The sequence below is a fragment of the Halosimplex aquaticum genome (assembly GCF_028747785.1).
In the GTDB taxonomy this organism is placed as follows: domain Archaea; phylum Halobacteriota; class Halobacteria; order Halobacteriales; family Haloarculaceae; genus Halosimplex; species Halosimplex aquaticum.
The window spans coordinates 1,736,350-1,790,133 of record NZ_CP118158.1 but is presented as its reverse complement, the minus strand read 5'-3'; the positions used below and the strand labels follow the sequence as shown (position 1 = coordinate 1,790,133).

60 protein-coding genes and 1 pseudogene (2 of these 61 cut by a window edge) are annotated in these 53,784 nt (G+C 63.2%); 31 read left to right on the top strand and 30 right to left on the bottom strand.

From position 1 onward, the window contains the following. The 3 genes in view from PSC72_RS08990 to PSC72_RS08980 are tightly spaced (at most 21 nt apart) and all read right to left on the bottom strand, a layout consistent with a single transcriptional unit that may run on beyond the window. On the bottom strand, positions 1-592 hold the 5' portion of the coding sequence (locus PSC72_RS08990; RefSeq protein ID WP_274325542.1) for a hypothetical protein. Its footprint begins 62 nt before the window's first position; the window shows 592 of its 654 coding nt (coding positions 1-592); its start codon is at positions 590-592; its stop codon lies beyond the left edge, outside the window. Positions 593-613: 21 nt separating this feature from the next. After that, positions 614-2,518, bottom strand: coding sequence for a heavy metal translocating P-type ATPase (locus PSC72_RS08985; protein ID WP_274325541.1), 1,905 nt, complete (start codon positions 2,516-2,518; stop codon positions 614-616). Positions 2,519-2,522: 4 nt separating this feature from the next. Beyond that, positions 2,523-2,738, bottom strand: coding sequence for a heavy-metal-associated domain-containing protein (locus PSC72_RS08980; protein WP_274325540.1), 216 nt, complete (start codon positions 2,736-2,738; stop codon positions 2,523-2,525). Positions 2,739-2,936: 198 nt separating this feature from the next. Here PSC72_RS08980 and PSC72_RS08975 point away from each other — a divergent pair, with 198 nt between their 5' ends. Both PSC72_RS08975 and PSC72_RS08970 read left to right on the top strand, forming a co-directional pair. Beyond that, positions 2,937-3,461 carry an ArsR/SmtB family transcription factor gene (locus PSC72_RS08975; RefSeq protein ID WP_274325539.1) on the top strand — a complete coding sequence of 175 codons (525 nt, stop codon included), beginning with the start codon at positions 2,937-2,939 and terminating at the stop codon, positions 3,459-3,461. Positions 3,462-3,514: 53 nt separating this feature from the next. Further along, complete coding sequence (locus PSC72_RS08970; protein ID WP_274325538.1) at positions 3,515-3,964, top strand: universal stress protein; 450 nt, start codon at positions 3,515-3,517, stop codon at positions 3,962-3,964. An 11-nt stretch (positions 3,965-3,975) separates the two neighbouring features. Here PSC72_RS08970 and PSC72_RS08965 read toward each other — a convergent pair whose 3' ends face one another. Then, entirely contained in the window at positions 3,976-4,374 is a 399-nt protein-coding gene (locus PSC72_RS08965; RefSeq protein ID WP_274325537.1) for an SHOCT domain-containing protein, read from the bottom strand. A gap of 30 nt (positions 4,375-4,404) precedes the next feature. Then, positions 4,405-4,971, bottom strand: coding sequence for a DoxX family protein (locus PSC72_RS08960; protein WP_274325536.1), 567 nt, complete (start codon positions 4,969-4,971; stop codon positions 4,405-4,407). A gap of 114 nt (positions 4,972-5,085) precedes the next feature. On the opposite strand from PSC72_RS08960, the gene PSC72_RS25610 reads away from it, so the two are divergent. The 3 genes from PSC72_RS25610 (at position 5,086) to dps (ending at position 6,648) form a co-directional block, all read left to right on the top strand. Next, positions 5,086-5,436 carry an ArsR/SmtB family transcription factor gene (locus tag PSC72_RS25610; RefSeq protein WP_274325535.1) on the top strand — a complete coding sequence of 117 codons (351 nt, stop codon included), beginning with the start codon at positions 5,086-5,088 and terminating at the stop codon, positions 5,434-5,436. Between the two features lie 3 nt (positions 5,437-5,439). Further along, positions 5,440-5,715: a DUF7521 family protein gene (locus PSC72_RS25605; protein ID WP_274325534.1), complete on the top strand. Its 276-nt coding sequence runs from the start codon at positions 5,440-5,442 to the stop codon at positions 5,713-5,715. Positions 5,716-5,952: 237 nt separating this feature from the next. Then, entirely contained in the window at positions 5,953-6,648 is a 696-nt protein-coding gene (dps, locus tag PSC72_RS08945) for a DNA starvation/stationary phase protection protein Dps (protein WP_274325533.1), read from the top strand. A gap of 123 nt (positions 6,649-6,771) precedes the next feature. Here the strand turns inward: dps and PSC72_RS08940 are convergent, their stop codons facing one another. From PSC72_RS08940 to PSC72_RS08925, 4 genes and pseudogenes are all read right to left on the bottom strand, one after another. Further along, positions 6,772-7,242, bottom strand: coding sequence for a hypothetical protein (locus PSC72_RS08940; RefSeq protein WP_274325532.1), 471 nt, complete (start codon positions 7,240-7,242; stop codon positions 6,772-6,774). Beyond that, positions 7,239-8,474, bottom strand: a complete 1,236-nt coding sequence (locus PSC72_RS08935) for a cell wall-binding repeat-containing protein (RefSeq protein ID WP_274325531.1) — start codon at positions 8,472-8,474, stop codon at positions 7,239-7,241. Before PSC72_RS08935 ends, PSC72_RS08940 begins: the two co-directional genes overlap by 4 nt. Beyond that, the gene (locus PSC72_RS08930) at positions 8,471-10,261 is read right to left on the bottom strand and encodes a DUF4396 domain-containing protein (RefSeq protein ID WP_274325530.1); all 1,791 of its coding nucleotides are present in this window, start codon (positions 10,259-10,261) and stop codon (positions 8,471-8,473) included. Before PSC72_RS08930 ends, PSC72_RS08935 begins: the two co-directional genes overlap by 4 nt. 66 nt (positions 10,262-10,327) lie before the next feature. Next, positions 10,328-10,683, bottom strand: a pseudogene (locus PSC72_RS08925) (four-helix bundle copper-binding protein). 163 nt (positions 10,684-10,846) lie between these two features. Here PSC72_RS08925 and PSC72_RS08920 point away from each other — a divergent pair. Beyond that, positions 10,847-11,446 (top strand): winged helix-turn-helix transcriptional regulator, encoded by a 600-nt coding sequence (locus tag PSC72_RS08920; protein WP_274325529.1) that lies wholly within the window; start codon positions 10,847-10,849, stop codon positions 11,444-11,446. A gap of 14 nt (positions 11,447-11,460) precedes the next feature. Here the strand turns inward: PSC72_RS08920 and PSC72_RS08915 are convergent, their stop codons facing one another. Beyond that, positions 11,461-11,772, bottom strand: a complete 312-nt coding sequence (locus tag PSC72_RS08915) for a hypothetical protein (RefSeq protein ID WP_274325528.1) — start codon at positions 11,770-11,772, stop codon at positions 11,461-11,463. A 343-nt stretch (positions 11,773-12,115) separates the two neighbouring features. Between PSC72_RS08915 and PSC72_RS08910 the strand changes: the two genes are divergently transcribed. The 4 genes from PSC72_RS08910 (at position 12,116) to PSC72_RS08895 (ending at position 17,188) form a co-directional block, all read left to right on the top strand. After that, positions 12,116-13,117 carry a potassium channel family protein gene (locus PSC72_RS08910; protein WP_274325527.1) on the top strand — a complete coding sequence of 334 codons (1,002 nt, stop codon included), beginning with the start codon at positions 12,116-12,118 and terminating at the stop codon, positions 13,115-13,117. Between the two features lie 64 nt (positions 13,118-13,181). Then, entirely contained in the window at positions 13,182-15,419 is a 2,238-nt protein-coding gene (locus tag PSC72_RS08905; RefSeq protein WP_274325526.1) for a copper-translocating P-type ATPase, read from the top strand. Positions 15,420-15,501: 82 nt separating this feature from the next. Next, a complete protein-coding gene (locus tag PSC72_RS08900; RefSeq protein ID WP_274325525.1) occupies positions 15,502-15,999 on the top strand; it encodes a CBS domain-containing protein in 498 nt (165 codons plus the stop codon). Further along, the gene (locus PSC72_RS08895; protein ID WP_274325524.1) at positions 15,968-17,188 is read left to right on the top strand and encodes a saccharopine dehydrogenase family protein; all 1,221 of its coding nucleotides are present in this window, start codon (positions 15,968-15,970) and stop codon (positions 17,186-17,188) included. The genes PSC72_RS08900 and PSC72_RS08895 overlap by 32 nt, the downstream gene beginning before the upstream one ends. Before the next feature lie 48 nt (positions 17,189-17,236). Here the strand turns inward: PSC72_RS08895 and PSC72_RS08890 are convergent, their stop codons facing one another. Further along, positions 17,237-17,734 carry a DUF411 domain-containing protein gene (locus PSC72_RS08890; RefSeq protein ID WP_274325523.1) on the bottom strand — a complete coding sequence of 166 codons (498 nt, stop codon included), beginning with the start codon at positions 17,732-17,734 and terminating at the stop codon, positions 17,237-17,239. A gap of 151 nt (positions 17,735-17,885) precedes the next feature. Here PSC72_RS08890 and PSC72_RS08885 point away from each other — a divergent pair, with 151 nt between their 5' ends. After that, positions 17,886-18,020: a PLP-dependent transferase gene (locus tag PSC72_RS08885; RefSeq protein ID WP_274325522.1), complete on the top strand. Its 135-nt coding sequence runs from the start codon at positions 17,886-17,888 to the stop codon at positions 18,018-18,020. A gap of 27 nt (positions 18,021-18,047) precedes the next feature. Here PSC72_RS08885 and PSC72_RS08880 read toward each other — a convergent pair whose 3' ends face one another. Together PSC72_RS08880 and PSC72_RS08875 are read right to left on the bottom strand one after the other, a co-directional pair. Further along, positions 18,048-18,464: a DUF302 domain-containing protein gene (locus tag PSC72_RS08880; RefSeq protein WP_274325521.1), complete on the bottom strand. Its 417-nt coding sequence runs from the start codon at positions 18,462-18,464 to the stop codon at positions 18,048-18,050. A gap of 65 nt (positions 18,465-18,529) precedes the next feature. Beyond that, complete coding sequence (locus tag PSC72_RS08875) at positions 18,530-18,829, bottom strand: hypothetical protein (RefSeq protein WP_274325520.1); 300 nt, start codon at positions 18,827-18,829, stop codon at positions 18,530-18,532. Positions 18,830-19,262: 433 nt separating this feature from the next. On the opposite strand from PSC72_RS08875, the gene PSC72_RS08870 reads away from it, so the two are divergent. Then, positions 19,263-20,594, top strand: coding sequence for a permease (locus PSC72_RS08870; protein WP_274325519.1), 1,332 nt, complete (start codon positions 19,263-19,265; stop codon positions 20,592-20,594). Positions 20,595-20,605: 11 nt separating this feature from the next. Here PSC72_RS08870 and PSC72_RS08865 read toward each other — a convergent pair whose 3' ends face one another. Both PSC72_RS08865 and PSC72_RS08860 read right to left on the bottom strand, forming a co-directional pair. Further along, positions 20,606-21,181 (bottom strand): helix-turn-helix transcriptional regulator, encoded by a 576-nt coding sequence (locus PSC72_RS08865; RefSeq protein WP_274325518.1) that lies wholly within the window; start codon positions 21,179-21,181, stop codon positions 20,606-20,608. A gap of 193 nt (positions 21,182-21,374) precedes the next feature. Then, positions 21,375-21,572: a heavy-metal-associated domain-containing protein gene (locus PSC72_RS08860; protein ID WP_274325517.1), complete on the bottom strand. Its 198-nt coding sequence runs from the start codon at positions 21,570-21,572 to the stop codon at positions 21,375-21,377. 128 nt (positions 21,573-21,700) lie between these two features. Here PSC72_RS08860 and PSC72_RS08855 point away from each other — a divergent pair, with 128 nt between their 5' ends. From PSC72_RS08855 to PSC72_RS08840, 4 genes are all read left to right on the top strand, one after another. Then, positions 21,701-22,282, top strand: a complete 582-nt coding sequence (locus tag PSC72_RS08855) for an AsnC family transcriptional regulator (protein ID WP_274325516.1) — start codon at positions 21,701-21,703, stop codon at positions 22,280-22,282. A gap of 87 nt (positions 22,283-22,369) precedes the next feature. After that, positions 22,370-24,976, top strand: coding sequence for a heavy metal translocating P-type ATPase (locus PSC72_RS08850; RefSeq protein WP_274325515.1), 2,607 nt, complete (start codon positions 22,370-22,372; stop codon positions 24,974-24,976). Positions 24,977-25,146: 170 nt separating this feature from the next. Further along, complete coding sequence (locus PSC72_RS08845) at positions 25,147-25,920, top strand: SDR family NAD(P)-dependent oxidoreductase (RefSeq protein ID WP_274325514.1); 774 nt, start codon at positions 25,147-25,149, stop codon at positions 25,918-25,920. A 127-nt stretch (positions 25,921-26,047) separates the two neighbouring features. After that, the gene (locus tag PSC72_RS08840; protein WP_274325513.1) at positions 26,048-26,602 is read left to right on the top strand and encodes a DoxX family protein; all 555 of its coding nucleotides are present in this window, start codon (positions 26,048-26,050) and stop codon (positions 26,600-26,602) included. 108 nt (positions 26,603-26,710) lie between these two features. Here the strand turns inward: PSC72_RS08840 and PSC72_RS08835 are convergent, their stop codons facing one another. The 5 genes from PSC72_RS08835 to PSC72_RS08815 all read right to left on the bottom strand — a co-directional run bounded on the left by PSC72_RS08835 (position 26,711) and on the right by PSC72_RS08815 (position 31,404). Further along, positions 26,711-27,589 (bottom strand): bactofilin family protein, encoded by an 879-nt coding sequence (locus tag PSC72_RS08835; RefSeq protein WP_274325512.1) that lies wholly within the window; start codon positions 27,587-27,589, stop codon positions 26,711-26,713. Further along, positions 27,586-28,887: an MFS transporter gene (locus tag PSC72_RS08830; RefSeq protein ID WP_274325511.1), complete on the bottom strand. Its 1,302-nt coding sequence runs from the start codon at positions 28,885-28,887 to the stop codon at positions 27,586-27,588. The genes PSC72_RS08835 and PSC72_RS08830 overlap by 4 nt, the downstream gene beginning before the upstream one ends. Before the next feature lie 53 nt (positions 28,888-28,940). Further along, the gene (locus PSC72_RS08825; RefSeq protein WP_274325510.1) at positions 28,941-29,840 is read right to left on the bottom strand and encodes a CPBP family intramembrane glutamic endopeptidase; all 900 of its coding nucleotides are present in this window, start codon (positions 29,838-29,840) and stop codon (positions 28,941-28,943) included. Positions 29,841-29,959: 119 nt separating this feature from the next. Next, positions 29,960-30,823, bottom strand: coding sequence for a hypothetical protein (locus PSC72_RS08820; protein ID WP_274325509.1), 864 nt, complete (start codon positions 30,821-30,823; stop codon positions 29,960-29,962). Continuing rightward, a complete protein-coding gene (locus PSC72_RS08815) occupies positions 30,820-31,404 on the bottom strand; it encodes a flavodoxin domain-containing protein (protein ID WP_274325508.1) in 585 nt (194 codons plus the stop codon). Before PSC72_RS08815 ends, PSC72_RS08820 begins: the two co-directional genes overlap by 4 nt. A 249-nt stretch (positions 31,405-31,653) precedes the next feature. Here PSC72_RS08815 and PSC72_RS08810 point away from each other — a divergent pair, with 249 nt between their 5' ends. Genes PSC72_RS08810 through PSC72_RS08800 form a run of 3 tightly spaced genes read left to right on the top strand, consistent with a single transcriptional unit; the run spans position 31,654 to position 35,538 of the window. Beyond that, the gene (locus PSC72_RS08810; protein WP_274325507.1) at positions 31,654-33,042 is read left to right on the top strand and encodes an SRPBCC family protein; all 1,389 of its coding nucleotides are present in this window, start codon (positions 31,654-31,656) and stop codon (positions 33,040-33,042) included. Next, entirely contained in the window at positions 33,039-34,910 is a 1,872-nt protein-coding gene (locus PSC72_RS08805; RefSeq protein ID WP_274325506.1) for an ABC1 kinase family protein, read from the top strand. The genes PSC72_RS08810 and PSC72_RS08805 overlap by 4 nt, the downstream gene beginning before the upstream one ends. After that, entirely contained in the window at positions 34,903-35,538 is a 636-nt protein-coding gene (locus PSC72_RS08800; protein ID WP_274325505.1) for a class I SAM-dependent methyltransferase, read from the top strand. The genes PSC72_RS08805 and PSC72_RS08800 overlap by 8 nt, the downstream gene beginning before the upstream one ends. 96 nt (positions 35,539-35,634) lie before the next feature. Here the strand turns inward: PSC72_RS08800 and PSC72_RS08795 are convergent, their stop codons facing one another. Next, positions 35,635-37,059, bottom strand: a complete 1,425-nt coding sequence (locus PSC72_RS08795; RefSeq protein ID WP_274325504.1) for an ABC1 kinase family protein — start codon at positions 37,057-37,059, stop codon at positions 35,635-35,637. Positions 37,060-37,315: 256 nt separating this feature from the next. Here PSC72_RS08795 and PSC72_RS08790 point away from each other — a divergent pair, with 256 nt between their 5' ends. The 4 genes from PSC72_RS08790 to PSC72_RS08775 all read left to right on the top strand — a co-directional run bounded on the left by PSC72_RS08790 (position 37,316) and on the right by PSC72_RS08775 (position 38,861). Continuing rightward, positions 37,316-37,459: a YHS domain-containing protein gene (locus PSC72_RS08790; RefSeq protein WP_328518186.1), complete on the top strand. Its 144-nt coding sequence runs from the start codon at positions 37,316-37,318 to the stop codon at positions 37,457-37,459. Between the two features lie 63 nt (positions 37,460-37,522). Next, entirely contained in the window at positions 37,523-38,158 is a 636-nt protein-coding gene (locus PSC72_RS08785; protein WP_274325502.1) for a MaoC/PaaZ C-terminal domain-containing protein, read from the top strand. A 58-nt stretch (positions 38,159-38,216) separates the two neighbouring features. Beyond that, positions 38,217-38,579: an SHOCT domain-containing protein gene (locus PSC72_RS08780; protein WP_274325501.1), complete on the top strand. Its 363-nt coding sequence runs from the start codon at positions 38,217-38,219 to the stop codon at positions 38,577-38,579. Positions 38,580-38,654: 75 nt separating this feature from the next. Next, on the top strand, positions 38,655-38,861 hold the full coding sequence (locus PSC72_RS08775) for a hypothetical protein (protein WP_274325500.1): 207 nt from the start codon (positions 38,655-38,657) through the stop codon (positions 38,859-38,861). A gap of 11 nt (positions 38,862-38,872) precedes the next feature. Here PSC72_RS08775 and PSC72_RS08770 read toward each other — a convergent pair whose 3' ends face one another. The 3 genes from PSC72_RS08770 to PSC72_RS08760 are packed head-to-tail and all read right to left on the bottom strand — an operon-like array spanning position 38,873 to position 41,171. Beyond that, positions 38,873-39,607 carry a hypothetical protein gene (locus PSC72_RS08770; RefSeq protein ID WP_274325499.1) on the bottom strand — a complete coding sequence of 245 codons (735 nt, stop codon included), beginning with the start codon at positions 39,605-39,607 and terminating at the stop codon, positions 38,873-38,875. After that, the gene (locus PSC72_RS08765) at positions 39,607-40,353 is read right to left on the bottom strand and encodes a hypothetical protein (RefSeq protein WP_274325498.1); all 747 of its coding nucleotides are present in this window, start codon (positions 40,351-40,353) and stop codon (positions 39,607-39,609) included. The genes PSC72_RS08770 and PSC72_RS08765 overlap by 1 nt, the downstream gene beginning before the upstream one ends. Next, on the bottom strand, positions 40,350-41,171 hold the full coding sequence (locus PSC72_RS08760) for an ABC transporter ATP-binding protein (protein ID WP_274325497.1): 822 nt from the start codon (positions 41,169-41,171) through the stop codon (positions 40,350-40,352). Before PSC72_RS08760 ends, PSC72_RS08765 begins: the two co-directional genes overlap by 4 nt. Positions 41,172-41,790: 619 nt before the next feature. Between PSC72_RS08760 and PSC72_RS08755 the strand changes: the two genes are divergently transcribed. The 4 genes from PSC72_RS08755 to PSC72_RS08740 all read left to right on the top strand — a co-directional run bounded on the left by PSC72_RS08755 (position 41,791) and on the right by PSC72_RS08740 (position 44,775). Continuing rightward, positions 41,791-43,194 (top strand): permease, encoded by a 1,404-nt coding sequence (locus PSC72_RS08755; RefSeq protein ID WP_274325496.1) that lies wholly within the window; start codon positions 41,791-41,793, stop codon positions 43,192-43,194. A 7-nt stretch (positions 43,195-43,201) separates the two neighbouring features. Then, entirely contained in the window at positions 43,202-43,861 is a 660-nt protein-coding gene (locus PSC72_RS08750) for a hypothetical protein (protein ID WP_274325495.1), read from the top strand. Between the two features lie 75 nt (positions 43,862-43,936). Next, a complete protein-coding gene (locus tag PSC72_RS08745; protein WP_274325494.1) occupies positions 43,937-44,119 on the top strand; it encodes a hypothetical protein in 183 nt (60 codons plus the stop codon). Next, on the top strand, positions 44,095-44,775 hold the full coding sequence (locus PSC72_RS08740; RefSeq protein WP_328518185.1) for a DUF6920 family protein: 681 nt from the start codon (positions 44,095-44,097) through the stop codon (positions 44,773-44,775). The genes PSC72_RS08745 and PSC72_RS08740 overlap by 25 nt, the downstream gene beginning before the upstream one ends. 33 nt (positions 44,776-44,808) lie before the next feature. On the opposite strand, the gene PSC72_RS08735 is transcribed toward PSC72_RS08740, so the two are convergent. From PSC72_RS08735 to PSC72_RS08725, 3 genes are all read right to left on the bottom strand, one after another. Further along, entirely contained in the window at positions 44,809-45,714 is a 906-nt protein-coding gene (locus PSC72_RS08735; RefSeq protein ID WP_274325492.1) for a hypothetical protein, read from the bottom strand. Between the two features lie 10 nt (positions 45,715-45,724). Next, a complete protein-coding gene (locus PSC72_RS08730) occupies positions 45,725-46,771 on the bottom strand; it encodes a hypothetical protein (protein ID WP_274325491.1) in 1,047 nt (348 codons plus the stop codon). A 253-nt stretch (positions 46,772-47,024) separates the two neighbouring features. Further along, positions 47,025-47,489: a hypothetical protein gene (locus tag PSC72_RS08725; RefSeq protein WP_274325490.1), complete on the bottom strand. Its 465-nt coding sequence runs from the start codon at positions 47,487-47,489 to the stop codon at positions 47,025-47,027. A gap of 415 nt (positions 47,490-47,904) precedes the next feature. On the opposite strand from PSC72_RS08725, the gene PSC72_RS08720 reads away from it, so the two are divergent. The 3 genes from PSC72_RS08720 (at position 47,905) to PSC72_RS08710 (ending at position 50,359) form a co-directional block, all read left to right on the top strand. Continuing rightward, the gene (locus PSC72_RS08720) at positions 47,905-48,774 is read left to right on the top strand and encodes a CPBP family intramembrane glutamic endopeptidase (RefSeq protein ID WP_274325489.1); all 870 of its coding nucleotides are present in this window, start codon (positions 47,905-47,907) and stop codon (positions 48,772-48,774) included. 204 nt (positions 48,775-48,978) lie between these two features. After that, complete coding sequence (locus PSC72_RS08715; RefSeq protein WP_274325488.1) at positions 48,979-49,398, top strand: universal stress protein; 420 nt, start codon at positions 48,979-48,981, stop codon at positions 49,396-49,398. Between the two features lie 292 nt (positions 49,399-49,690). Beyond that, positions 49,691-50,359: a hypothetical protein gene (locus tag PSC72_RS08710; protein WP_274325487.1), complete on the top strand. Its 669-nt coding sequence runs from the start codon at positions 49,691-49,693 to the stop codon at positions 50,357-50,359. Positions 50,360-50,391: 32 nt separating this feature from the next. On the opposite strand, the gene PSC72_RS08705 is transcribed toward PSC72_RS08710, so the two are convergent. Both PSC72_RS08705 and PSC72_RS08700 read right to left on the bottom strand, forming a co-directional pair. Continuing rightward, the gene (locus PSC72_RS08705) at positions 50,392-51,231 is read right to left on the bottom strand and encodes an ABC transporter permease (RefSeq protein WP_274325486.1); all 840 of its coding nucleotides are present in this window, start codon (positions 51,229-51,231) and stop codon (positions 50,392-50,394) included. Next, positions 51,228-52,226: an ABC transporter ATP-binding protein gene (locus PSC72_RS08700; RefSeq protein WP_274325485.1), complete on the bottom strand. Its 999-nt coding sequence runs from the start codon at positions 52,224-52,226 to the stop codon at positions 51,228-51,230. Before PSC72_RS08700 ends, PSC72_RS08705 begins: the two co-directional genes overlap by 4 nt. A gap of 182 nt (positions 52,227-52,408) precedes the next feature. Between PSC72_RS08700 and PSC72_RS08695 the strand changes: the two genes are divergently transcribed. Continuing rightward, complete coding sequence (locus tag PSC72_RS08695; RefSeq protein ID WP_274325484.1) at positions 52,409-52,711, top strand: SHOCT domain-containing protein; 303 nt, start codon at positions 52,409-52,411, stop codon at positions 52,709-52,711. Positions 52,712-52,724: 13 nt separating this feature from the next. On the opposite strand, the gene PSC72_RS08690 is transcribed toward PSC72_RS08695, so the two are convergent. Continuing rightward, a protein-coding gene (locus tag PSC72_RS08690; RefSeq protein ID WP_274325483.1) for an SLC13 family permease crosses the window boundary here: on the bottom strand, positions 52,725-53,784 show its 3' portion. 551 nt of this gene lie beyond the right edge of the window; only the last 1,060 of its 1,611 coding nucleotides appear in the window; its start codon lies beyond the right edge, outside the window; it ends in the stop codon at positions 52,725-52,727.

The window sequence follows — 53,784 nt, the reverse complement described above, 5'->3', positions numbered from 1 at the left end:
AGTCCTCCGCGAACGCCTCGCGCTGCTTGTCGCTCGCGGATCCGTCGAGAATCGCCTGGAGGTTTCCGAGTGCGGGCCCACCGTCAGGAACATCGCTTACGTGGTAGGTCACTTCAACAGTCTCGTCCGTATCGGTCCGCCGGAAACGGAACGTCGGGTCTGGGGTGGCTGCGTCGAACCCATCGAAGTGTAGGAGTCCCTGCCGGCCGCCGTAGCCGCCAGCGAGACCGCTGAATCCGTCGTCTCCGGTTGCGCCGGTAACGTACGAGATGATACGACTCATCACGCCGTATGTCGCGTCGTCCCGAGAGCCTGCCGCCTGTACCTCGATCTCGCTTCGGACTGGATAGTCGTCGGGATACAGGGCGTCGAGGCCGAGCTGGGTGATCCGGTAGGCTCCCGAGGCTGTTGGACACGAGTGCCCGGCCTCTTTCACCGCGTCTCTGTAGGTGACGACGAACGGAGCGCCTGGAGCGAGGACGCCGATGGCTTCCGCGACGGGATCTCTAATCTCGATCGGGTCGGCGTCGTAGTCGATCTGCCAGTCTGTTTCTGCGTCGGTGGCGTCGGTCGAATTCGGGGTTGGTGTCATGGGTTGATGGCGTGTTGGTCGTCAGTAGCGAAGCAGTCGCATGCCGTTGAGGATGACCGCGAGGACGCTGGCCTCGTGAACGAGCATCCCCGTGGCGAGGGTGACGTAGCTCGTGAGCACGCCCGCGAGGAGGACGGTCACGGTCAGCACCGCGAGGCCGACGTTCTCGAGGACGTTCCAGCGCGTCGCTTTGCTCAGTTTGACCGCGTACGGGATACGGTCGAGGTCGTCGGCCATCAGCGCCATGTCCGCTGTTTCGATGGCGGTGTCGGTTCCAGCCGCGCCCATCGCGATGCCGACGTCGGCGGTCGCCAGCGACGGCGCGTCGTTGATGCCGTCGCCGACCATCGCGACGACGTGCCCCTCTTCGCGGAACGCTTCGATGGCAGCCTGCTTGTCCTCGGGGAGGAGTTCCGCGCGGTAGTCGTCGATGCCGACCTCCTCGGCGACGGCTGCCGCGGTCCGTTCGTTGTCACCTGTCAGCATCACGGTCCGGACGCCTGTATCCTTCAGCGCCTGCACGACGCCGGGAGCGGCCTCGCGGAGTTCGTCCCGGAGGGCGATCACGGCGACGACGGTTCCGTCGAGGACGACGTGGACGGCCGTCTCACCGGCGTCCTCGCGTTCGCGGACGTACGATTCGACGTCATCCGAAATACCAACGCCGCGTTCGTCGAGCAGAGCCCGATTCCCGACGACGACCTCCTGGCCGTCGTAGTGGGCGACGACGCCCTTCCCGGCAACGACCTCGAAGTCGTCCGGGTCCGGAATGCGAGCCGTCTCAACGACGGCGCCGCCATCGGCCACGGCGCTTCCCGCGACATCACCCTCGCGGGCAGCGTCGAGGATGGCGTCCGCGAGGTGGTGTTCGCTCTTCTTCTCGGCGACGCCGGCCAGGCGGAGTGCCGCTTCGGCGTCGTAGTCGAATCCCTGAACGCTAGCGACGGTCGTCTCACCCTTCGTGAGCGTGCCGGTCTTGTCGAAGGCGACGAGGTCGATCTTGCCGGCGCGTTCGAGGTGCTCCCCGCCTTTCATCAGCACGCCCGACCGGGCGGCGTTCCCGATGGCGGAGACGATGCTGACCGGCGGCCCGATGACGAGCGCCCCGGGACAGCCGATGACCAAGAGCGTCAGCGACAGGATCGCGTTCTGCGTAACCGCGAACGCGCCGATGGCGAGCACGATGACGCCCGGCGTGTAGTACTTCGCGAAGCGATCGATGAGGCTCTCGGTCGGCGATTGGGCTTCCTGGGCCTCCTCGACGCGCCGGATGATGCGTTCGAGCGTCGTATCCGAGCCCGCGCCCGTCGTCCGAATCTCCAACGCTCCCTCCTGGTTGACCGTCCCGGCGTAGACCTCGTCGCCGTCGGCCTTGTGGACGGGCGCGCTCTCGCCGGTGACCGGCGCCTGATTGACCGCACTTTCGCCGTCGGCGACGGTACCATCGACCGGAATCTTCCCGCCGGGCTTCACGATGACGATCTCGCCCTCCTCCACCTCGCGGGCAGGTATCTCTTGGAGTGTCCCGTCACGGCGCACCATCGCCGTGTCGGGCGTCATCTCCAGAAGTTCCTGGAGAGCCGTCCGGGTCTTCCGCATCGTCCGCCCTTCGAGGTAGCTGCCGAGGCTAAACAGGAAGACCACGGCCGCGGCCTCCCAGTACTCCCCAATGACGATGGCACCGATCGCAGCCAGCGTCACCAGCGTCTTGATGCCGAGCGTCCGGTTGGTGACCTCGTGGTAGGCCGTCTTGGCGATGTCGTAGCCACCGACAATCGTCGCGAGGACGAGGACGGCGGCGCTTGCCATGTCGAAGCTGGTGAAATGGCCCAGACTCCAGCCACCACCGTAGAGCAGTCCGCTCGCTCCTGTAACGATGGCTTTCCGGTGTTTCCGGTAGTACTGTGTGACAGTTTGTTTGTTCATGGGATCAGGCGAGTTGGGGCGTATAGCCCTGGTTTTCGATCGTCTGTGCGAAGGCGTCGGGATCCGCGACGCTGTCGTCATACTCAATCTCGACGCGGCCGGTCGTGTAGTGGACCTCGACGTGCTGGACGCCGTCGACGTTCGAGAGGGCGCGTTCGACGGTGCTCGCACAGGTCGGACAGTCGAAGTCCATGACGCGGAATTGGGTTGTGTCGCTCATTACAGTTTGAAATAGTGCCCGTACCCCAATAAGTATTTTTTAGATGATATGTTTGAACACGGAAACAGGTCGTTAGAACGGTCAAACAGGTCGTCTAGAGCTTTCGTCTCACGAGCCCATTCGAGACTGGTTTCGTGGTGGACGCCTTTCCGCTCGTGTCCCGCTACCTTTTCCCTCGTGCTCGCTCTCAATTCCTGTATGAGTAGTTCCGGTACCGACCACCGTCTCGATGACATCGCGGTGCGGGATCCCAGTGTTTCCGACGCTATCGACGAACCGATGCGGGCTATGATTCTCGACATCCTGGCTGACGAGGCGCTGACTGCAACCGAGGTTCACGAGCGCCTCACTGACCGCGGCGTCGATCGGACTGAAAACACGGTTCGCCACCACATCAACGAGCTCCGGGACGCCGGCCTCGTCGATGTCGTTCGCTTCGAGGAGGGCCGCGGCGGGACGACGAAGTATTATCACGCGAACACGATCGTCCTCTCGTACTCGTTGCCGGATTCGTCCGACGCCGCCGTCGAGGAGATGATCGACGCCGTCCAGCCGCAGATTACCGACGCACTGGCGACGCTCACCGGAGAATACGACGGCGCAATCGAGGACATCGTAGCAGACATGCAACCCTGCGAGCACTGTCGGACCCAGAAGTACGAAACGTACGTGCTCCTGACCGTTCTCCGCCGTGCATTCGTTCGCGCTCACCGGGACTCTTGAGCGGTGGGAATCGGAAGCCGACTTTATTGTACCGCCCTCTGAAATCCGAGTGAATGTACGACCGGATTCTGCTTTCGACGGACGGTACGGTCGCGTCTGAACGGGCTGAAGCACACGCGCTCGACCTCGCCGCCGCTCACGACGCGGTCCTCCACGTGCTCTACGTCGTCGACGAGGACGTCGTGACTGCCTATAGCGGCGACGAGTTCGTCGACGAAGCTGAAGGTCCCGAACACGGCCTCGAAGAACACGGCGAGGAGACGCTCTCGGAGCTCCGTCGCCGAGCGTCGGAGGCCGACGTCGATGTCGAGACGGCGATGCAACACGGTCGCCCGACTGGGACGATCGTCGAATATGCCGACGACCACGACGCGGACCTGCTCGTGCTCGGCACGAAACACCGGCCGGACGAATATCGTGCTCTGCTCGGGAGCGTTACCGACCGCGTCCTCAGATTGACGACCCGTCCAGCGACCGTCGTGAAGACAGAAGTCGACGAGTAGCGAACGAACAGTTAGTATCGGGTGTCGTCAGCTCCGAGACGGGCACGACGACGTTCGAACTCCTCATCGTCGATTTCGCCGAGAGCGTACCGCTCCTGGAGGACAGCGAGTGCACTATCCTCAGTGCTGCCCGTCGTTTTGGACCCACTCGCCAGCCAGGAGACCAAATAGACGGAGAGGGCGATGAGGAGCGCCATCCACAGTAGACCGACAAGCATCATCCCCCAACCCCAGACACCCCATCCGGCCATGTGGCCGTCGTTCCACATGCCATCGTGCCATTCCCACATCATTGCGTCTGGGACGGTTGCGTGTGTCAGGGCCATCCCGCCGACAACTGCCAGCGCTAGTGCTCCGACGACGATGAGTCCCAGAGAACGGATACCGCGTGATCGAATTGGATTTTGCATACTTGTGCTCCTGCGGAGAGTTCGGCGTGGTTAGCCGAGGACGTATTCGAGGGCGGGGTACCGCTCGACGAGCGCCTGGCCGCCGATCTCGTACTGCTCGATGTACTGATCGAGTCCGAGGATGCGGCCCGCACCGAACGCCGCGACGGCGAGGAACACGAGCATGTACGCGAAGTCCCCGTTGATGACGCCGTGGGCGATGTCCCAGTTCCCGAAGTAGAACATGAGCATCATGAGCGCGCCGAAGAACGCCGCGAGGCGGACCAGGGCGCCGACGAGCAGGCCGAGGCCGATGAACAGCTCGCCCCACGGGACGGCTACGTTCGCGAACTCGACGAACCACGGGGTCGAGCCCATCCAGGCGAACACGCCGGCGAGCGGGTTGCCGTTGGTCGCGGCGACGTTGGCGAGATAGCCCCCGGCGGCGAACGGTTCGGCGGCGGTGATCTTCTCGAATCCGGAGTATGCGAACGCGTAGCCCATCATGAGACGGAGTGCGAGCACGAACCACGCGCTGAGGCTGTGGACTTTCCCGCCGACGGTCAGTCCGCCGACTTTGCTCTCGAGCTGGTTCATGCCGGAGTTGAGTGTAGACATAGGTTTTGCACCTTCAACTATCAGTAGGCGGGGAGAGACGATATAGTAGCGAGCCGGCGTTCTGAGTCAGAAAATCGGCGGGCTATATTACCCTCCTGTCGCGAGTGGGGACACGTGACCGAGGAGCCCGACTTGCCGGAGGTCTTCGCCATCCTCGACGACGAGTACGCCCGCGACATCCTCGTGGCGACGAAGACGGAGCGGCTGTCCGCGAACGAACTCAGCGAGAAATGCGACATGTCACGCCCAACTGTCTCCCGACGCGTCGGCCGTCTCGTCGAGCAGGGACTCCTCGAGGAATACACCCACGTCGATCCAGGGGGCCGCCACTACAGCGAGTACGAGGCGCGACTCGAACGCATCGAAGTCCTCCTCCAAGCGGAAGGCTTCGACGTCCAGATCGACGTCCGGCCGGATCCAGCCGACCGGATCACGTCCATCTTCGAGGCAATGCGGGAGGACTGACCCATGGAACACAGGCTATTTGTCATCGGCAAACTGTTCACGACCGCGCTAGCGTTGGTCATTGCATACCAGGCCTATCGCGGGTACCAGCGGCATCACACGCAGTTACTCCTGTACGTCGCCGCCGGCTTCGCACTGGTGGGACTTGGCGGGCTTCTCGAGGGTGTGCTTTTCGAGATTCTCCAAGTCTCGATATTCGAAGCCGGATTCGTCGCAGCACTCGTCACCGCCGCCGGGATGCTGTCCATCCTGTACGCTCTCTATGCACCAAACCCCTGAGGACTAAGTCGATATTATCGATCCGGAGGATTTCAGCAGCTTGAATCGCCATTGAACCGTTACCTACGGAAAGCAAGATAGCTAGCGAGCGCTCGCTCCAGCCTCCACGTAGTGGATAGATCCTGCTTGGATACTATCCATGTGTGGTAGTTCAGTAGGTGGACCACAGTCGGAGAGAACTTCTAAACTACTGTTTTCCGTTCGAGAGGTGATAGAACGACCGGAGGACCAGTTTTCATGTCACAACAGCAATTACGCTCGTCGAGCCAACAACCACGCGCAAACCTCTATCCGACCGCCGTTGATCTCCCAGATGAAACGCGGATTCAGGTGATCCAGGTTCTAAACCAGGCGCTCGCCGACACGGCAGATCTGCAGTCACAGGCGAAGTTCGCCCACTGGAATACGAAGGGGTACGATTTCTATCAGCTTCATTTGCTCTTTGACGAGATCGCAGAGGTGCTCTCGGGACATACCGACATGCTCGCGGAACGTATTACGGCGCTCGGGAGCCAAGCCATGGGGACCAATCGCATCTCGGCGAACACCAGTCAGATCCCCGAACCACCGCACAACGCAGTGGACGAAACCGAGTACCTCCAGTGGCTCACGGATCACGTCGCCCGTCACGCGAACTACCTCCGTGCCGACATCGAACGCGCCGCGGAGCTGGGGGACGAGGACACTGCGGACCTCTTCACCGAACTGTCCCGAGAAGTAGACAAGCAGGTCTACTTCATCGAATCCCACATGCAATCGACGGTCACGCAACAGATTCCCGCGACTGCGAGTCAAGCGGGATACCAACGGACGCAAACTGGGGTCAGCCAGGGGAGCAACGAGCAAGGGACAGCTACTACCCACGGTGGTGCACCAGCCCATCAAGCGGCGTCAACGCCACTCCAAGGCACTCCGAGCACGAACCAACAATAGTTGTACAGATCGCGGATTATCGCTACGAACCGAACGGAAAGAGCAGGCCGGTTCGATGGTAATCACTGAATGGTAGATCAAACTGGATAACCTCGTCGCTCCTGCGAAGTTCAACGTCCTTACTCACCCGCTACCGTGATGCGTGACCGCATCGTCGACTCTCGTAGCGTCGTGATCACGCAGGCGATTCCTGACATCTTCAACCCGGGCGTCCGGAACCATAACTTCGACGCGTGGTCCTTCAGGATCGGGAACGCCTCGAAGCATTCCCCAGACGCCGCCGACGAACCCACCGACGGCCACGCCAATACTGAATCCGAAGGTAACGAGAGTGAGACGACCGGCAGTCAGGAACGGGCTTAGCCGCGGGAACCAGATCATGTCCATGGCCATCGCGAGCAAGACTGCTACACCGACGATCCCGCCTATAAGGCCGCCCCACAGCAATCCGCGTGCCTCGGGTGGACGCGCAGAGGGGTCGAAGAAGGGGTTCTCGATGTCCGGACGTTCCGGTTCGAAATCGGCCTCGCGGAGATCGTCCTCTGCGTCGCTCGCGTCCTCTCCGTTCTCGAATCGGGCGACGACGCGTCTCACGACGGCCCACCTCCCTCGAGGATACCGTGGACCTGCGCCTGTACGTCTCGACTGACGACGTCGGGCGGGCCGGCGATCCAGCCGTGATTGTACTTTCGATCGTACGGGGCTGCCTCGGTTGGTCGGAAGAACTTCCGGAGGTAGTTCTCGACGGGGGTTGGGAGTTCATCCTGTCTGACTGCGAGTATCGGTCCGTGTTTCCCGCGGTGGCTCTCGACGGAGGCGGGAACGGCCGTCTGCCACTCGTCCGGATTGGCGAAGATGAAGTTGTGACCCGGGTCGGCGAGTCCCCAACCGATACCTCTCGCCCACTCGCCGAACCACCAGCCCTGGTTGCGCCCGATGTCCTTGTATCCGGCCCAGGCCGCACTGATACTGTACGGGTTTCCGGCGTCGGGGACGCGTGTGACGTGGCCGAACGTCCCGAGGTCCCTGGCCACGTCGGAGCTGATAGCCGCTTCGTCGCCGAGGAGGTACATGTACGCGTAGTCGTAGCGCGCCTCGAGCTGCTCGGCGGTCTCTTCCGGTATCGAGTCACCCTCGACCCAGAGGAAGCCGTCGCCGGCGTGGGCGTTCCACGACTGGACCGGGACGGCACGGCGAGGCGCGTCGAGGCTGGCGACCAGCACCTCATCCTCGTGATTGCCGTGCATCGAACTGACGTACTGATCGACGCCCGCGGCGACGCTCACGGGGCCCTCGCCGGGGATGCGTCGGACGTTCATCCCCATCGATTCGACTTCCTGCCTGACGCTATCGCTGATGTAGCGCTCGCTGCCGATCAGGTACACCTGGACGTTGTCGTCCATCCCGACGCCCTCGGGATGTGCGCGTTCGATTTCGTCACGCGTCGCCTGCGGGAGTTCGTCCCGCCTTGTCAGCAATACGGCGCCGTCGATCGGGTGGTGGATCAGTCCGACGCCCGGCAGCGCCGCTTCGAGGACGCTGTCGTTGACGAGGATCACGGCACCGGGACGGGTGTGTTCGTTGATAGCCGTATAGACGCTCTGGCAATACGCGGCCGCAGTTTCGTACATGTTCTCGCCAGCGAGACGCGTCGTCATCGTCGTGGCCGTCCACTCGTTGAAGTCGGCAGTCGCGGGTGCCATCGACTCCTCCCCATCACCTGCGAATAGATTACTGTCGACGGACAGCGCTGCACCGCCGAGGCCCGCGAGGGCCGGCACAGTCGCGAGGTCCTGGAGGAACTCTCGGCGACTCTGGTCGGTCATAGCGCACCTCCGGGTTTGACGTTCTTTCGAACCAGCAGTCCGTTCACCGGCCAGGCGATGAGGAACCCGACCAGGGTTGCGAACACCATCACGCCGAACCAGAGGATGTTGTCGTCACCGGGCATCATGGGCAAGTTGAGCATCATCAGCACGTACATCATCGTCATCATCCCGACAGAGACGCTAGTCATGCTCACTCCGACGGCGAGGAGGCCACGCCGAGCGGCGGCCTGCTGGTCCAGGCCCAGCGAGTCCTGGAACATCGGGACGTGGAAGACGACCCACGAGACGAGGAACGCGACCACGTAGACGACGGCCATCGTCAGCACCATCGAACTCCCGAGCGCGAAGAACTGCCCGGGAAACACCACGAGTGGCATCCCGAAGTACGTGAGGCCGAAGGCGACCGCGATCATCGTACTCGCAGCGAAGGCGACGCCCATCGCGGTGGCCGATGCCGCCTTGAGCCAGTAGGGTCGGACGACGTGTTTCTTCCCGTCGCGTTCGACGATCTCTCGGCCGCGGTACGAGAGCCAGTAGAACCCGAATCCGATCGGCCCGAGGATCAGGGTGAATAGCGGCCACACGAGCTTAGTCCAGTCGTTCATCTCGGGAATCCGGTGGCGGGAATGCGTGTAGACGAACGTCGCGCCGAGCAGGCTAAACGCCGCCCACGCCGCCGAGAGCGCGTCGAGTGGGCTCATCCCCGCACCCTGGAGTCGATAGGGCGTTATCTCCACAGCGTAGTCGCTGCGGGCCTGCGATACCCACGAGATCTCTTCGAGCGGCCCGAGGACGAACACGTGATTGAACGGCCCCTCCGCGGGTGTCGAGAACCACGACGACTGCGTTCGCCAGAGGTAGTTCTCGGTGATCGCGGGGAGCGACCCGTCCTCGTGGACGAGCAGTATCGGCCCGGCCTTGCCCCACTGGAGGTTCGTACTCGCCACGGCCTGCGAGGGCCGGTCGGGGTTGACGAGCATCGAATTGTAGTACCCGACCTTGTCCCGCTCGTCGATGCCCCAGCCGAAGTCCCGGGACTCGTCACGGAACTTCGCGATCTCGACGGCGTGATCCTGGGGTGTCGATCCAGCAATGCGCGTCCACTCGACGTCGAGCCCTGAGAGCGCATCCTGACTAACGAGGCTGGACGGGGCGAGAACGTACGCGTGCGAGGCGTTCAGTTCCGCGATTGCCTGTCTTGTCGCCTCCGGCACGCCGTTCTCGTCGGCGTAGAGGATCGGATCGCCGCTGTAGGCGCTCCAGGCTGCGGCGGGGAGCGCCCATTCGGGCGCGTCGCTACTGACGATTATGATGTTGTTCGGGCTCACCTCGTCACTCGAGTTTCCACGGGTGGCGATCCGAGCTGCGGTCTGTGCGGGATTGTCGCCGGAGAGTTCGACCGTCGATGCATTTCGCGTCTCTGCGCTTCCGTTCCCCGCGCCGGGAACTGGTGCATCACCGTAGAGGACGATCCCGTCCGACGCCGCGCGTAATCGGGATGCTGGCAGTGCCGTCCGCCAGTCTCCTTCGGGTACCCGGACGACGGTATCGTACGAGACGTTCGCTCCCGGCGGTCTGGCGGCTTGGGCGGTATAAGCGCTCAGTTGTTCGGACTCGTTCGCGGGGAACCGAGTCACGTCTTTCGTCTGCATCGTCGCATAGGAGCCCTCGGGCGTCTGCCCGTAGTCGAATAGCGTCAGAGCAACGACGTAGAGCGGCTGTGCTGCGATCACGACGATGAGCAACAGGGCGACGACGGTGGCGAATTTTTTCCAGAGGTCCATGTGACTTATGAGGGGTGATTATGGGGTTGATAACGGACGGATTACCCGGAATAGTGGGAGTCTCTCCTACGAAGCCATCAGGTTGCGACAGCTCTCGGCGCACTCGCTCAGGACGTCGGCACAGACCTGGCAGTGCTCGGCGTCGTGGCGCTCGCACTCTTCGCCACATTCCTCACAGACCCCGGCGTTGATCTGGGTGAGTTCGGGACTGTAGTTCGAGTTGCGCGCCATGAACCGGGCGTGGGTAGCGGCGATGTCCGCGACGTCTCGACGAGCCGAGCGCACTTCTCCATCTCCTCGTCGCCGAGACACTCGTCTGCGCACCACTCACAAACTTCTGTCGCCTCGAAGCAGTTCTCGAGACACTCACGTTCTCCGTCGTTCAGGTGGGTGATCCTACCGGCGGTCTCCGAGAGAGACATACACGACTAGAGGGGTGTGAAATTTTTGTCCCTTTTTGCTTCGAGTATGTGGATATTCGGTGTCTGAGGATCGGCACTACACAGACTCTCTTATAAAACGATCTAACGAACCCTGCTACTGCCAGTCACAGTTTCGAGTGTATCAAGACCGAAGGGTAGGTCGATGGTCGAACTCGACGATACGGACGCGGAGATACTCCGGCTCCTCCTCGCTGATTCCCGGCGATCGTACACGGAAATCGGTGAGAGGGTCGGTCTCTCGGCGCCGACCGTTTCGAATCGCGTGAGCCAACTCGAAGAGCTCGGCGTCATCCAGGGGTTTACACTCGACATCGATCGGTCGATGCTCCGGACTGGCGATGCCGTTCTCATCGAGATCCGAACTGCGCTTGGTGAGACGGACCCCGTCGTCGAGTCACTTACAGACGTAGACGCTGTCGAATGCATCTTCCAAGCCTTTGAGCCACGTATCACCGTCCATGCGTTCATGGACGACAGGGAACTCGAACGCCTGTTCTCGGAGACGCTCGATGAAGACCGCATAGAGAGCTACGAGATTCAGAAGATTTCCCATTCAGTACGGAATCCGCGGATCGATCAGGCCGACCTCGCCATCGAGTGCGTCCAGTGCGGCAAACCGATCACCGGGGACGGAGTCTCCGTGACGGTCGAGGAGAGACGATACTATCTCTGCTGTTCGTCGTGTGAATCGATGTTCAAAGAAGAGTACGAGACGTTACAGGCGGCAGCCGAGGAGGCCTGAATCCGTGCACACGCTTACTCGATCTCGGTGACGTCGGTCGTTTCCATGGCACTGTCGCGTTCCTCTCGAGTCACCCGTAGGCGGATTCCCTTGTCTCTACCCGAGGCCTCGACGACGTTCACGACCGCTGGCGTCGCTTCGGGATCGAGCATCGTCACGCGGTCATCTTCGGTGACGATTCCGTATCCGCTCTCCACACAATGGCCCATGAGTGCGCAGTCCCGGGTGTGGGACCTCGCGTTCTCCAGTAGTTCGTCTCGCGCGTTCTTTCGGATGCAGCCGGCGTCCATGACGTAGCCCTCCACCGTCTCCGTGTCGGTGCTCATAGCAACGGTAGTTCGGGTCTGGCACGGAAGTGGCTTGGCGCGATTCTGTGTCGTTCGGTTCCCACAAACTATCCGGATTCCCCAACTGGGGTTTACGAGATATCGATCTTCTCCAGATTCGTTCAGGCCAGCGGTACGTTTTCCTCAGCTATCGAAGCACGTGGTAGGGGATGGTCCACAGCAGCTGGAGCGCAACGCCGATGATTTTCCGTCTCGAGCGCGAAATGGCGGTGATGGTTGTGCTGTTAGAGGATTTGAACGTCCCCGACCCAAGCTGCATGGTCGGCGTTTCAGACGCGCCGTGGTATCGGCTTTCCAAGTGCGATTCTTGTGAGTACCGGCGATGAATCCCGTCTCCCTGCTTCTCGGCGTGTCGTTTCTCGTCCTGGTCGTCGTCGATCTACTGTGGACGACGCTCTGGGTGGAAGGCGGTGCCGGTCCGCTTACGACTCGATTGATGAGCTGGACGTGGCAGTTGCTTCGACGGATAGCGGGTCACCGACCTCGAGTGCTCTCTCTCGCCGGACCGATAGTACTCGTACTCAGTCTCACTGTCTGGATTACGCTTCTGTGGTTCGGCTGGACGTTCCTCTTCGCGGGCGGAGAGAATGCCCTCATAGATACTCGTGATACAGGACCCATTTCCTGGACAGAACGCTTCTACTTCGTCGGTTATTCGGTGTTCACGATGGGGAACGGGGATTTCACACCGCGCGATGGCGTCTGGCAGATTGTCACGTCGCTCACGACGGCAAGCGGGATGCTCTTCGTGACGCTGAGCGTGACGTACGTTCTCAACGTCCTCGGTGCAGTCACGCAGAAACGTTCGCTCGCCAGCAGTATCCACGGCCTTGGTGCCGGGAGTACCGAGATTCTTGAGCGAAGCTGGGACGGCGAGTCGTTCCGGGGACTGGAAGTACCGCTCAACTCGATTTCCAGCCAGCTCGACACCCTTACCTCGAATCATAAGGCGTACCCGATCCTCCACTACTTCTACACGCCGCAGACAGAGCAGGCAACGGCGACGAACATCGCCGTGTTCGACGAGATGCTGACACTCCTGGAATTCGGAGTCTCGAAACAGGATCGTCCGAGTGAGATCGCCATCGGCCAGGCTCGATCGAGTGTTCAGGATTACCTGAACACCCTCCACGAAGCATTTGTCGAACCAGCCCCACGGACGCCTCCGGCTCCAGCGCTCGACGGCCTTCGAGACGGCGGGATACCGACGGTGTCTGACCAGCAGTTCGACGAGTCGCTCGATTCGATAGACGAACGCCGGCGGAAACTACTGGGGCTCATCGAAGCCGACGAACGGCGCTGGCCCTCCTCGAATAGTCGGTGAGGACTCCAATACAGACCACAAAACCAACACCCCCGGTCCCGTATGCTACTCCACTGAACTAGCTATGGACGATCACTCTCACCACGATCATTACGAGACGGAGAACGGAGAGGGAGGTGGAGATTCAGCCGATTCACGGACGGAACAGTCGATGCTCGAGGAGGAAGCCGAAGATGCGGACGAGGTCGAATCGGAAATCGAGGAGAAACACGACCACCACGCGGGACACGACGCAGGTGGTCACGACCACGGTGAAGGACACGGAGGTCACGGCGACCACGGTGGGATGCACGCCGGCCACGAACAGATGTTCCGGCGGCGCTTTTTCGTCTCGACGCTGCTCTCGATCCCCGTCCTCCTCTACAGTGAGTTCCTCCAAACCCAACTCGGCTTCTCCGTGCCAACTTTCCCGGGCAGCGAGTGGATAAATCCCGTCTTCGCGGTGGTCGTCTTCGCCTACGGCGGGACCCCGTTCCTCCGGATGGCCGTCCCCGAACTGAAGGATCGATCGCCGGGGATGATGACACTCATCTCGATGGCGATCACCGTCGCGTTCGTCTACAGCCTCGCCAGCGTCGTCTTTCCGACGACGTCGGCCTTCTTCTGGGAACTCGTCACGCTGATCGACATCATGTTGCTCGGCCACTGGATCGAGATGCGGTCCGTCCGGCGTGCGTCGAGCGCCCTCGACGAACTGGCGAAGCTCATGCCCGATACCGCCGAGCGGATCACAGAATCGGGGGATACCGAGGAGGTGCCAGTCAGCACCCTCACTGAAGGCGATCTGGTTCTCGTCCGTCCGGGCGCCAGCGTCCCGGCCGACGGCGTCGTCGAGGAAGGCGACTCCGACGTGAACGAGGCGATGATCACTGGGGAATCGAAACCGGTCTCGAAGGAACCCGGAGACGATGTCATCGGGGGGACGGTCAACGGCGACGGGAGCCTCCGTGTACGGATAGATGCGACCGGTGACGAGACGACGCTCGCGGGCATTATGCGTCTCGTCGAAGAAGCTCAAGGGAGCAAATCGAGGACACAGGTACTCGCCGACCGAGCAGCTGGATGGCTGTTCTACGTTGCTCTTGGTGCCGCCGTCGTTACGGGCATCGCGTGGACGGTCGCGACGACGTTCGACGCGACGGTCATCGAACGGGTCGTTACCGTCCTCGTCATCGCCTGCCCACACGCGCTCGGCCTGGCCATTCCACTCGTCGTCGCGATCAACACGTCGCTCGCTGCCCGCAATGGGATGCTCATCCGCGACCGGATCGCGATGGAGGACGCGCGAAACCTGGACGCGATTATTTTCGACAAGACCGGGACGCTCACTCAGGGCGAACACGGCGTCGTCGGGACGGCGACTGTCGACGGCGTGGACGAAGACGAGGCGCTCGAACTCGCGGCCGCCGTCGAGGGGGACTCCGAGCACATGATCGCCCGTGCCATCCGGGAGGCGGCCGACGAACGAGGGATCGACGCACGAGACGCCGACGACTTCGAGGCGATGAAGGGCCGAGGAGTCCGGGCATTCGTCGATGGTCAGGAGGTCTACGTCGGTGGTCCGAACCTCCTCAACCATCTTGACAGCGACGTTCCCGACGCGTTGCGGACCTTCGCCGATGAGGCGGGCGAAAACGCTCAAACAGTGGTTTACCTCGTCCGAGAGGGGGAACTGATTGCGGCGTTCGCGATGGCCGACGTCATTCGCGAAGAGAGCTACCGAGTCGTCGACGCGCTCCACGACCTGGGCATCGAGGTCGCAATGTTGACCGGTGACTCCGAGGACGTGGCCAAGGCCGTCGCTGACGAACTGGGCATCGACACGGTGTTCGCCGAGGTGTTGCCCGAGGATAAGGACGTGAAAGTACAGGAGCTCCAGGACCAGGGCAAGCTCGTCGGGATGGTCGGCGACGGCGTCAACGACGCGCCAGCGCTAACCCGAGCCGACGTCGGTATCGCCATCGGCAGCGGAACCGACGTGGCAGTCCAGTCTGCCGACGTCATTCTCGTGCAGAATAATCCGATGGACGTCGTCCGACTGGTGAAGCTCAGCAAAGCGAGCTACCGGAAGATGCAGGAGAACATCGTCTGGGCCGCCGGGTACAACGTCTTCGCTATCCCGCTGGCTGCGGGGGTGCTGGCTCCCATCGGCATCCTCCTGTCGCCCGCCATCGGAGCGCTGCTGATGTCGTTGAGCACGGTCATCGTGGCGATCAATGCACAGCTCCTCCGCCGCGTCGACCTCTCGGTACCGAGTTTGCCGGGCGTCTCGGCGGGTAGGCAGGCCCGTCCCGCAGACTAGATCAGGAGAGCGATCGGGACGCGCGCGGGTTTAAAATTCACTCGCGACGATACTTTTTGGGTCTCGCGACCGAAGTCGGCACATGGGATCGAAGCGTTCTGACCTCCCGATGCAGGTAGCACAGCTCGCACGCGACGATGTCGTCACTGCTAGCCGAGACGCGTCCGTCCGGGAGATCGCCGAGGCGATGTTCGGCCAGTCTGTAGGGAGCGTCGTTGTTATCGAGGACGACGACCCGGTGGGTATCGTTACGGACCGCGATCTCGCCGTGGAACTGCTCGCCGAAGACGGCCCGGCAAATCTCTTCAAGTCTGACGTCGAACTCGAAGCGCTTACCGCCGGGGACGTAATGACCGCCGATCCACTCGTTGTCGACTCCGACGATGAACTACCTCGCGTGCTCCACCACATGACTGAGGCCCACGCCCGGCGCATCCCGGTCGTCGACGACAACGGCTCGCTGACTGGAATCCTTACCCTGGATGACGTGGTCACTCACCTGGCAGGAGAGAGTGCACACGTGTCGGCACAGCTCGATAACGTCGCAGGTGTCATTCGGTCGGAGTCGCCACAGGAGTGAGTGTCCACGTCTCCATACGTGTTCATACTGTCAGCGGGAGAATGGAGGACGGACTAGCGATGCAGCGGAGAGTAACTTTCGGACAGTCGGAGTCTGGTTCGCCGTGACTCAGACATTACTCGTCGGGGGGTACGGTTCAGTGGGGCACATCGTCGCCCGCGAACTCACCTCGTCGATGGCTGAACGGGAGCAGTTGCTGATCGCTGGCCGTGACGACTCGAAGGCAGCGTCACTCGCCGAGCGACTCGGCGATCATGCATCCGGCGTCTCCTTCGATGTCGAAGCCCCCGCCACCTATTCGAGCGTTCTCAAGGACGTCGATCAGGTGATCGTCTGTCTCGATCAGTCGGGGACGGCGTTCGTCGAAGCGTGTCTCGAACGGGGTATCGATTACGTGGACGTGACTGCGTCAGACGAGTTCTTCCGCCAGGTCGAGAGCTTCGACCAGTTTGCAAGAGAGAACGACGCGACAGCGGTCCTGAGCGTCGGACTGGCGCCCGGGGTCACGAATCTCCTCGCAGCACGCGCCGTCGACGAACTGTCGACCGTTTCCGACGTCCGGATCGGCGTCCTCCTCGGACTCGGCGAGTCGTTCGGTCCGGAAGCGAGCCGTTGGACTCTAGAGCACATCGGACGACCGTTCACGGTACAGACTAACGGCGACTCGCGGACCGTCCGGGGATTCACCGACCCGCGGCCGATCGAGTTTCCCCGATACGGCTGTCGTACCGCATACCGGTTCGACTTCGCCGATCAGCACGTCGTTCAACGGACGCTCGATGTCCCGACCGCGTCGACGCGATTCTGCTTCGACTCCCGGCTCGCTTCGACAGGCATCCACGGGCTCGTCAGGGCCGGAGTCTATCAGCCGATGGCCGACGCCGTCGGGGTCGATCGGCTCGCTCGACTCAGTGAGAGTCTTTCACTCGGCGGTGATGGATTCGCAGTGACGGTCACCGCCGAAGGCCGACGGGATAAAACCCGAATTGCGACAACCGAAGCGGTCGACGGGCGAGAACAGAGTCACGTGACGGGCCTCGTCGCCGCGGTCGTTGCCCAGGCGGTGGCGGCCGGGGACGTGTCCAACGGCGTCTCTCACGTCCATCAGATTCTCGAGCCGACCACCGTACTCGACGAGCTTCGATCCCACGGCTACAGAACGACGTCTAGCGAGCGCGTTCTCGGATGATGGCGCAATTCCCACAGACCCAGTTTGAGGACTCGTCGTCGCTCCCGTCTAGTACTTCGCGTACACACCACTCGCCTGATCGTCATCGAACTCGTGGATAGTAAACTGCCCTTGCTTCGACCCGCCCATCCCAGGTGAACCGGCGGGCATTCCCGGCAGCGCGATGCCGTCTATCGCGGGTTCCTCCCCGAGGAGCGTCTCGATAACGGTCGCGGGGACGTGCCCTTCGACGACGTAGTCTCCGACCACGAGCGTGTGGCAACTCTGCAGTTCGTCGGGGACGCCATGTTGCCGTTTGACTGCCGCGATGTCGTCGGGCGTGGTCTCCGTGAGCGTCCCGTCTATCCGCTCACCGAGGTACGCCGCGTACTGCGAACAGCAGCTACAACCGGGGGAACTGTACTGATGGACCTCGGCGACCGCGAGGGAAACGTCATCGTCATCAGAAGCATCCGTGCGCCCGCCGCTGAGACAGCCACTGAGGCCGGCTGCTATCGCAGCACCGCTCGCGATGATGACGTTTCGACGCGTCCAGTCGGGAGTCATGGAGCCACGTTCGTCTCGGGGGAATTACCGTCCCTCGACGATTCCAGCGTAGTGAGAACGCTGACGCCAAGGAGTCGTCTCCGAGACCGAGGGTTCACGCTCGCCGAAAGTCTCGGGGGGTGTCGAAAGCCTACTCGCACATCCCGAGTCGATGACCAACGTGTCGACCTCGCGAAAAGAGTGGGAGGCCAAGGGAATCACCGACGGACTGATTCGCCTGAGCGTTGGTCTTGAGGACGTCCGCGATCTACAGAGCGACCTTGAACAAGCTCTCGCCGTCGTCTAACCAGTCAGGAACGATCGGAACTGATCTTCAGGTGTCCGACGGACCCCCGCTTCCGTCGCCGACACTCTCTAACACGCGCTCGAATCGCTCCTGAACGTCAGTCGCGATGGAATCGAGCGCGTCGTTGTCTGCTATACCCACGAGTTGTGCCGGGTCGACGGCGCTCACCACAACGTCGCCGTCGTCGCGCTCGTAGACGATGACGTTACAGGGGAGGAGTGCACCGAGCTCGATTTCTTCCTTGAGCCCCTCAAGCGCTAGCGAGGGATTGCATGCACCGAGGATCCGATACTGCCGGAATTCCTCGCCGAGTTTCTCTTCGAGCGTCGCTTGTACATCGATATCGCAGAGCACCCCGAACCCCTCGTTTTCGAGCGCCTCCATCGTCGCATCGACCGTCTGGTCGAATTCGTCGGTCGACGTCGTCTGGATCGTGTATGCCATGCAAAATGATAGTCCTGGGATTGCCTTAACCGTGTGCCGAGTCGAGAGTATCTGGCCAGGAACGTCTAGCAACCGCGTCCCTGGCCGTACATCCTACCGTCGTGGCCGCCGTCGGCCATGTCCTGAGCCATCTCGTCGACGGTCACGCCCATGTGCGATTCCATCCATTCGACGGCACCGGGACCCATGTGGTCGGTCTTGTGTCCTTCCATCCAGACGGCCCACTCAGCCGCAGTTCCGTCGTCCCTGGGTGCGTCATCCGCGGTCGTTTCATTATCGTGCGCGCTGACGACGGGAGCGACCAGGGCGAGGCCGACGATCGCGAGCGCCACGAGCAGCCAGCGTCCGGCGTTGATGTTGGTCATTGTCCTTCTCCTCGGTTACTTGTAGGACAGCTCGGGAGTTATCCGCGTGGGTGTGAATCGGCGCAGGAGATCGTTCGAGAGCGTATATAGGGGCGTTTAACCGTCCCTCTCGATCAAGACCGTTCATCGCCGTGGAATTCGGGGGAATCGTCCCAGTGAAAACAAGAAACCCTCGTTTTCCAAACCCGGACGAGATGAGCGTACGAGCGTCAGGTACCCCGATATCCGTCGCATTACGGAGAAACAGTTGAATGCAGGTACGGGAAGATACGATCAGTCACTGTCGGCCGCTGTATAGCCGGGAAGGTACACGAAAGCAGTTCGTTCTGCAAAGGCTCACTCACTCATTGATTTGAACAACAAGACACGTTCGTCGAGAGATACTGGTTTTCTAGTCACAATCCCGTTAGGAACGGAGCCCCGTCTAGTAGATATGGAGCGGAAGGAATACGCGATCCTCGCGGTCATCGCGCTAGCGACCGTCGGCATCGGCGTGTTCACCACTTCTGAGCCACTCTCGACGTTCTTCGTCGAGAGCACCCAGGAGTTTCTGACTACCACAGCGGCAATGGCATGGATCACGTGGTGGGCGCTCGTGATCGGTTTTGCAATCGCTGGGGGCGTCGAGGCGTGGACCTCAAACGAGGAGGTGTCGGAGCTGCTGGAGGGACAGGGCCCTCGCGAAATCGGGTATGGGTCACTGTTCGGGTTCGTCTCGTCGTCGTGTTCCTACAGCGCCATCGCCACGGCGAAGAACCTCTTCAAGAAGGGCGGCTCCGCAGCGGCGACGCTCGGGGCCTTTATGTTCGCCTCGACCAATCTCGTCATCGAGATCGGCGCCATCATCTGGATCCTGCTCGGCTGGCAGTTCCTCCTCGCGGACATCGTTGGCGGATTCACGCTCATCGGCCTGATGGCAGTGGGATTCGTTTACGTGGTTCCCGACGAGGTCGTCGAGCAGGCTCGCGAGAACGTCACCGACGAGGGCACAGAGAAGGTACAAGATCCCGTTTGCGGGATGGAAGTTGACCCCGACGAGGCCGAGTACTCGATGGAACACGACGGACAGACCTACTACTTCTGCTCACAGTCCTGCATGGAGAGTTTCGACCCCGAAGCGGCCAACACGACTATCCGAGAGAAGGCGACGTCACTCTCGGGATGGAAAGCACTTGCGGACAAGCAGTGGAAGGAGTGGGGAATGCTCTGGGACGAGATCGCCATCGGGTTCATCTTCGCTGGCCTGATCGCCGGGTTCATCCCTCAACAGGTCTGGACGTCGGTATTCTCTGGCGCGACGTTCGGTTTGCCGGTGTACATCTTCTGGACGGCGGTCCTCGGGGCCGTTATCGGCGTCGCGACGTTCGTCTGTTCGGTCGGAAACGTGCCGTTCGCTGCTGTCCTCTTCAGTAACGGCCTCCCATTCGGCTCAGTCCTCTCGTACATCTACGCCGACCTCATCGTCCCACCGATCATGGACGCCTACCGGGAGTACTACGGAACGAAGTTCGCAGCGATCCTCTCGGGGATGATCTTCGTCTCCGCCGTCTTCACGGGTGTCCTCATGCACTTCCTCTTCCTCAGCGTGGGTCTGATCCCGGCCCCCTCTAGCGTACAGATCGCCGAGGTATCGATCGAGATGAACTACAAGATGGTTCTAAACGTGCTCGCCACTGTCTTCTTCCTGTTCCTCTACTGGCTCCACCGACAGGACTCGGTCGGTGAGACGGGTAAACACAGTGGCCACGCTCATACCGCCGACTGAGGGGTCACGTTCTATCTCGTTTCCAGTTCGTCGCTCGGGTAGATGCGGTACGTCCGGCCCTGGCGCTCGCGATACAGTAACCCGCGTTTCTCGAGGGCGCTCACAGTCTGGCTCACTTTGCTCTTCGAGAAGTCCGACCGGTCGCGTAGTTCGATCTGCGTGATCCCCGGTGAGTCGATCACCGGGTCGAGGACGCGACGCTCGTCTTCTGGCAGGAGGTCGAGAACCCGAGTGCGAGAGTGTAGCGGTGGGTTGATCTCGTCGTTCGGCGGGGAATTGTCGACCGACGGTTCGTCGCTCTCTCCGGAAACCTTCTCAGCTGTATCTGGGTGAGACAGTGTGCTCGGCCCTAATACGGAGAGGTCGTCACGGACGACCAGATATCCGCCCCCGACGAAGACGGAGACGACGACAGCCCCGAGGACGTACCAGAGCGGATTCGTCCCGTGGACTGCTCCCATTGACGACCCCATCATCCCGTCGAGGGCGCGCTGTTGCTGGTAGGCCTGCCAGCTGAGCACACTCCCGGTGAGGAGGACTGTTCCGACGATGAGCCCGACGACTGCATCGGCTCGGCGGCGGTTCATTCCGTCTGCCCGGGTGGACTCGTCTGTTTACTCATGAACATCGGTTCGAAACGCGGGTTCGTACCCGTTTTGGTGATCTAGTGCGATTCCCTGACGATTGATCACGAACCCTGAACACCGGGACGTGAGACGCCGTGCGTCGGAATTCCGCTGGCGACTCGAAACCCCTCGCGAGGCGAGGGCTCCGTGGTAGTCAGGCCGAGGCGTCGTAGCCGGCCTCGTCGACTGCACTGACGAGGGCGTCGGTGTCCGCGTCGCCCTCCACAGTCGCCGATTCAGCCTCGCGATCGGCTGTCGCACTCGAGACGCCGTCGACGTCTTCGAGCGCTTCTTCGACGGTCTGCTCGCAGTGCTCGCAGGTCATTCCCTCTACGGAGATTGTTTCGCTCATACGGGTAGAGATACGGGAGTCTATTCTTTGTCGTTTTCTGCTTCGATTCCAAAGCCACAGTTACTCCGTCCATTGCAGGCCTAAGCACAATCCGTTGAGTTATTGGCAGTAGGGAACGGTGTAGATGTATGCGAGAGTTGGACGAGACAGACATGACGATCCTCACGCTCCTGGGTGAGAACGCCAGACGCCCGTTTAGCGACATCGGTGACGTCGTCGATCTTTCGGGTCCAGCGGTTTCTGACCGCGTCACTCGCTTAGAGGAAGCCGGCATCATCAACCGATTCACCGTCGACGTCGACCGGTCACAACTGCACGCCGGGATTCCGGTGTTCGTCCAGGTCGCGGGAGTAGACGACGTCGACGGGCTCAAAGATCGCATCGGAGACGCCGACGCCGTCGAGCACCTCTTCGTCACCGCCGACGGGGGTATCTGGTTCTACGCCCGCGCACAGGTCCAGAACGTCCGCCGGTGGCTCGACGGCCTCCTCGACGACGACGTCGAGTATACGGTGACGCTGATGGACGACGTCGAATGGCGCCCGTCACTGGACGGGACCGAATTTGCGCTCACCTGTGCCGAGTGTAACAACACTGTGGACAGCGAGGGTCGTTCGGCTCGCCTCGACGGGCAGGTGTATCACTTCTGCTGTCCGTCGTGTCAGAGCCGGTTCGAGGAGCGATACGAACGTCTCGAAGAGGGCGCCTGATCGCTTTCGATTCGAAAGATCAGGGGCGCCGGTACTTTGGAACACTCCCAGAAAGAGGGGTAAGCAAAGACCCCGTATTCTACTACAATGAGTCAGCAAACCACCCACCTGGAAATCCAGGGCATGAGCTGTGCGAACTGCTCGCAGACGATAACGGATGCCCTGGAGAACCTCGACGGTGTCGCCGAGGCGAACATCAACTTCGCCACGGATGAGGGTTCCGTCGAGTTCGACCCGGACGAGGTATCGCTCGCTGAGGTCTACGACGCTATCGAGAACGCCGGCTACGAGCCCCAGCGAGCCACTGTCTCGATCGGCATCTCGGACATGACGTGCGCGAACTGTGCCGACACGAACGAGGACGCCCTCGAGTCGGTCCCCGGCGTCATCAGCGCCGAGGCGAACTACGCGACCGACGAGGCACAAGTCGAGTACAATCCGGCGGACGTCTCGCGGGCGGCGCTCTACGACGCCATCGAGGACGCCGGCTACACGCCGGTCCGCGAGGACGGCGACGCCGGAGAATCGGACCAGGATCGGCGTGACGCGGCCCGGCAGGCCGAAATCCGCCGGCAACTCCGGCTGACTCTGTTCGGCGCGGCCTTGTCGGCGCCCCTGCTGTTCTTCCTCGTCGAGAAGTTCGTCCTCGGCGGCGGGGTCGTCCCCGAGAGGATCTTCGGCATCGAATTCGGCTGGGTAGAGTTCCTGCTGGCGACGCCGGTCCAGCTGGTGCTTGGCTGGCCGTTTTACAAGAACTCCTACAAGGCGCTCGTCAAGAACGGCCGCGCCAACATGGACGTGCTGATCGCGCTAGGATCGACTACGGCGTACGTCTACTCCGTGGCAGTCTTGCTCGAAGTGATCGCCGGCGGGTTGTACTTCGATACGGCCGCGCTCATCCTCGTGTTCATCACGCTCGGAAACTACCTCGAGGCGCGCTCGAAGGGCCAGGCCGGCGAAGCGCTCCGGAAACTGCTGGAGATGGAGGCCGAGACGGCCACCGTCGTCGACGAGAAGGGCAACGAGGAGGAGATCCCACTCGAAGACGTCGAGGTCGGCGACCGGATGAAGGTCCGCCCCGGCGAGCAGATCCCGACCGACGGGGTCGTCGTCGACGGCCAGTCGGCGGTCGACGAGTCGATGGTCACCGGCGAATCGGTCCCCGTCGAGAAGGGCGAGGGTGACGAAGTCGTGGGGTCGACCATCAACGAGAACGGCGTCCTAGTCGTCGAAGCGACGAAGGTCGGCGAGGACACCGCGCTCAAGCAGATCGTTCAAACTGTGAAGGAGGCCCAGTCGCGCCAGCCCGACATCCAGAACCTCGCCGACCGTATCTCGGCGTACTTCGTACCGGCGGTCATCGCGAACGCCGTCCTCTGGGGCGTCGTCTGGTACCTGTTCCCCGGAGCCCTCGCCGGGTTCGTCGAGTGGCTCCCGCTGTGGGGGCTCGTCGCGGGCGGCCCCGCGGTCGCCGGTGGGGCGGTAACGGTCTTCGAATTCGCCGTCATCGTGTTCGCGTCGGCCGTGCTGATCGCCTGTCCCTGTGCGCTCGGCCTGGTGACGCCCGCCGCGACGATGGTCGGGACGACTATCGGCGCCCAGAACGGCGTCCTGTTCAAGGGCGGTGACATCCTCGAACGTGCGAGGGACGTCGACACCGTGGTCTTCGACAAGACGGGGACGCTCACGAAGGGCGAGATGGAGCTGACCGACGTGGTCGTCTTCGACGCTGACGGACAACCGCTGGCTGACGGAGGAGAGCCCGCCGCGGACGGTGGAGCGCTGAGTGTTCGGGACCGCCTCGGTGAAGACGACGTGCTCCGTCTCGCCGCGACGGGAGAGAGCGGGAGCGAGCACCCGCTCGCCCGCGCCATTGTCGACGGCGCTGAGGAGCGGGGGATCGACCTCACGGAACCAGACGAATTCGAAAACGTGCCCGGTCACGGTATCCGCGCCTCCATCAGTGGAAGCGAAGTCCTCGTCGGGAACCGCAAATTGCTCCGCGACGAAGGGATCGATCCCTCGTCCGCCGAAAAGACCATGGAACGTCTCGAAAACGAAGGGAAGACGGCGATGCTCGTCGCGTACGAGGGTGAGCTCGTCGGCGTCGTCGCGGACGCTGACACCGTCAAAGAGAGCGCCAAAGACGCGGTGGCCGCGCTCCGCGAGCGCGGGACCGACGTGATGATGATCACCGGCGACAACGAACGCACCGCCGGGGCGGTCGCCGAGCAGGTCGGCATCGACCCGGACAACGTCCGGGCGGAGGTCCTCCCCGAGGACAAGTCCGACGCGGTCGAATCGATCCAGAGTGAAGGGCGGAAGGCGATGATGGTTGGTGACGGCGTCAACGACGCGCCGGCCCTCGCCGTCGCCCACGTCGGGACGGCTATCGGGAGTGGTACTGACGTCGCCATAGAAGCCGCTGACGTGACGCTGATGCGCGACGACCCGCTCGACGTCGTGAAGGCAATCCGTATCTCCGACGCCACGCTGCAGAAAATCAAGCAGAACCTGGTCTGGGCGCTCGGTTACAACACCGCGATGATCCCTCTGGCCTCGCTCGGTCTGCTTCAGCCAGTGCTGGCCGCCGGTGCGATGGCGTTCTCCAGCGTGTCGGTGCTGTCGAACAGCCTGCTGTTCCGCCGGTACGACCCTGACGAGGACTACGAACTGCTGGGCCGACTTCGGTAAGCGACGCCGACAGCACGGCACTCCTCTTCCCTGACTGGCGTCTAGTTCAGATCTCCATATCTTGTCTGTACTTGCCGGATAGCAGATTGTGAGAATCAAGTTCCCGATCCGCGAGAACCGTCCACACACCTTCGTCACGTGCGGACGAAGTCATCCTCGGTGAAACCTTCATGAAAGGACTCGACGGAAAGGTAGCAGTCGTAACGGGTGCCGGATCGGGGATCGGTCGATCTACGGCAGTACGGTTCGCAGAGGAAGGTGCAAAAGTCGTTGTCGCGGATATCGCCGAAGACACGGGGAAAGAGACGGTCGACCTCGTCGAAGAGGCAGGCGGCGACGCGACGTTCGTCGAGGTGGACGTCGCCGACCCGGATTCGGTCGAGCGCATGGTCGACGTGGCAGTGGAAGAGTACGGCGGCCTCGACTTCGCGCACAATAACGCGGGCATTCTCACCGGCTTCGCCGAGGTGACCGACATCGAGGAGGACCAGTGGGACAGGTTGCTGGACGTCAATCTGAAGGGCGTCTGGGCGTGCATGAAGGCCGAACTCCCGGTGATAGCAGACGACAGCGGCGGTGCCATCGTCAACACCGCGTCCGAGGCAGGCCTCGTCGGCATGGGCGGTCTCGCCAACTACTCGGCGAGCAAGCACGGCGTCGTCGGCCTCACCAAGACCGTCGCGCTGGAGTACGCGGGTCGCGGCGTTCGGGTCAACGCCATCGCTCCCGGTCCGACGGAGACGAACATCCAGCAGAACACGGTCGGCGAGAGCGTCGACCCGTCGACGCTACCGTTCGACACCTCCGCGATGGTCGATGTACCGATGGGACGAAGCGCCCAACCGGAGGAGATGGCTGGCGTTGTCGCCTTCCTCTGTTCGGAGGACGCGTCGTTCATCACTGGTACGACGATCCCCGTTGACGGCGGGCAGGCCGCGGACTGAACTGCACTTGGATCGGACAGTAGTTCGAGCAGGACATCTCCCAGCCAGTTCTCACCCGGGTCAGGACGTTCGCTCTTCCCCCTGGACCGGGACCACTTTTAACAGCCGACCACGAGTGTAGCGGAACATGTCGTCGGAGGAAGTCCAGCTTCGGAGTACCGTTGCGGGGTTCACCGCCGAGGGGAAACTTCACACGCTGAGCGTATGGTTCATTCTCGCCCTCCGATTGATGATGGGGCTGGCGTTTCTGCAGAGCGGACTGGACAAGGTGCTGTCGGGTAGTTTCAGTGCGGCGGGCTATCTCCAGAACGCACCGCCGGCGAACAACAGCCCCGTCGCCGATCTGTTCGTTGCCATGGGTGAGACCCAGTGGTTCGTCGAGTTCGTCAACGTCGCCGTCCCGTGGGGCGAACTGTTTATCGGCCTCGGCCTGCTCGTCGGTGCGCTCACCCGCCTCGCTGCGTTCTGGGGCGCCTTCATGATGCTCATGTTCTATCTCGGCAACTGGGAGATAGAACACGGGTACATCAACGGCGACTTCGCGTACATGCTCGTCTTCCTGTCCGTCGCCGCCTTCGGCGCCGGCCGGATTCTCGGCCTCGATGCGTACATCGAGCAGTACGAGATCGGTGGCCAACCCCTCGTCGAACGCTATCCCTGGACTCGGTACTTCCTCGGTTGACTTCCTCCAACGGCTTCAGGCCGTGGGACCCCTCCGCGTGGGACAGGCCATGCCTGCATCAGCACCGGAGGCGAAGTTACCATCGACGCCGCCCCCCTCCACGGATGGTTACCGGCCGGTACCGTCCGGGATGGTCACGGGTTCGAAGCGCTGGAGCCCGAAGTACGAGTTCAAGACGGCGCCGAAGCCCACGACGATCAGCGCGAACTGGACGAGCGTTCCGAGGTACGGGACGAGGGCGAGCAGTTCCAGCGCGAGCAGGAACAATCCGACGCCGGCGACAGTCGCAACTTCGTCCCGGTCGATCGGGAGCTGTCGTCCGACGAGACGGCCGAAGGCGACCTGACTGTAGAGGACGATCAGCACTTCGCCGACGAGTCCGGCGATGCTGAGCGGTATTAAGAGCAAGGTAAACGCCATGTAGACAAAGAGGACGAGCAGCGTCGCGGCGGCGAGCGCACCGACGACGCCACTGACGAGGGCGTGCTCGGTGATCGAGTGCCCGATGTTGTCTAGAAGCGTCGAGTGTCGGCGGCCGAACCACCAGCCCGCGAAGCCTACCACGAGGAACTGCAACAGGAACCCGGCGATCCTTCTGATGGGCGAGTTCGAGGGTGCCGGCGGATCGACCGCCGAAACCTGGCCGACCGACGCCCCGTCGGCGATCGCCGACTCGCCGGAGATCGTCTGTACGGTTCCGGTGACGGTCGCAGCCTCGACGACTGTGAGGTTACCGGCGAGCACTGTCACGTCACCGTCTAACTGGCCCTCGACGCGCGTCGTTCCGCCGATGACGTAGAGGTCGCCTGAGACGGTCGCATCGGCGGGAACGCTAACTGTGCCTCCAGCGACGACGTGGACGTCCTGAAGCGACTGGAGGGTATGGTCACCTTGGAAGGTCACGGTCATCTGCTCGGCGTCTCCGCCACCGACCCCGACGAGGAGCAACACGACGATCAACAGCGGGATGGCTTCGGTCGGGCTCACGCGACGCGTCCCTCCCGAGAGATCGCGACCATCCGACGAACGTACACGCCGACGCCGAGTCCGAACAGTAACAGCAGCGAGAGCGCCTGGACGACGTTGAGGTGCGATAGAAGCGTCAGTTCCGCGGCCTGGAAGTACAGCGCCAGCGCAGTACTCGAAAACGTCGCGAGCCACCCGGCGACGCCGATACCGATGGCCGAGCGGGTTCCCACGGTGGCCGCCGTCGACAGGTCCGGCCACAGCGCGAAGTTGAGCGTCGTGTAGAAACTCACCGCCACGGCGTAGTACATCGGGTTGAGCGGCGAGGTCGTTCCCCCTGCGAGCGTCGGGAATACCGCCGCTACCCGCAGGTCGGAGGTGTAGAGGACGTGCGTGAGTGAAAACAACGCGAACGTCCACAGGAACACGCGGTCCAGCGAGTAGTTCACGTAGATGACGCCCGCCATCACCGCACCGACGACGTGTGCAACAGCGATGAGCAATCTCGTCGAGAGGTCCGGCGACTGCCAGGACGTCAAAAGAAGCGCCGGGGTGTCGATGATCCGTAGGAATCCCAGGCTGTCGACGAAGAACACGCCGAACATGAGGGCGACCGGAACGGCGAAGGTGAGACTCCGCGTCTCGATCGACTCGGGGTAACAGAACCGTCCGGTACCGAACCCGCGTCGCTGGGCGTCGAGTTCCGAGAGCATTGCTTCGATTCGGTCGAGGCGGCCAGACACGAGGACGAAGAGAATGAGCAAACCGGGGACCATTGCAGCTGTCATCAATCGACTGAAGACGCCTACTGACCATTCGAGTGGGTAGGCGTTCGCGCCGAAGTAGGCTATCGCAGTGATCGCTGCGGCGACGTAGCCGCGGTCGGGCACTGGGACGAGATCGATTGCGAGCGAAAACGAGACCGGAAAACCGACGCCGAGGCCGATCGACGCGGCCACGATCCACGCCCCGAATGCCGGAACGGTCCGTATCGAGGGTGCGACGAGAGTAAGCGCGAACTGGACGAGGACGACGCCGAGTAACAGCCGTAACTTGGTTCTGAGGTCCCTGCTCCACCCGCGACGGTCCATCGTCACACCGGTTACGATGGCGACGACGAGCGTACACAGCGCGAGGCCGGCCATCCACGCGGAGACGGCCGTTTCGGACATTCCCACGAGTCGGGTCCCGAGGTCGATGAGCCCGAGCTGCACGAAGGTGATGTTGTAGTAGTAGCCGGCGACCATCAGGGCGACGAACAGTAGATACCCGAAGACGGTCGACCACCGTCCGTCACGGAGATACTGGAAGAGACGCATCCTGTCGGTGTTCTCGTCCTAGCGTGCACAGGCGGGAATAATAATTGTCGGCGTCACTCGCTCCCGGTCGTCTGACTGTCCCGACCGAAGCCGACGACTTCCAGGCCCGGGGGCTCGTGATTCGATAGCTTGTCAGCTCCGTAGACGACCACGAAGAGGAGCGCGAGTATCACTAGCGGGAGAGCGCCGGTCACCTCTGCGAGGAGGTTCAATAGCGGGTCCGGTACGCCTCCCGGAGCAAGTGCTTCCGTGTCGGCGGGGTGGAAGATGCCCATCGCGTTGACGCCAGCGTGGAACATCGCGACCGCGAGGACGCTACCGCCAGTACTGTTGTACATCCAGGTCCAGAGGATGGATCCCGCCAGGATCGAGACCAGCCAGAGCAGTTGCTGCGAGAGCGGCCAGGCGCCGTGAGTCGTAGTCGCGTTGAGGAACAGCGGAAGGTGCCAGCCGGCCCACGCGACGCCGACGGCGAGGCTCGACGCGAGTGCACTGTACTTCTCCTGGAGCAGCGGAAGCATGAATCCACGCCAGCCCAGGTCCTCTTGACCACCGCCCCAGACCGTCCCCCAAGCGAGCGCAAAGAGGTAGATCCCGGGGAACGGGAACGAACGCAGGTTGACCGGCCCACCGAGTGTCACGAACGCGAGACTCCCTGTGATCAGGATAACGAGCGGTAATCCGAGCGCGATAGCCCACCACTTTGCACCGATGCGCCAGTGGAAGAACTGTCCGACCCACTCGCGGAGGTCACCGCCACTGGCCCAGATGACCACTGCGGCGCCGACGGGCGGGCCGAATCCACCGGACCCAATGAGGATCGACTGGGTCCACGACGCTTCCATCCCGCTGGCTGCGATCGCACCCTGGATGACCCAGGTGAAGGTGTACGTGATCGCCAGGAACGACGCGAGGCGGTGCCGGTCGATCCACGAGCGGAGACTACTTGTCATTGTCAGGAATTGACATACTGGTACAATAGTAGTACCGACCGGCGAGGTGCATCCGGTAGAGATGAAGGCGTTCGATCTTATCATTCACCGCGAACGGGGAGAACCGCGTCCCGCGTTGCTCAACGGTCCCGCGACGTCTCCCCAACCGCTATCGGTCGCCCAGTCGTTTGGCTTCCGTCGATAGCGAGAAGCAATCGTCCCATCAGGAGTACGCTCAGAACAGTCAGCGACCCGAAGATGATAACCTGAGGGAACGGCACAGGCTGGCCGTCCTGGACCATGAACCACGCCATCGCCAGAACGGCGCCGCCGAGCGTCGCGACTTTCACGAGAAGCACTGCCGTGAACGCGTACCCCCACGGACGCCGCCGCCACAGCAGGTACGCAGTGAGCGCGAACGCCGGAAGAATGACCCCCAGATCGAACGAATAGATGACGGACGTCGGGAGACCAGCTTCGGTGATGCTGGGCGGAGTCGTCCCTGCGAGGATCGCCGGGAGGATCTCGGAGAGCCAGACGAACCCTATCAGAACGACGAGCAACAGATGAAAGGCGACGTACGACCGTACCGGTCCGTCGCCGAAAGCCCGTTTCAACGCGCGGGCGTCGAGGCGGACCATCCCGCCGACAAAGGTGAACAGCGTCAGCCACAGGAGCGTCGTGTAAACCAGATACAGTTCGTTAAATGCGGTCATGAACGCATACGATGCGTAGGTGTACAGCAGGTAGCTGGTGACGCCGAGCCACGTGATGTACCCGCGTAGCGAGCCCCGCGTCGCATAATACAGTGAGACGACGAAGACGGGCACGGCGACAATGAGTGTCAGCAGGTCCTGACCGTAGACCTGCGGGAGGAGTACCGGCGCGTCACGGTAAAAGCCCGGTACGAATAGCCCGACGACCGTCGCGAGAACAGTCAGTATAGCAATGAGTGCCGAGGAAACGATGTACTGGCGCGGAACTAGTGGTCGACTGCTGGTCATTGTTGATCCGCAGATGATCCGGCGTCGGGTGTGGGAATTCCGAGGCGCCCCTCGACGAACGCGGCGACGTCGTTGGCGAAGTCCTCGACCGCCTGCCAGTCGGTGAACTTCGCGTCCTGCGACGTGTCGAGGTCTGGCATCTCCCGCTTGACGACCTGCTTGACCATGAACCGCTTGAGAAAGCCGAACTCCGAGAACCGCAACGCACCGCCGAATTGGGCGATCCGATCGGGGTGCCAGTCAGTCTCTTCGAGGAACGCTTCGACGTAGCCCGCAGCCTGTTCCTGTCCTTCCTCGGTCGCCGACGACATCGACACCTGGAAGAACGCAGTCGGTTTCGCCGAGAGTTCGTCTCGGTTGGCGTCCACGAAATCGATAACCGCCTGCTGGTGTTTCCCACCGTGGATGGATGCGCCAACGAGGACTGCATCGTACTCGTCGAGAGTGAGGTTCGCCGGCGTCTCTGTAGTGTCCACTCCGGTCGCATCGTGTCCACGCGCACGGAGTGTAACGACGATCCGGTCTGCGATTTTTGCTGTCTGGCCTTCACCGGTTCCGTAATATACGAGAAACGAAGCCATGGGAAAGAGTTGGTTCGCGAAAACGATAAATGATTGTGGGCATGCCTAGCACCGGCTCCACTCTTTCCCGTGCAAGGATTAGTTGCGATTGCGCCGAAGTATCGTCAGATAACAATATAATGTTTCAACTGGAGAAACGGCCGTCGTGACAGTCTGGAACGCGTCCCGAATCGGAGACGTTCTACACCACGGGCTGCGAACCAATTTATCCCCGCTGAGCGCGTAGTCGCGGTCATCCGGAGCTCCACGATGGTTGACCACGAACTCACTGTAGACCTTCCCAGTGGCGACGAACAGACGACCGCAACGGTAGACGTGACTGGGCCGAGTCCGGTGGATTCGGAGATGCTCCGGGTCGAGTACGCACGAGCCACCGTCAGTGTCGATGCCGACGCTGAGACGTTCTTCGAAGCGTTCAGCCGGTTCGTCAGGTACGACGAGTGGGCACCGGACGTCCAGGGATCGGCCCACTGGTTGACGATTCGCGACGGCGGACCCGGATCGCGGTTCGTCGCCTACGACAAACCCGGCCGGACACACCTCGCGCACTTCGGAGAGGTCGTGGATGTCGATCGACCGACGCACTTCGCGTGGCGTGCACCCTTCAGCGAGTGGCAGCGGGCGTTCGTCGGGACGACCCTGGACATCGAACCCGCGGAGGGCGGGGCAACGGTTACGGAGACACTCTACTTCGACGTCCGCGAGGAGCACCTCCCCGTCCTCGGCGGCTTCCTGGGCACCGACGACCTGGACCGGGCGACGTTCGAGACGTTCCTCGAATCCCGGCTTCGGGGGCTCGACGACCTCCTCCAGTCGGGAAAGCTGGACGACGACGAGTCGTCGTTCCTGTACACTGAGGACCGCGACGTCGCCGCCGACTGGGTGGGTCGCATCTCCGAGGGCGAATGGGTCCGGGTCCTCTACGCCGACGGCGAGGTCGACTTCGACGCCCCGGTCAGTGACGTGTTCAACGCCTTCTCTCGCTTCGCCCGCTACGCCGACTGGACGCGGGACATCCACGTCGGATATGAGTGGCTCGACGTCGTCGAGGGCGGCGTCGGGTCGAAGTTCCTCATCTGGGAGAAGCCCGGCGATCGCCACGTCATGCACTACGGCGTCGTCACGGAGTGTGAGCGCGACCGCCGATTCACCTGGCGCGCGCCCTTCGCCGAGTGGGGGAAGGTCTTCCTCGGCACATCACTGCAGCTGACGCCCCGAGCCGACGGCGGAACGACGGCGTACCACGTCCTCTACGTCGACCTCCCGGCGGAGTACCTCCCCGTCTTCGGCGGGTTCGGAACTCTTCCCGGGTTCGACATCGAGTTCGAGACGTTCCACATCTACGAGGAGGCCGACGGGTTCCAGCGACTCGTAGAGGACGACGCATTCACCGACGAAGAGCTGTCCTACCTGTTCGACGAGAACCGGCGGATCGCCCGCGACTGGCCGATGCAAGAGGGGCGTCCCTGGCCCGACGCGGCGCTCACCCTCGAACCGGACCGGACGATTTCGTACGAGGAGCTACTCGTCGAGTTGTCGGAGACGTTCGCGGAGTCGGTTCCGTCGCCGGCGTTCAGCCGCGAGTACCGCGACCTGAAGCGACTCTGGACGCACACCGACCGGGGAGAAGACGAATGACCGGATACGTCCGCGAGCGACTGGTGACGGCTGCCCGGTTCGTCGAGATACTCGGCGCGGTTCTCGCCGAAGCAGTCCGCTACAAGCTCAGTTCCGACCCGCTCCCCGAGCACGTCCACCGACTCGTCGTCCGTCTCGGACCGACGTTCGTCAAGCTCGGCCAGATCGCGTCGACGCGGCCGGACCTCGTCCCGCCGGATGTCTCGGAGCGACTCGAAGACCTCCAGGAGAACGTGCCGCCGTTCCCGTATAGCGAGGCGCGAGCGGTCGTCGAGCGCGAACTCGGTGCCCCGCCCGAGACAGCGTTCCGGCAGTTCCCGACCCAACCCGTCGCGTCGGCGTCACTGAGCCAGGTGTACTTCGCGACGCTCGACGACGGGACGGAGGTCGCCGTCAAGGTACAACGCCCGGGGATCCGCGACCAGATGGAACGTGACCTCCGCGTCGTCCGCGCACTTGCACGAATCGTAGCTGTGACGGGGTTGGTTCCTCGACGGCTGCCCGTCGTCCGGATCGTCGACGAGTTCGCCCGCTGGACGCTGAAAGAGCTCGACTTCGAAGTCGAGGGACACAACCTGGAAGAGTTCCGCCGCAACTTCGCCGACTGGGACGACGTCACCTTCCCGGCGGTGTCCTGGGACCACACGACCCGACGCGTCCTCACGATGGAACGGGTTTCGGGAATGCGCCTCGGAGAAGTCCCCGACGCGGTGAGCGAGCAACGTCAACGCGATCTCGCACGACGGCTCTCGGAACTTCTGATCGAGATGTTCGTCGCGGACGGCTTCTTCCACGCCGACCTTCACCCGGGGAACGTATTCTTCGGCCGCGACGGGTCGATCGCCGTGCTCGACGTCGGCATGGTCGGACGGATGACGACGGAGCAGCGCGACCGCTTCCTCGCCTACTGGATCGCAATCACACGTCGCCAACGCGACCGGGCATTCCACCATCTACTCGCGATGGCCGAATCGACCGAGCGGGCCGATCTCGACGGATATAGAGACCGCTACGACGTGCTCCTCGACCGGTTCTACGACGCGGATCTCTCCGAACGGAGTCTCGCCCAGACCTACCTCGAAATCGTCTACGCCGGCGCCGAGCACGGCGTCGTTTTCCCGTCGGAACTCGTGCTCCAGGCGAAGGCGGTCGTGACCGCCGAGTCACTGACACTCGTGCTCGCTCCCGAATTCCGTTTTGCCGACGAGATCCGGCCGATCGTCGCCGAGGAGCTGGCCAAGCGAGCGGCACCGCAGGCGGCGATGGATCGCGCGTGGGGGGAGTTGGTCGACTGGATCCTACTTGGGGAGGGTGGAACTGGCGGCACGGCGCCGACGCCCGAGCAACCGGACGAGGCGGCGTTCCGACGGGAGGCGATCCGAGCGGTCGCGAATGTCTGGACCGACGACGTCGACGCATTGCTTCGCGACGTGCAGACCGACGTTTCAGAGTACACCTCCGCCGAGTACTGGCGAGATCATCCCGAGCATCACGCGCTGCTGGAAACCGCTCTCGGCCTCCTCCGGATGTTCGCGACCGAACTGGAACGCCTCGAGGGGCGGAGCCGCGTCGAAGGAGGAGACGAACCAGCCTCCGTCCTGTCCGTGGGCGGGGAGACAGACGTGTCGGACGAACTCGCGACCGAAGAGCTCTCCCGCCTGATCGAAGTCCTCGAAGACGACGTGAGCCGATACGAATCGGCGGAGTTCTGGGATCAGAACCACGAGTCCAGGGCGGCGCTCGTGTCGGGACTGACTGCCCTCCGCCTGTTCCTCACCCGACTCGATGGGAGCGTCGGTGCGAGGTATTCGTCGATGCCGGCGGAGGGAACAGCCGCCGACCAACGTCGTGGAGACACAGATGACTAACCACTCGCATCCGGTGTTTGCCCGCCTGTACGATCCGGTGATGGGACCGGCCGAACGCACACTCCTCGCCGCACACCGTCGCTACCTCGTCGACGGTCTGTCCGGGTCAGTTCTCGATCTCGGCGCCGGGACGGGTGCGATGTTCCCATACTTCGCCGAGTTAGCCGACGCTGGCGTCGACGTCTTGCCGGTCGCGATCGAACCGGACCCGCACATGCGTGCTCAGGCGGTCGACCGAGCGAACGAAATCGGCCTGGACGTCCAGATCGAGGAGGCGAGTGCCGAGGAGCTACCGTTCGCCGACGATTCGTTCGACGCCGTCGTCGCGTCGCTTGTCTTCTGCACGATTCCCGACGTCGACGCCGCACTCTCCGAAGTTGTCCGCGTACTGAAATCGGGCGGCGAGTTCCGATTCCTCGAACACGTCAGAGGGACCGGTCCGACCGGTACCGTTCACGACGTGCTCGCGCCGGCGTGGCACGTCGTCGCCGGTGGCTGTCACCTGAACCGGGAGACGGGCGAAGTGTTCCGGAGCGACGACCGGTTCGAACTCGTCGACTACTCACGCGTGTCGTCCGTGCCGTCGTCGATTGTTCCGGTTGTCCGTGGGACTCTCCGACGCCGGTGACCGCGGTCGCGGGCCCAATCGGTTGGTGCCCGTATTCGCGATCACCATCTACAGGCTGAGCAGGCCGAGTGCCTCGGGGCTTGACCCCGAGGCGGTTCACTGAGGTTGACGATTCGACGAACGGAGGAACAGAACGACGAAGCCGAACGCGACGACGATCCCGACAGTAGCATAAATGCGGCTTACGGGTACTACGAGGCCACTCGCTACGAGCGTCCCGGCTGCGAGGATGGCATACCCGATCGAACGAGTCTGTCGTCGTTGGTTTTCTACCAGCGCTCGGGGCGTCTCTACACGTTCTTGTTCCCGTGCGTCCAGTTCCCGCTCCAGTTTCGTGGGTAGCCGAAGGAGCGCCCAGAGAGAGGTTTCAAGGTCGGACCGAGCTTCGGCGAGTTTTATCCGGGCTGCTCGCCGGAGGAAGCCGTGCTCGCGGAGGAACGACTGTGCAGCGGCGAGAATGTCGAACTCGGGGTCGAGCTGTCTGAGAACGCCCTCGCCGATCGATCCCACTCGAAGGACCAACATCACGTCCGGCGGGATGCGAAACGGGAACTCTCGAAGCATTCCGACGATGACGTCGATAATCTGCTGCCAATCTACCTCATCGCTCCCCTCGAGATCCTCGATAACTAGCTCGAGGACGCGTCCGACGGCGGCTCTGTCGGCGTCTGGATCGAGCGCGCCGAGGGCGACGAGCTCGTCGATGATAGCGTCGACGTTCCGGTTGACTGCGGCCAGGTAGAGATTCACAACGCTCGCCTGCATCGCTGGCGTGAATCGGCCACTCATCCCGAAGTCATAGAAGACGATCCTACCGTCGTCGTCGACAGCGAGATTTCCGGGATGCGGGTCGCCGTGGTAAACGCCGTGTTCGAGCCCCATCGTGAAGTACGCGTCCGCAACTCGCTCGGCGACATTCTCTGGATCGTGGCCGCTCGCTTCGAGTTCCTTGACGTCGGTGACCTTCGTTCCCTCGACGTACCCCATGGTGAGGACGCGGTCCGACGAGACGTCGCGATACACGCGTGGGATCGTAACGGTGTCGTTCTCATCGGCGGCGAAGTTCTCCCGGATTTCCTCCATCATCCGGGCCTCCCGTTCGAAATCGAGTTCCTCCAGGATGATGCGCTCGAAGTCGTCCGCCATGTTCCGGAGTGAGAAACTGAACCGATCTGGTGCGAGAAACAGTGTGAGCGGGATGATGCGACGGATAATGCGCAGGTCGGTCTCGATGAGATCCTTGATCCCGGGTCGTCTGACTTTCACGACCACCTGTTCGCCCTGGTAGCTCGCCAGGTAGACCTGTGCCAGCGAGCCGCCGGCGATGGGTTCGGGATCGAAGTCGTCGTAAGAGTGATATCCGACATCTTCGGCGAGAGCCGGGATCATCTCCCGATACGGACCCGCCGGAATCGCGTCCTGGAGCGTGACGAATTCCTCGGCGTACACCTGCGGTACGAGGTCGGGACGCGTCGAGAGGACCTGGCCGATCTTCACGAACGTTGGCCCGAGGGCGAGCATTGCATCACGGAGGCGACGGGCACGTTGCTCGTGCTCAGACTGAGAGACAGTACGCGAGCCACCTGCGATTAGAAAACGGCGCCTATCACGGAGGAAGAGCAGTAAGAACGGGGTGAACGTCCGAGCGATCCGGACGAACCGGAGGAGAAATCTGACCATTGCCGTTAGTACAGCGTTCTCCCGACGGGCCTTAATTCGTATCTGTCACCGCCACTTCGAAATACCCAATCGGACGGGCAGTGAATCACTGCGTAGGATGCCGAATGACCCCGTCTGTGGTATGCAACTAACAACTGACGAGGCAGTAGCGTCGATCAGATACGACGAGGCAACGTACTATTTCTGTAGCGAAGAGTGTCGAGAGCGCTTCGAATCGCGACCAGCGGTATACACCGAGTAGAGAAATCACAGGCGGGAGGATTCGCTGACCGATGTTTATCCGAGAGCCAAGCGTACTGCCGGCATGTCGATCGATCCGGTTTGTGGCATGGAAGCCAGTGAGTCAAACGAGATAACCGCCGAGTTCGAGGGGGCGACGTACTACTTCTGTTCGACTGACTGCCGCGACTTCTTCGACGAACACCCGAAGCGATTCGTCGACGAGCCACATCCCCACCTCAGCGAGGCGAGCGGCGTCACGGTTCCGCGCTTGCACTACGGCCGCGCTGGCGGCGAGTTCGACCTGTCGATCGCCGATCCCGAATCTCTGAGCGCCGGTGACCGTGTCGAGTTCCGGAAGACACTCACTGACGACGACGTCCGGAAGTTCGCCGAGGCGACGGGCGACACGAACGCACTCCACCTGAACGATTCGTTCGCGGAGAAGACGCGCTTCGGCGGTCGCATCGCCCACGGGACGCTCGTGTCGGGACTCGTTAGCGCAGCACTGGCCTGCCTCCCAGGACTCTCGATCTACCTCTCGCAGAAGCTCAAGTTCGAGGGGCCGGTGCAGATCGGTGAGTCGCTTACGGCTGTCTGTGAGATCGACGACGACCTCGACGGCGACCGCTACCGACTGACGACCCGTATCGAGAACGCCGACGGAGAGCGCGTCCTCGACGGAACGGCCACGGTCCTCGTCGATCCCTTGCCGGCGTAGTCGGTCGGGACTGAATTACTTGGCATTCGGCTCCGTAGGATCGATGAGGAGATATATTATGGCTACACAGCGCTCGTCCGACGGATGGTTTCGGATCGTCGTCGTCGTTCTCGGCGTCATCGTCCTGTTCCCGTTGTTGATGATGGTGTTCGCGATGCCGATGATGGGGATGATGGGCTGGTGGTGGGGCGACGGCATGGCCGGCGGTCTTTCACCCCTGTGGGGACTCGGGATGATGCTCGTCTGGCTGGTCGTTCTGGTCGGTATCGGCTACCTCCTGTACCGTGGGCTCGTCGGCAGGACCGGGTCGGGCGCACTCAGCGATCCGGCGCTCGAGGAGCTACGGGTTGCCTACGCCCGGGGCGATCTTTCAGAGGAAGAGTTCGAAGAGCGGCGGGCGAAACTCCGGTCGGACAAGTGACCGAATCTCCAATCAGCACTCACTGTAGGTGGCTGGCGACGAAACTGCTTCCTGAATCGTCTCCGTAGTATCGGTATGTCCACGACTGTATCGACGCCTGATGCGAACGCGACCTGTACGTACTGCGGAGCCCGAATCTTCGACCACGACCCAATCTGCGTCAGGGACTGCACTGACGATTGCGGCTCGCCGACCTACTTCTGCAACTACGCGTGTCTGTCGGCTCACATCGATGAAAACGACCTCACCGCTGGGAACGCGTGTGAGTGGTCGCCCGAGTAATCGACTTCCGATCACTCGACGTCCGTCGCCCGATAGAAGACCAGCACGCCGATAGCGAGGAGGACGGCGGCATATGCGACGGCGCCGCCGAAGTCCCAGGCATCGACACCCGACGTGAACGCCGCGTCGAAGAGCGCGTTCGTCGCGTAGTGGCTCGGCAGGAGTCGCGTCCACTTGGGCGCATCAGTCGCAAGCGGGTTCTGGAACATGAGGACGTCCACCATCGGTGCGAACAGCATCACGTACACCCCGCCCAGCCGACCGAGGACGATGCCGACGACGACACCGAGGATGCCGTACGTGAGCCCGACGAGCAGCGTCGCCGCGACGAACGGGAGTATCGATTCGGGAGTGAATACCAGCACGGCGACGAGTACCGACGCCGCTGCCACGACGGCGGTCCCGAGTGCGAGCGTGCCGACCCGCGAGACAACGAGGTCGGTCGCGCTGTAGCCGGCGAGTCGGAGCCTGTCGTCGGCCGCCTGCGACGTCTGGACGAGGAACAGCCCGACGATGCCCGAGAGGATGGCGACGGTCACCGGCGTCATGAACGCCGCCGCGAAGTCCGCCATCGGAACAGTGACCGTCGTCCCGTCGATCGTTGCCGGGACGTCTACGTCCGGAACCAGCAGGACGAACGCGCCGATGATGTACGCCGGGAGGAATGCGAGCAGTGCCAGCAGGACCGGCGTCCGGCGGAACTCCCGGACGCCCATCGTCACGGCGGTCGCGACGCGGCGGTTCATCAGGCGTCACCCCCCGACTCGACCTGGTACGTGTAGACGATGACACTCAGGAGCGCGAACAGCGAGAGGTGGCCGAGGGCCGGGACCAAGTGCTCGGTCGCCAGCGACCCCTCGACGACGGCCTGTGTCACGATGGCGTGGGGATGGGCGAGCGGCGCGAACTGAGTGACGCCGTCCTCGATCGCGAACAGGCCGCTCGCGAAGACGTTGTCCACGTCCGCCAGGATGACGAGCAGGAGTGACCCCTCCAGCTCCCTGGGGAGTACGCTCCCGACGACGATACCGAGCAGGCCGTAGATGGCACCGGCCAGTGTAAGCCCGGCAAACGCGGCGATTGGTGCTCCGATCGGGTCGTCAACGAGGGCTATAAGCGAGAGCGCCGAGACGACGCCGACGACAGCACTGGCCACGGCGACGGTCGCGAACCGTGCCGTGACGAGTTCGACGCCGCGGAACCCACAGATTGCAAGCCGCCGGTCGGCGTGCCGGGCGCTGATCATCTGGAAGAGGCCGAGCACGCCCGCGAGCGCGCCGGTGGCGAACACGGCGCCAGTGATTCGGCCGACCGTCGCGACCGACCCGCTCACTGCGAAGATCCCAACGTCGGGGAACTGCCCCATGCCGATCCCGTATATCTGGATAGACAGCGCGGGCAGGACGATGAGCAACACGACGGTGAACGGTTCCCGGACGAACGAGCGCGTGCTCGCCCGAATGCCCGCCACGGTCCGGGTGACGCTACTCATTCGCCCGCCTCCTGTCCGGAAGTTGCTCGCTGTCCACCTCCGGCACCGGCCCCGTCGACGAACGATGCGGTCCGTTTGCACGCGACATCGTCCTCAGTCGGCTCCGAGTCCAGTCCCTTATCGTCGCCGATCTCCTGTCGGTGGAGGTGCCCGTCGTGCAGCTCGTACACCACGTCGAAGCGGTCGCGCTCGTTGATGATGTGAGAGATGATGGCGACGCCGACGCCGCGGGCCCGCAACTCCTCGGTCAGGTCCCAGAACGCCAGGAACGTCTCCCAGTCGAATCCGGTGTAGGGTTCATCCAGTAGAAGCAGGTCTGGCTCGTGCATCAACGCGACCGAGAGGTTGACCTTCTGTCGGTTGCCGCCGCTGAGGTGACGAACCTGCCGGTCCCGGAAGCGTTCGAAGTCAAGCACGTCGGTCAACCACTCCCTGGCTTCGGCGATTTCGTTGTCGGTCATTCCGTAGGCCGTCCCGAACAGCTCGAAAGTCTCGTCGACGGTCAGCCGGTCGTATAGCCGTGGTTCCTGCGGACACCAGCCGACCGAGCCCGCCCGGTCGACCTCGCCGGCGTCGTGGGTGAGGACACCGGCGAGGATCCCCATGAGCGTCGACTTACCGCTCCCGTTCTCGCCCATGATCCCGACGACCTGTCCGCGCTCGACACGGAGCGTCGCGCCGTCGAGGACCTCCACGGAACGGGTGAACGGAAGGACAGAGTCGTACGTCTTCTCGACGCCGCTCGCGCGAACGACGGCGTCATCTCGTAGCTTCTCGGTATCTGAGACGCCGCGTCCTTGATCGGGTGCTTCCTTCATCACACTCGTATAGACGCACACATGTTCCAATGCGATTTCCCTTAGAGAACCTTAACAGAGCGCCCCCACAACATTAGATCCGAAGTCGAGACTCACACTGATGTTTCGCCACTCGGATCTAGTCATCGTAGTGGATATCCGGTGGCGGAACCCTCGTCTATACACCGATCGATCGGTCCGATTGGCCGCTAACTCGTCGATTCACTCTCTGCGGAGGAGAGTTGACCTGCTCCGGCGATCACCCGAGAGAATACCGCAGATCGATTAGAACGGTGACATCGTCGCTGTTAGGCGTTACATCCACGTTCAGTAATTGGTTCGGCTCCGTCCCGAGAAGTACCACGGCACGAACAGGCCGCAATCCCACTTTGAATTCAAATGACTTCCCGGTCCCATAACCATGGTCTCGAAACAGCAATCGCATTGAAATATGGTTGCGTATCTCCAGACAGGGTTCGCTATCGAGCGGACGACGGAAACCAATGACCACTCCATACACAACTCGACGATTCAGTCGTACTGATTTCGGGAGAGGCCAACTCGAAGTAGATCGAGTGGAACCGGGTGTAGCACCGAACGAGCAGGTCGCCCTTCGGCCGGAACAGGAGGTCCGGTGCTGATGCTACAGGCGACGCTCGGGTCGCAACTGTTCGAGGCGCTTCGAATCGGGTTCGGATTCCTCTGGACGGCCGCGTGGGCGATCATTATGGGGTTAGTCATCACCAGCCTCGTCCAGGTCTACGTCTCCAAAGAGCGGATGGCGGCGGTTCTCGGCGAGGGCGGTCTCAGGGGAATTACCAAGGCGACGCTATTCGGCGCCGCCAGTAGCGGCTGTAGCTTCGGCGCCGTCGCCATCGGCAAGGGACTGTTCAAGAAGGGCGCCCACGTCGTCAACTTCCTCGCCTTCATGTTCGCGTCGACGAACCTCATCGTCGAACTCGGGCTGATGATCCTGATCCTGCTGGGCTGGGAGTTCCTCGTCGCCGAGCTGCTGGGCGGCGTGATCCTCATCGCGGTGATGGCCGTCATCGTCCACCTGACGCTCCCCGAGAATCTCTTCGACCGTGTTCGCGAGGAACTCAACGAGCGGGACCACGAACACGGCGTCTCCGAGGACCCGACCTGTGGAATGGAAGGCAAAGACGAGTACTCCATCGTCACCGACGGCGGTGAGACGCTGAAATTCTGCTCGGAGGGGTGCATGGAAACCTACCGCCAGGAAGCGGCGAGCACTGGCGGCTGGCGCGACGAACTCCTGTCCTGGGGCGGGTGGTACAAGGTGGGCAATCAGTACCGTAAGGAGTGGTCGATGCTCTACAAAGACGTCATCGCCGGATTCCTGATTTCGGGGTTCGTCATCGTCTTCGTTCCGCAGTGGGTCTGGAACACGCTGTTCCTCCAGGGCGATAGCCTCCTCGTTAGCGCAGAAAACGCGGTGATGGGCGTGGCCATCGCCGTCCTGAGTTTCGTCGGGAGCATGGGCAACGTTCCCTTCGCCGTCGCACTGTGGGGCGGTGGCGTGAGCTTCGCTGGCGTCATCGCGTTCGTCTACGCCGATCTGATTACTGTGCCCGTGCTGAACGTCTACCGCAAGTACTACGGCTGGAAAGTGATGGCGTACATCCTCGGTGTCTTCTTCGTCACGATGGCCTTCACGGGCTTCCTCATGGAGCAGCTGTTCGACGCTCTCGGCATCGTCCCGAACCTCGCCGGCGGCCAGACCGCGACCGAACAGACGTACTTCGAACTGAACTACACGTTCTACCTCAACCTGATCGCCTTTGTGCTCTCGGGATTCCTCCTGTACGTCTACCGGCGTGGACTGGGAGCGCCCGGTCAGTATCGCGACCCGGTCTGTGGGATGCGGACCGGTGATGACGGACCGAGCGTGACCCACGGCGGCGAGACGTACCACTTCTGCTCGAAGGCGTGCAAGCGGCGATTTGAAGAGTCGCCTGGCGAGTTCGAACAGATCGAGTCCGTCGCGTCGGGAGCAGCCACCGGCGGACACGAACACCACTGACGGACCCATGACCTGGAAGACTGCCGATTCAACGACGGTCTCCCGCTCGGAGCAACAACTACCTGACTGGCTGGCGGCGTACACCACGTACGGACTCTGGGGCCTCGTCGTCGGGACGGTCCTGTGTCTGCTCGCCCTGTTTACGAACCCGATTCCCGACCCGTCCTTCCCGTGGTTCTCGCTACCAGAGGCATACCGAGTACCGGTCACCCAGCCGCGGATCGAGCACTGGCCGGTGAGTTACACAGTCGGGATCTGGCTGTGGATCGCGTGTGCCTCGGCGCTGTTCCTTCGGGGCTACGAACGGTTCGCGGGGCGGTGGCAGTACGGTCCTGCGACGTGGCTCGTCGGCCTGCCGACCGTCGCGATGATCGCGCTAACGACGTACTGTCGATTCTTCTGGCCGAAACCGGATCCAGCGACGTGGAACGCTCCGGCGTACACGTTCGTCTGCTGGGCGTACTGCTCGACGTACGATCCGCTCTGGAGCAATCTCGCGTACCTCGTCGCCGGGATCGGCGTCGTCGCGTTCGGTCTCGTCGTCCGACGGTCCTCCCTGGCCGTCGCGACGGAGGCGACCTTCGGCGTGCTAGCGCTCCCGCTCGGCCTCCCGGCGCTGTTCGACGCGTATCGCCGGTCGGTCTCCGGTCCGTCGAGACATCCGTAGTACGAGACGTCGGGTCGTGGTCGTTCACACGTCACCTCCACCAACACTCACGTGTTCGCGACGCGAACTTCCGGTATGGAATCGTCGACGCTCCGTCGCCTGTTCCTCGGCGTCGTCCTCGCGGCCGTCGCGATCGTCGCGGTCGGACAAGTGCGACTCGAAGGAAACAACGGGTCGAGGCGCTCCGGTCGGCCGCCCGGCCCAAACCAGCGGACACCTACGATCCCAAGGACGTGGCGGACCTCCCGCGACCGGTGAGACGATACTTCGAGGCGGTGCTGGAGCCCGGTCAACGGCCGGTACGGTCGGTCCGGCTCACCCAATGCGGCGAGTTCAGGCCCGGCGGTGTCGACGACCCGTGGAAGCCGATGACCGCGACGCAGGACTACTCCGTCGATCCGCCCGGCTTCGTCTGGGACGCCAGGGTCGAGATCGCGCCGTTCCTTCCGGTCCGCGTCGTCGACGCCTACGAGTCCGGCCGGGGATCCCTTCGCGCGCACCTCCTGTCGACGATCCCGGTCGCCAGCTCGGACCCTGGCCCCGAACTGAACGAAGGAGAACTGCTGCGGTATCTCGGGGAGGCCGTCTGGTTCCCGACGGCGCTCCTGCCGGATGCGGGCGTCGAGTGGACGGCCGTCGACGAGGGCTCCGCCCGTGCAACTATCAGAGACGGGGAGACCACCGCGTCGCTCGTCTTCCACCTCGACGACGAGGGGCTGGTTAAGCGGGTGACCGCCGCGGAACGGTACCGCCAAGAGGACGGCGATTACGCGCCCTGGACCGGCCACTTCGGCGAGTACGAGCGACGTGACGGAATGGCACTACCGAGCAAGGCGGCCGTCGAATGGAACCTCTCAGAGGGCGACTGCCAATACTGGCGGGCGCGACTCGAGTCGGTCGACTACCGATACTGAGTGTGAGTGTCCCGCGGGCCATCGGCCGTGGCGTCAGTCTGGACGAGCGTCCGGTAGCGAATCCAGGAGGTGGCGCCGAAGGAGGTCCGTCGCGAGCGCGCCGGTGAGGTGTCCTTTGTCCACGACCGCCAGTTCCATGCCCGCGTAACTCGGGCGCTGTACGTCGTACTCGACGATCCTGTCGTAGCGGGCGAGAAGCGGCGAGCAGTCGTCGCGCTCTACTGCCCGGAACTCCGCATCGTAGTCGAGCACGTTCCGGAGGAGGCTCGGTCGTGCTAGCGCCGACTCTGCGGCGACATGTCGGTAGACCGACGAGACGAATAGCTCCCCGAACGCCGCCCCCGCCAGGAGCGGGACATAGCGGTCAGCGGTCCCGTAGACAGCACGGTGGAGGGTGGCGGCAAAGCCGCCGAGGCTCGTCCCCGAGAGTATCACGGGCCCATCGGTCCGGTCGGTCGCTCCCGCTCGTATCGCTTCCATCAGGGCGGTCGACGACGCGACCATCCCGACGAAGTTCGCCAGGTCGGACATGGCGTCGACGTAGTCCTCGCGGGGCCCGCCGTGGAACGGTGTCCGGATGGCGACGACGTTGGCCGGGACCTCGGCGTTGGTCGCGACGAACAGCCTCCGGAACGTGTTCGACGAAAACCGGCCGAAGTCGAATGGCTGCTCACTACTCCCGTGGTGGTAGACGACCGTCGGGTACTCGGGTCCGAGCCACTGCCAGGGCATGTATGCGGCATCGAAGGTGCCGACCGGCGTGTCGACCGCGATGTCATGGCGGCCGGCGACGGCGACGTCGTCGACGGTCGCCTCGGCCTCGGCCGCGACGTCGACCAGCGGCGGCGCGTCGACGGAACGGGCGAACAGCTTCCGATCCCGGTACAGGAAGCCGCTCAGCCGGAGGGCCGCGACGTCGAGGAGTGCATGTGGGTTCATGAGTTGCTCGTCACCGACGATAGCGGCCGGTGCCAGTTTCCAGTTCCCCTCCCGCCACGTGCCACCCGGACTGGGGGCCGCGAAGCTCGACCGCCACCCTATCGCGGTACTCGTTGCCGGTCCAGCCGCCGGAGAACCACTCGTTGCGGCCGAAGACGCCCGCGGAGACTGTGACGGTGGTTCCGTCGTCGGCACCGTAGTCAGCGAACACGCGGGTGTCGTACGCGTAACACTGCTGCGTGTCGAAGCGCTGGTCGAGACAGTCGACCGCCGTCCGGTCGTACTGCGGCGACAGGAGCGGTTCGTCGCCGAACGGGTCCGCCGTGTCGACGGACGCTTCGGCGGTCAGGCGGACCGTGAAGGCGAACGAACCGTCGTGAGAGACGCCCATCGACGGGTCCGTCGGGTCGTACTCGTCGGGGGACACCGGCTCGGTCCACCCCATCGTCTCGTTCTCGACGGTTCGGTAGTAGTACCGGGAGACCTCGATGTGGTCGGCGGAGATGGCGACCATCGGCCCGTGATCGGTCTCGACGAGTTCGTAGGTGAAGTTCACCGGCGCCGGGCCGTCGCCGCCGTCCCGACCCACGGGGCCGTAGCGCTCGTACCTGACGTCCTCGACGAACACCTCGGCGAGTCGGGTCGAATCGTTCGCGACCGGGGCGGGCACGTAGATCGTCGGCTCCTCGAGGGTCCCGTTCGTGTCGAACGCCACCTCGTACTCGTAGGTACTGTCGTAGCTCGCAGCGACGCGATCCTGGCCGAGCACAGAGAGCCCGCCCAGCAACAGCCCGAAGACTACGACGACGATGATCGTCCCGAGACCGACCGTCCGCCAGTACTCCCGGCGACCCGGACCGCGCGTGAGGAAGGCGAACGTCAGCACTGCGGCGGCGGTGCCGGCGACGAACCCAACTGGCAGGCCAACGAGGAGGGACGGCCAGATCAGCGGGTCGAGAACGGCGGTCAGGGCCACAGCGATGACGGCGAATGTGACGACGCCGGCGATGAAGGCGAGGGTCCCGTTCCGGAGCGTCTCTCGATCGAGGGAGTACATGCCTTCTAGACGTCCGGGAACGGCTTAATCGAGTGGTTCGTTCCCGGGGAGCGGGAAGGCCGACTCACGGAACTGCGGGCCCCTGTCGAACAGTGGACGGTCGCGCCACGGCCCCTCTTCGCAAAGGTGCCCGAGCTCGCGAACGCACTCATCCGTCGACCACGGACTGGACGGCCTGGAACTTTCCGCTCCGCCCGTCCCGTCGCGTCGTTCGGTTCGCGCACCCTTGCTGGCTCGGTTACACCCGTCGACGTCATCTGTCGGACACCACCGCGACGGTCCGTGCGAACCGTTCGACTACCGACTCGGGAAACTCGACGCGGAAGAGCACGACGTGAACGGCGGCCAGGATGGCGTTCGTCGGCCACCAGAATCCCAGCGGCGCGACGCAGACGTTGAAGACGGCGCCAGCGACGAGTCCGGTCCTCGCTCTGCGACCGCGCGAGAGGACGGCCACCGCTATCATTCCCTCGGCGAGTGCAAGGACAGGCAGGAGCACGCCCTGGTTGGGGAGGACGACCCCGGTCCAGAGGTCGCGATACCAGTCGAACAAGATGTACGGGGTGATCTGGTCGTATATCGCCCGGTTGGTCGCCCAGAAGACGAGGTGGACGAGTGCTCCGCCGACGTACGTGAGCCCTAGGAGCAGCCGAACGACGTCGACCGGGGCCCTCGGTGAAGCGGTCCTAGTAGTGGCCGTCCCGGTAGCGGCGGTCATCGTGTCGACGGTTCGGGCCGAGACTAGTTAGTACCTCAATACGATTCTCGGCAGGGGAGAATCAGCGGGGAGTTCGCCGCGGAGATCCAACCGAACGCTGCCATGGCGTCTCAGCCCATCTGCGCATCCGGTTGTATTCAGACAGATCCCCGGTTCCGTGAACCGATCTCTCTGACGGCGGGAATCACCCTTCCGGTTTTAGCTATCGCTGCACAAATCAGTGAGTAGAGGGCCGATACGTGACCCAACACGAGTCAGACGACGGAGCGAGTTTCTCGAGCCGCGGGCTCACAATCGAGCCACGCGAACGTGTCGGGCGTGTCGTCCTTGGCGCTTGCCCTAGCGACGATACTGGTCCATCTGAGAGTGGAAGCGATTCGACGACGCCGACTCCCGGTCACCGTTTCGAGGGACAATGACGACGGACGACGACGGCGCCAAGACTACTGCTTCGACACCGACAGTCGGCAAAACAGTAGCCGCTAGGGAGAGCGGGAGAACGTTCGGCCGGCGGTTCGGTGTGAGCTTGCTACTGGGAATTCCGGGGATCGCTGCTCTCGTCGGCTACATCTACTTCGCGACGCCGTCGACCGCCGTCCCCACCAAGCTCTCGCGTCCGCTTTTCGCTCTCCTCTCTGGCATCAACCCCCTGCTCCTCCTCGGCGTCGCGTGTCTGCTCGGCGCGTACGCAGCGCCGCGGGCGGGACTGCAGTCGCTCCTCGTCGACGGGGAGGCGAGTGACGACGGCGTCTGGAGACGCCTCCGCGGCCAAGTCGTGCTCGCGGCCGGGCTCGGCGTCCTCGGAGGCGTCTCGATAATCGTCCTCGACGTGGCGATGATGCCCTTCGTCGCACAGGAGTTACCCCAGTCTGCGATCGGGGCGACGAGACCGACCGTTCTAGACGTGCTCGCCTACGCCCCCGTCAGATTCCTGTACGGTGGTATCACCGAGGAACTCTTACTCCGGTTCGGGGTCATGTCAGCAATCGCGTTTGTCGGCTGGTACGTCACTGGTCGGCGGACGGGCGGCCCCCGTGCAGGGGTGATGTGGACCGCTATCGTCGTCTCGGCCGTGCTATTCGGCGTGGGTCACCTCCCTGCGCTCGCCCAGGCGGTCAGTCTCACCCCGGCTCTGATTGCGCGGACAGTCCTACTGAACGCGGTCGCCGGCGTCCTCTTCGGCTGGCTCTACTGGCGACGGAATCTCGAGGCCGCCATGATCGCCCACGCGTCCTTCCACCTTCCCCTACTGGCTCTCTCGCTCATGCAGGTCGCAATGCTCTGACGGACCACGACGGCGGGTACCCGAACCAGAGCGGTCGCGTCGCCTTCCTATCGTTACAGAATGAGGGCTCTGTTGAAACCCTCAGCGATTGATACAATAAGCGTGCTGAATACAGAGCGTGCGTTCAGCCCCTGGTGGTAATACGTCGCTTATCCTGGGACGAGCGAACCACCATTTTATGCACACCCTGACCGTAGTTACTGCATGATCTCACGAATTCTCATTCCGATGGACGACTCAGAGATGGCCCAACGAGCGCTTGAGTACGTCCTTGAGAATCATCCCGGCGCGGAGATTACTGTCTTGCACGTCGTGGGCGGACCGTCACCGTGGGGGACAGAAGCCACGTCACTTGCTCTTGAGGAGGATATTGAAGAGGCTGCCGAGGAGCGCGCCGAGGAGGTGTTCAATGACGCCCGGAACCTCGCCGCCGAATACGATGTCGAGATCACGACCGAGGTTCAACTGGGCCACCCGGCTCGGGCGATTCTGAATAGAGCCGACGATTTCGATGCGGTCGTCATCGGGAGCCACGGCGGCTCGTTGGTCGATCGACTGGTCGTCGGGGACGTTGCCCAGAAAGTGTTCCGCAACTCGCCCGTTCCTGTCATCGTTGCTCGGTGAGTGGCGGCGACTGAGGCCAAGGGACGGACGTGCCCGGGAACTGTCGGCTAACGGGATAATGACCAGTCCTACCGCTATCTGTCCCACTCAGTTCAGTTTCTGTCTAAATCGAGTTAAGTAGTAGATACGCGCCCTCTATTCAGTACGGACGCTAAAACCTATCACCGTCTGAGGATCTCAACAAGGCCAGAATAAGTAATGCGGACTTCCGAGCAGGCCCGGAGACGACAGCGCGAAGCCACTGGGCCGACGAAAACGATACGGCCCCTGCCGGCGACGAGGGAAACGACGCATGGACGCCGAACGTTCCGAGTCCGGTTCGGGCGGGCCACTCACCGGAACGATCCGAACCGTCGGGCGGTACGTCAACCACGACGACGTCCTCGTCCGCTTCGCGTCGCTGTGGCTCCTCGTTGCGACGGCGTTCACGGTCTCCTGGGTGGGGAGCTACTACCTCCTGCCGCGCGGGCTGCTCCTGGGCGGAAACCCGGCCGCGACGACCGAGTACGCGGGCAGCGTTTCCCGCGAGTTCCTGACGCTGTTCGGCTGGAACGTCGGCGTCTCGCTGATCGCCGTCGGGGCGAACGCCTTCCGGTCGGTGAACACACCGCTCGGGTACGTCGTCGAGGTCGTCCAGGCGCCCCGTTACGGTATGGTGTGGGGGACCGGTTCGCTCGCCGTCGACTCCGGGGCTCGGATCGCGCCGTCGCTCTCCGTACTCGTCGAACGGAGCGGGCCGCTGGAGATCACGGCGATGGTCGCCATCGTGGTAGCGACTCGGAGCGTGATGATCTGGCACCAGGAGTCCGGACCCCGCTGGACGGAGGAGTTCGAACGGGTGCGGTCGCCGCGGGACTGGTCGCTGACGCGGCGCGAATGGGCACTGCTCCTCGCTGGCTACCTTCTGCTCGCCGTCGCGAACTACCGGGAAGCGATCGCCATCGCGAACGTGGCGGGGTGACGGTTGCTCGATCCCGCAGCAGTTGGCGTCGCCTAGCTCAGGTCGGCTCGTCGGAAGGAGAGGTAGCCGACGACGAGCGGGAGGAGCGTCCAGGCGAGCAAGATCGCCAGGAACGCAATCGGATCGAGGTACCATGGGACTGCCCCGCCGATCCGTGCCTCAATCGCGGTCTCGGCACCGAGCAGGAGCGTCTGAACGAGCGCGTTGTACGCCCCGGTCGGGCTGAGTCCCTGGAGCAGCGGGAACCACGCCGGGACGACCTGTCCCGGCATCTCGCCCGTCACTAGCAGGTGAACGGCGTTCGGGACGAGGTCCCACAGCAGCGTCAGCCCGAGGTACGCCGTGATGGCCAATGTCATCGCCCGGGCGCGGGTCGCGGTGACCGCCGAGATGCCGACCGCGATCCCGACGAACGCTATCCCGAGGAGGACGGTCAGCGCGGTCGTTCCGAGGAACGCCGTTAGCGGGAGCTCACCGTAGAGCGCCAGCGTGACGAGACCGGCGACGGCAAATCCCAGTGCGAGTCCGACGGCGACCACGCCGCTTCGACCGAGGAACTTCCCGACCAGGACCTCGCCACGGGACGGCGGCAGGCCGAGGAGGACCTTCAGGCTCCCCGACTCGCGCTCGCCGGCGACGGCGAGGTAGGCCGCGATCAGCGCCATGATCGGGACGAGGAGTCCCGCGAACTGCGAGGCGCCGCCGATGGCCATCTCGGCACCGCCCTCGACGTCGGGGACGAGCAGCGAGATGCCCGCCGAGAGCGACGTCATGACGGCGATGATCGCGACGATGCCCCAGAGCAGCCGCGACCGCAGGGCGTCGTCGAACTCCTTGCGAGCGACGATCGTCCAGACGCGAGCGGCGCTCATTCGCCCACCTCCTGGGCAGCTGCTTCCGACGGCGTGTCGCCCGTGTACGCGGTGAACAGGTCCTCGAGCGACGACTCCGCGATGGACACGTCGAGGACGGCCGCGCCGTCCTCTCGGATCCGGTCGATTACGGCCACCTTCGCCGCTGGATCGTCGACGTTCACACGGATCGTCCGCCCGTCAACGGCGACGTCTGTAACGCCGGCGAGTTCACCGAGGGTCAGCTCATCGGGGATGGCGTCGACAGCGAGGGTCACGGTCGAGCCCGTCCCGAGCGCGTCGCGGAGGCCGCCGATGGAGTCGACGGCGACCAGGCGACCCCGGTTCAGGATCGCGACCCGGTCACAGACCGCCTCGACTTGACTGAGAATGTGACTCGAGAAGAACACTGTCCCGCCACGGTCGGCGTGGTCGCGGGCGATCTCACGGACTAGCCGGACGCCGTTGGGGTCCAGCCCCGACGAGGGCTCGTCGAGGATCAGCAGGTCGGGGTCGCCGACCAGCGCGATCGCGAGCGCCAGGCGCTGGGTCATTCCCTTCGAGTAGCCACCGACGGCCCGGTCGGCGGCCGATGGGTCGAGCCCCACGCGTTCGAGGAGCGTCGCCGGGTCGTCGTCGGCGCCCTTCAGATCGACGGCGTACTCGAGGTGCTTGCGGCCCGTGAGGCGGTCATAGAGGCCGTATCCGTCGGGAAGGATGCCGACCCGCTGGTGGATGGCACGCGTGTCCGCCTGCGCGTCGAACCCGAGGACGGTCGCGCTTCCCGACGTGGGGCGGACGTAGTCCATGAGCACGTCGATGGTCGTCGACTTCCCGGCGCCGTTCGGGCCCAGGAAGCCGAAGATCTCACCTTCGTACACGGTCAGGTTCAGGTCGTCGACGGCGAGGACGTCGTCCCCGTAGCGCTTGGTGAGCCCGCTCGTCTCGATAGCGGCCTGTTCGTCCCGGGCGCTCGAATCACCTGAATCAGTCTTGGTTCGAGGGACTTGGTCCATACTTAACCGACGGTCGCCACACGGAAAACCTCGCAAGTCGTTTCTCACGCGACGGAAAACTGTCCGATCGAACGAGATGATCGCGGCTCCGAGTCGGCCCGTTCGTCTCCCAGACCGACGCTCGTTCCCGTCGCGGGAGAACGAGCGTCGCCGGTTTTACGCGAGGGTCACGTACTCGACGTATGGCTACAGCAGTGACCTCGACATTACAGTACGGTACGCTGCAAATGGGAATGGAGACTGAGTGGAGCTGGATGGCGTGGGGTGGGATCGTCGCGATGGTTCTCTTCGCTCTGTTCCTGGCCGCCGTCGTTATCGTCTTCCTCAGGCTGGTATTCATTCCGATCGTCGAGGGGACTGAACGCGCGACTGAGAACGAAGGAGTGCAAGACACGGCGCTGGAAACTCTCCGCGAGCGGTTCGCCCGCGGCGAAATCGACGAGGACGAGTACGAGTGTCGGCGCGACGTCCTCACCCGCGAGTGAGGCCGGCGCGATCCTATCCCAGCAACGGCCAGACGACGGTGAACAGACCGTAGGCGAGCACGGCGGTGACGGCGGCCATGGCGACGTCAAGGAGAATCCCCGGCTTGAGCATGTCGTCCTTGGTCATCGACCCGGTTCCGAAGGCGATCGCGTTTGGCGGCGTCGCGACGGGCAGCGCGAACCCGAAACTCGCGGCGATACCGCCGGTCACCGCCAGGAAGACACTGGCCGTTGTCGGGTCTCCGGCAAACTGGTCGGCGTAGCGGGGGCCCATGGCGATCAGGATGGGGACCGAGATGGCGGCCATCGCCGTGTTCGAGGCGAGTTCCGAGACGGCGATCGTTATCGCGGCCACGGCGAGGGCGACGAGGAAGAGCGGTGCACCGGCCACGGCGTCGACGGCGTTCGCTGCCAGCCACTGCGTCGCGTTCGTCGCGGCGAGCGCGTTCGCCAACGTGATCCCACCCCCGAGCAGGACGATCGTTCCCCAGTCGATCCGCTGGACGTCCTCCCACTCCAGGACGCCGGCGATCGAAAGGGCCGGAATCGCGGCCAGCCCGACGGTCACGTAGTAGAGGACGCCCTGGTGTGCCCCAGCTCCGAAGAGACTCCCCTCGCTCCCCCCGAACAACGTCGCGTACCACGTCGCGGGGAGGCGCCCCTCGAATAGAAAGCTGAACCCACCGAGTAGCCACAGTCCGGCCGTGAGGCCGGTTATCAGGAGGACGCGCCGTTCGTCCGTCGACGGCGGACCGACGTCCCGGAGATAGCGGCGTGCGTCCGCTCTCGCGGCGGTGACATCCGTGATCTGTGGTGGATAGACGGCAACGGTGAGGACGTACCACGTCAGCGGGAGTCCCACGGCGACGAATGGCAGGCCGACGGCCAGCCACTCGCCGAACGTGATCGTGTATCCGATCTGCTCGGCGAGTTGCGAGACGAGGATGGCGTTGGGCGGCGTTCCGATGAGCGTCCCAACGCCGCCGATGCTTGCCGCGTAGGCGACTCCCAGTACCATCGCGAGCCGGAAGTTCGATCGGCCGTCCGAGGTGTCCCCGTTAGCGTCCGCTGGC

What these genes read in the sequence shown, in the direction of transcription:
- PSC72_RS08985 (WP_274325541.1), bottom strand. Translation starts at nt 2,518, where the DNA reads ATGAACAAACAAACTGTCACACAGTACTACCGGAAACACCGGAAAGCC.
- PSC72_RS08980 (WP_274325540.1), bottom strand. Translation starts at nt 2,738, where the DNA reads ATGAGCGACACAACCCAATTCCGCGTCATGGACTTCGACTGTCCGACC.
- PSC72_RS08975 (WP_274325539.1), top strand. Translation starts at nt 2,937, where the DNA reads ATGAGTAGTTCCGGTACCGACCACCGTCTCGATGACATCGCGGTGCGG.
- PSC72_RS08970 (WP_274325538.1), top strand. Translation starts at nt 3,515, where the DNA reads ATGTACGACCGGATTCTGCTTTCGACGGACGGTACGGTCGCGTCTGAA.
- PSC72_RS08965 (WP_274325537.1), bottom strand. Translation starts at nt 4,374, where the DNA reads ATGCAAAATCCAATTCGATCACGCGGTATCCGTTCTCTGGGACTCATC.
- PSC72_RS08960 (WP_274325536.1), bottom strand. Translation starts at nt 4,971, where the DNA reads ATGTCTACACTCAACTCCGGCATGAACCAGCTCGAGAGCAAAGTCGGC.
- PSC72_RS25605 (WP_274325534.1), top strand. Translation starts at nt 5,440, where the DNA reads ATGGAACACAGGCTATTTGTCATCGGCAAACTGTTCACGACCGCGCTA.
- dps (WP_274325533.1), top strand. Translation starts at nt 5,953, where the DNA reads ATGTCACAACAGCAATTACGCTCGTCGAGCCAACAACCACGCGCAAAC.
- PSC72_RS08935 (WP_274325531.1), bottom strand. Translation starts at nt 8,474, where the DNA reads ATGACCGACCAGAGTCGCCGAGAGTTCCTCCAGGACCTCGCGACTGTG.
- PSC72_RS08930 (WP_274325530.1), bottom strand. Translation starts at nt 10,261, where the DNA reads ATGGACCTCTGGAAAAAATTCGCCACCGTCGTCGCCCTGTTGCTCATC.
- PSC72_RS08920 (WP_274325529.1), top strand. Translation starts at nt 10,847, where the DNA reads ATGGTCGAACTCGACGATACGGACGCGGAGATACTCCGGCTCCTCCTC.
- PSC72_RS08915 (WP_274325528.1), bottom strand. Translation starts at nt 11,772, where the DNA reads ATGAGCACCGACACGGAGACGGTGGAGGGCTACGTCATGGACGCCGGC.
- PSC72_RS08910 (WP_274325527.1), top strand. Translation starts at nt 12,116, where the DNA reads ATGAATCCCGTCTCCCTGCTTCTCGGCGTGTCGTTTCTCGTCCTGGTC.
- PSC72_RS08905 (WP_274325526.1), top strand. Translation starts at nt 13,182, where the DNA reads ATGGACGATCACTCTCACCACGATCATTACGAGACGGAGAACGGAGAG.
- PSC72_RS08900 (WP_274325525.1), top strand. Translation starts at nt 15,502, where the DNA reads ATGGGATCGAAGCGTTCTGACCTCCCGATGCAGGTAGCACAGCTCGCA.
- PSC72_RS08890 (WP_274325523.1), bottom strand. Translation starts at nt 17,734, where the DNA reads ATGACTCCCGACTGGACGCGTCGAAACGTCATCATCGCGAGCGGTGCT.
- PSC72_RS08885 (WP_274325522.1), top strand. Translation starts at nt 17,886, where the DNA reads ATGACCAACGTGTCGACCTCGCGAAAAGAGTGGGAGGCCAAGGGAATC.
- PSC72_RS08880 (WP_274325521.1), bottom strand. Translation starts at nt 18,464, where the DNA reads ATGGCATACACGATCCAGACGACGTCGACCGACGAATTCGACCAGACG.
- PSC72_RS08875 (WP_274325520.1), bottom strand. Translation starts at nt 18,829, where the DNA reads ATGACCAACATCAACGCCGGACGCTGGCTGCTCGTGGCGCTCGCGATC.
- PSC72_RS08870 (WP_274325519.1), top strand. Translation starts at nt 19,263, where the DNA reads ATGGAGCGGAAGGAATACGCGATCCTCGCGGTCATCGCGCTAGCGACC.
- PSC72_RS08865 (WP_274325518.1), bottom strand. Translation starts at nt 21,181, where the DNA reads ATGAACCGCCGCCGAGCCGATGCAGTCGTCGGGCTCATCGTCGGAACA.
- PSC72_RS08860 (WP_274325517.1), bottom strand. Translation starts at nt 21,572, where the DNA reads ATGAGCGAAACAATCTCCGTAGAGGGAATGACCTGCGAGCACTGCGAG.
- PSC72_RS08855 (WP_274325516.1), top strand. Translation starts at nt 21,701, where the DNA reads ATGCGAGAGTTGGACGAGACAGACATGACGATCCTCACGCTCCTGGGT.
- PSC72_RS08850 (WP_274325515.1), top strand. Translation starts at nt 22,370, where the DNA reads ATGAGTCAGCAAACCACCCACCTGGAAATCCAGGGCATGAGCTGTGCG.
- PSC72_RS08845 (WP_274325514.1), top strand. Translation starts at nt 25,147, where the DNA reads ATGAAAGGACTCGACGGAAAGGTAGCAGTCGTAACGGGTGCCGGATCG.
- PSC72_RS08840 (WP_274325513.1), top strand. Translation starts at nt 26,048, where the DNA reads ATGTCGTCGGAGGAAGTCCAGCTTCGGAGTACCGTTGCGGGGTTCACC.
- PSC72_RS08830 (WP_274325511.1), bottom strand. Translation starts at nt 28,887, where the DNA reads ATGCGTCTCTTCCAGTATCTCCGTGACGGACGGTGGTCGACCGTCTTC.
- PSC72_RS08825 (WP_274325510.1), bottom strand. Translation starts at nt 29,840, where the DNA reads ATGACAAGTAGTCTCCGCTCGTGGATCGACCGGCACCGCCTCGCGTCG.
- PSC72_RS08820 (WP_274325509.1), bottom strand. Translation starts at nt 30,823, where the DNA reads ATGACCAGCAGTCGACCACTAGTTCCGCGCCAGTACATCGTTTCCTCG.
- PSC72_RS08815 (WP_274325508.1), bottom strand. Translation starts at nt 31,404, where the DNA reads ATGGCTTCGTTTCTCGTATATTACGGAACCGGTGAAGGCCAGACAGCA.
- PSC72_RS08810 (WP_274325507.1), top strand. Translation starts at nt 31,654, where the DNA reads ATGGTTGACCACGAACTCACTGTAGACCTTCCCAGTGGCGACGAACAG.
- PSC72_RS08805 (WP_274325506.1), top strand. Translation starts at nt 33,039, where the DNA reads ATGACCGGATACGTCCGCGAGCGACTGGTGACGGCTGCCCGGTTCGTC.
- PSC72_RS08800 (WP_274325505.1), top strand. Translation starts at nt 34,903, where the DNA reads ATGACTAACCACTCGCATCCGGTGTTTGCCCGCCTGTACGATCCGGTG.
- PSC72_RS08795 (WP_274325504.1), bottom strand. Translation starts at nt 37,059, where the DNA reads ATGCTCGCCCTCGGGCCAACGTTCGTGAAGATCGGCCAGGTCCTCTCG.
- PSC72_RS08790 (WP_328518186.1), top strand. Translation starts at nt 37,316, where the DNA reads ATGCCGAATGACCCCGTCTGTGGTATGCAACTAACAACTGACGAGGCA.
- PSC72_RS08785 (WP_274325502.1), top strand. Translation starts at nt 37,523, where the DNA reads ATGTCGATCGATCCGGTTTGTGGCATGGAAGCCAGTGAGTCAAACGAG.
- PSC72_RS08780 (WP_274325501.1), top strand. Translation starts at nt 38,217, where the DNA reads ATGGCTACACAGCGCTCGTCCGACGGATGGTTTCGGATCGTCGTCGTC.
- PSC72_RS08775 (WP_274325500.1), top strand. Translation starts at nt 38,655, where the DNA reads ATGTCCACGACTGTATCGACGCCTGATGCGAACGCGACCTGTACGTAC.
- PSC72_RS08770 (WP_274325499.1), bottom strand. Translation starts at nt 39,607, where the DNA reads ATGAACCGCCGCGTCGCGACCGCCGTGACGATGGGCGTCCGGGAGTTC.
- PSC72_RS08765 (WP_274325498.1), bottom strand. Translation starts at nt 40,353, where the DNA reads ATGAGTAGCGTCACCCGGACCGTGGCGGGCATTCGGGCGAGCACGCGC.
- PSC72_RS08760 (WP_274325497.1), bottom strand. Translation starts at nt 41,171, where the DNA reads ATGAAGGAAGCACCCGATCAAGGACGCGGCGTCTCAGATACCGAGAAG.
- PSC72_RS08755 (WP_274325496.1), top strand. Translation starts at nt 41,791, where the DNA reads ATGCTACAGGCGACGCTCGGGTCGCAACTGTTCGAGGCGCTTCGAATC.
- PSC72_RS08750 (WP_274325495.1), top strand. Translation starts at nt 43,202, where the DNA reads ATGACCTGGAAGACTGCCGATTCAACGACGGTCTCCCGCTCGGAGCAA.
- PSC72_RS08745 (WP_274325494.1), top strand. Translation starts at nt 43,937, where the DNA reads ATGGAATCGTCGACGCTCCGTCGCCTGTTCCTCGGCGTCGTCCTCGCG.
- PSC72_RS08735 (WP_274325492.1), bottom strand. Translation starts at nt 45,714, where the DNA reads ATGAACCCACATGCACTCCTCGACGTCGCGGCCCTCCGGCTGAGCGGC.
- PSC72_RS08730 (WP_274325491.1), bottom strand. Translation starts at nt 46,771, where the DNA reads ATGTACTCCCTCGATCGAGAGACGCTCCGGAACGGGACCCTCGCCTTC.
- PSC72_RS08725 (WP_274325490.1), bottom strand. Translation starts at nt 47,489, where the DNA reads ATGACCGCCGCTACCGGGACGGCCACTACTAGGACCGCTTCACCGAGG.
- PSC72_RS08720 (WP_274325489.1), top strand. Translation starts at nt 47,905, where the DNA reads ATGACGACGGACGACGACGGCGCCAAGACTACTGCTTCGACACCGACA.
- PSC72_RS08715 (WP_274325488.1), top strand. Translation starts at nt 48,979, where the DNA reads ATGATCTCACGAATTCTCATTCCGATGGACGACTCAGAGATGGCCCAA.
- PSC72_RS08710 (WP_274325487.1), top strand. Translation starts at nt 49,691, where the DNA reads ATGGACGCCGAACGTTCCGAGTCCGGTTCGGGCGGGCCACTCACCGGA.
- PSC72_RS08705 (WP_274325486.1), bottom strand. Translation starts at nt 51,231, where the DNA reads ATGAGCGCCGCTCGCGTCTGGACGATCGTCGCTCGCAAGGAGTTCGAC.
- PSC72_RS08700 (WP_274325485.1), bottom strand. Translation starts at nt 52,226, where the DNA reads ATGGACCAAGTCCCTCGAACCAAGACTGATTCAGGTGATTCGAGCGCC.
- PSC72_RS08695 (WP_274325484.1), top strand. Translation starts at nt 52,409, where the DNA reads ATGGCTACAGCAGTGACCTCGACATTACAGTACGGTACGCTGCAAATG.